The sequence below is a fragment of the Streptacidiphilus sp. MAP12-33 genome (assembly GCF_041261265.1).
GTDB lineage: Bacteria > Actinomycetota > Actinomycetes > Streptomycetales > Streptomycetaceae > Streptacidiphilus.
Genome location: NZ_JBGCCA010000009.1, coordinates 115,343 through 172,262, shown reverse-complemented (window position 1 = coordinate 172,262; position 56,920 = coordinate 115,343). Strand labels below are relative to the sequence as shown.

At 72.3% G+C, this 56,920-nt stretch carries 46 protein-coding genes, 1 tRNA gene and 1 pseudogene (2 of these 48 cut by a window edge); 21 read left to right on the top strand and 27 right to left on the bottom strand.

The features are described from left to right. A protein-coding gene (locus ABH931_RS11870) for an ROK family protein (protein ID WP_370112331.1) crosses the window boundary here: on the top strand, positions 1–369 show its final stretch. 642 nt of this gene lie to the left of the window's left edge; only the last 369 of its 1,011 coding nucleotides appear in the window; the start codon falls outside the window, past its left edge; the stop codon is at positions 367–369. A gap of 264 nt (positions 370–633) precedes the next feature. Here ABH931_RS11870 and ABH931_RS11865 read toward each other — a convergent pair whose 3' ends face one another. Continuing rightward, complete coding sequence (locus ABH931_RS11865; RefSeq protein WP_370112330.1) at positions 634–2,004, bottom strand: tetratricopeptide repeat protein; 1,371 nt, start codon at positions 2,002–2,004, stop codon at positions 634–636. A 212-nt stretch (positions 2,005–2,216) separates the two neighbouring features. Here ABH931_RS11865 and ABH931_RS11860 point away from each other — a divergent pair, with 212 nt between their 5' ends. Continuing rightward, on the top strand, positions 2,217–2,666 hold the full coding sequence (locus ABH931_RS11860; protein ID WP_370112329.1) for a hypothetical protein: 450 nt from the start codon (positions 2,217–2,219) through the stop codon (positions 2,664–2,666). Positions 2,667–2,953: 287 nt separating this feature from the next. Further along, a complete protein-coding gene (locus ABH931_RS11855; protein ID WP_370112328.1) occupies positions 2,954–3,859 on the top strand; it encodes a spermidine synthase in 906 nt (301 codons plus the stop codon). A gap of 20 nt (positions 3,860–3,879) precedes the next feature. On the opposite strand, the gene ABH931_RS11850 is transcribed toward ABH931_RS11855, so the two are convergent. From ABH931_RS11850 to ABH931_RS11820, 7 genes are all read right to left on the bottom strand, one after another. Beyond that, the gene (locus ABH931_RS11850) at positions 3,880–5,604 is read right to left on the bottom strand and encodes an ABC transporter substrate-binding protein (RefSeq protein WP_370112327.1); all 1,725 of its coding nucleotides are present in this window, start codon (positions 5,602–5,604) and stop codon (positions 3,880–3,882) included. Positions 5,605–5,857: 253 nt separating this feature from the next. Then, positions 5,858–7,027, bottom strand: coding sequence for an ABC transporter ATP-binding protein (locus ABH931_RS11845; protein WP_370112326.1), 1,170 nt, complete (start codon positions 7,025–7,027; stop codon positions 5,858–5,860). After that, entirely contained in the window at positions 7,024–8,190 is a 1,167-nt protein-coding gene (locus ABH931_RS11840) for an ABC transporter ATP-binding protein (protein ID WP_370112325.1), read from the bottom strand. Before ABH931_RS11840 ends, ABH931_RS11845 begins: the two co-directional genes overlap by 4 nt. After that, the gene (locus ABH931_RS11835) at positions 8,187–9,173 is read right to left on the bottom strand and encodes an ABC transporter permease (protein ID WP_370112324.1); all 987 of its coding nucleotides are present in this window, start codon (positions 9,171–9,173) and stop codon (positions 8,187–8,189) included. The genes ABH931_RS11840 and ABH931_RS11835 overlap by 4 nt, the downstream gene beginning before the upstream one ends. Before the next feature lie 3 nt (positions 9,174–9,176). Continuing rightward, entirely contained in the window at positions 9,177–10,163 is a 987-nt protein-coding gene (locus ABH931_RS11830) for an ABC transporter permease (protein WP_370112323.1), read from the bottom strand. Positions 10,164–10,175: 12 nt separating this feature from the next. Continuing rightward, positions 10,176–11,342 (bottom strand): LacI family DNA-binding transcriptional regulator, encoded by a 1,167-nt coding sequence (locus tag ABH931_RS11825; protein WP_370112322.1) that lies wholly within the window; start codon positions 11,340–11,342, stop codon positions 10,176–10,178. 479 nt (positions 11,343–11,821) lie between these two features. Next, positions 11,822–13,297, bottom strand: a complete 1,476-nt coding sequence (locus tag ABH931_RS11820; RefSeq protein WP_370112321.1) for a GH1 family beta-glucosidase — start codon at positions 13,295–13,297, stop codon at positions 11,822–11,824. Positions 13,298–13,696: 399 nt separating this feature from the next. Between ABH931_RS11820 and ABH931_RS11815 the strand changes: the two genes are divergently transcribed. Together ABH931_RS11815 and ABH931_RS11810 are read left to right on the top strand one after the other, a co-directional pair. Continuing rightward, positions 13,697–14,731: a LacI family DNA-binding transcriptional regulator gene (locus tag ABH931_RS11815; RefSeq protein WP_370112320.1), complete on the top strand. Its 1,035-nt coding sequence runs from the start codon at positions 13,697–13,699 to the stop codon at positions 14,729–14,731. 552 nt (positions 14,732–15,283) lie between these two features. Next, on the top strand, positions 15,284–16,219 hold the full coding sequence (locus ABH931_RS11810; protein ID WP_370112319.1) for a slipin family protein: 936 nt from the start codon (positions 15,284–15,286) through the stop codon (positions 16,217–16,219). A 105-nt stretch (positions 16,220–16,324) separates the two neighbouring features. Here the strand turns inward: ABH931_RS11810 and ABH931_RS11805 are convergent. The 3 genes from ABH931_RS11805 to ABH931_RS11795 form a co-directional block, all read right to left on the bottom strand. Beyond that, positions 16,325–16,400 (bottom strand) — tRNA-His (locus ABH931_RS11805). 128 nt (positions 16,401–16,528) lie between these two features. After that, a complete protein-coding gene (orn, locus tag ABH931_RS11800; RefSeq protein ID WP_370112318.1) occupies positions 16,529–17,131 on the bottom strand; it encodes an oligoribonuclease in 603 nt (200 codons plus the stop codon). Between the two features lie 576 nt (positions 17,132–17,707). After that, on the bottom strand, positions 17,708–19,021 hold the full coding sequence (locus tag ABH931_RS11795; RefSeq protein WP_370112368.1) for a helix-turn-helix domain-containing protein: 1,314 nt from the start codon (positions 19,019–19,021) through the stop codon (positions 17,708–17,710). A 670-nt stretch (positions 19,022–19,691) separates the two neighbouring features. Between ABH931_RS11795 and ABH931_RS11790 the strand changes: the two genes are divergently transcribed. Then, positions 19,692–20,468 carry a GNAT family N-acetyltransferase gene (locus ABH931_RS11790; protein WP_370112317.1) on the top strand — a complete coding sequence of 259 codons (777 nt, stop codon included), beginning with the start codon at positions 19,692–19,694 and terminating at the stop codon, positions 20,466–20,468. Positions 20,469–20,618: 150 nt separating this feature from the next. Here ABH931_RS11790 and ABH931_RS11785 read toward each other — a convergent pair whose 3' ends face one another. Beyond that, positions 20,619–21,377: an HAD family hydrolase gene (locus ABH931_RS11785; RefSeq protein WP_370112316.1), complete on the bottom strand. Its 759-nt coding sequence runs from the start codon at positions 21,375–21,377 to the stop codon at positions 20,619–20,621. 343 nt (positions 21,378–21,720) lie between these two features. On the opposite strand from ABH931_RS11785, the gene ABH931_RS11780 reads away from it, so the two are divergent. Continuing rightward, positions 21,721–22,251, top strand: coding sequence for a universal stress protein (locus ABH931_RS11780; RefSeq protein WP_370112315.1), 531 nt, complete (start codon positions 21,721–21,723; stop codon positions 22,249–22,251). A 132-nt stretch (positions 22,252–22,383) separates the two neighbouring features. Here ABH931_RS11780 and ABH931_RS11775 read toward each other — a convergent pair whose 3' ends face one another. The 4 genes from ABH931_RS11775 to ABH931_RS11760 all read right to left on the bottom strand — a co-directional run bounded on the left by ABH931_RS11775 (position 22,384) and on the right by ABH931_RS11760 (position 28,499). After that, positions 22,384–23,559: an acyl-CoA dehydrogenase family protein gene (locus ABH931_RS11775; RefSeq protein WP_370112367.1), complete on the bottom strand. Its 1,176-nt coding sequence runs from the start codon at positions 23,557–23,559 to the stop codon at positions 22,384–22,386. A 185-nt stretch (positions 23,560–23,744) separates the two neighbouring features. Beyond that, positions 23,745–24,731, bottom strand: a complete 987-nt coding sequence (locus ABH931_RS11770; protein ID WP_370112314.1) for a hydroxymethylglutaryl-CoA lyase — start codon at positions 24,729–24,731, stop codon at positions 23,745–23,747. A gap of 9 nt (positions 24,732–24,740) precedes the next feature. Then, the gene (locus ABH931_RS11765) at positions 24,741–26,804 is read right to left on the bottom strand and encodes a biotin carboxylase N-terminal domain-containing protein (protein WP_370112313.1); all 2,064 of its coding nucleotides are present in this window, start codon (positions 26,802–26,804) and stop codon (positions 24,741–24,743) included. A 27-nt stretch (positions 26,805–26,831) separates the two neighbouring features. Then, a complete protein-coding gene (locus ABH931_RS11760) occupies positions 26,832–28,499 on the bottom strand; it encodes a carboxyl transferase domain-containing protein (RefSeq protein ID WP_370112312.1) in 1,668 nt (555 codons plus the stop codon). Positions 28,500–28,587: 88 nt separating this feature from the next. On the opposite strand from ABH931_RS11760, the gene ABH931_RS11755 reads away from it, so the two are divergent. After that, positions 28,588–29,232, top strand: a complete 645-nt coding sequence (locus ABH931_RS11755; RefSeq protein WP_370112311.1) for a TetR/AcrR family transcriptional regulator — start codon at positions 28,588–28,590, stop codon at positions 29,230–29,232. Positions 29,233–29,271: 39 nt separating this feature from the next. Here the strand turns inward: ABH931_RS11755 and ABH931_RS11750 are convergent, their stop codons facing one another. Further along, positions 29,272–29,733, bottom strand: a complete 462-nt coding sequence (locus ABH931_RS11750) for a hypothetical protein (protein WP_370112310.1) — start codon at positions 29,731–29,733, stop codon at positions 29,272–29,274. Between the two features lie 81 nt (positions 29,734–29,814). After that, entirely contained in the window at positions 29,815–30,252 is a 438-nt protein-coding gene (locus ABH931_RS11745) for a winged helix-turn-helix transcriptional regulator (RefSeq protein ID WP_370112309.1), read from the bottom strand. 127 nt (positions 30,253–30,379) lie between these two features. Between ABH931_RS11745 and ABH931_RS11740 the strand changes: the two genes are divergently transcribed. The 4 genes from ABH931_RS11740 to ABH931_RS11725 all read left to right on the top strand — a co-directional run bounded on the left by ABH931_RS11740 (position 30,380) and on the right by ABH931_RS11725 (position 38,220). After that, the gene (locus ABH931_RS11740; RefSeq protein ID WP_370112308.1) at positions 30,380–31,765 is read left to right on the top strand and encodes an MFS transporter; all 1,386 of its coding nucleotides are present in this window, start codon (positions 30,380–30,382) and stop codon (positions 31,763–31,765) included. A gap of 130 nt (positions 31,766–31,895) precedes the next feature. After that, complete coding sequence (locus tag ABH931_RS11735) at positions 31,896–32,339, top strand: PPOX class F420-dependent oxidoreductase (protein ID WP_370112307.1); 444 nt, start codon at positions 31,896–31,898, stop codon at positions 32,337–32,339. A 78-nt stretch (positions 32,340–32,417) separates the two neighbouring features. Further along, positions 32,418–36,584 (top strand): ABC transporter ATP-binding protein, encoded by a 4,167-nt coding sequence (locus ABH931_RS11730; RefSeq protein ID WP_370112306.1) that lies wholly within the window; start codon positions 32,418–32,420, stop codon positions 36,582–36,584. Positions 36,585–36,885: 301 nt separating this feature from the next. Beyond that, a complete protein-coding gene (locus tag ABH931_RS11725) occupies positions 36,886–38,220 on the top strand; it encodes an MFS transporter (protein WP_370112305.1) in 1,335 nt (444 codons plus the stop codon). A 201-nt stretch (positions 38,221–38,421) separates the two neighbouring features. On the opposite strand, the gene ABH931_RS11720 is transcribed toward ABH931_RS11725, so the two are convergent. Further along, positions 38,422–39,381 carry a hypothetical protein gene (locus ABH931_RS11720; RefSeq protein ID WP_370112304.1) on the bottom strand — a complete coding sequence of 320 codons (960 nt, stop codon included), beginning with the start codon at positions 39,379–39,381 and terminating at the stop codon, positions 38,422–38,424. A gap of 137 nt (positions 39,382–39,518) precedes the next feature. Further along, complete coding sequence (locus ABH931_RS11715; RefSeq protein ID WP_370112303.1) at positions 39,519–40,787, bottom strand: MFS transporter; 1,269 nt, start codon at positions 40,785–40,787, stop codon at positions 39,519–39,521. Positions 40,788–40,901: 114 nt separating this feature from the next. Between ABH931_RS11715 and ABH931_RS11710 the strand changes: the two genes are divergently transcribed. The 4 genes from ABH931_RS11710 (at position 40,902) to ABH931_RS11695 (ending at position 44,639) form a co-directional block, all read left to right on the top strand. Next, the gene (locus ABH931_RS11710; RefSeq protein ID WP_370112302.1) at positions 40,902–41,501 is read left to right on the top strand and encodes a winged helix-turn-helix domain-containing protein; all 600 of its coding nucleotides are present in this window, start codon (positions 40,902–40,904) and stop codon (positions 41,499–41,501) included. Between the two features lie 131 nt (positions 41,502–41,632). Then, positions 41,633–43,003: a restriction endonuclease gene (locus tag ABH931_RS11705; RefSeq protein WP_370112301.1), complete on the top strand. Its 1,371-nt coding sequence runs from the start codon at positions 41,633–41,635 to the stop codon at positions 43,001–43,003. A gap of 205 nt (positions 43,004–43,208) precedes the next feature. Beyond that, positions 43,209–43,664: a DUF6278 family protein gene (locus ABH931_RS11700; RefSeq protein ID WP_370112300.1), complete on the top strand. Its 456-nt coding sequence runs from the start codon at positions 43,209–43,211 to the stop codon at positions 43,662–43,664. A gap of 174 nt (positions 43,665–43,838) precedes the next feature. Next, on the top strand, positions 43,839–44,639 hold the full coding sequence (locus ABH931_RS11695) for a ZIP family metal transporter (protein WP_370112299.1): 801 nt from the start codon (positions 43,839–43,841) through the stop codon (positions 44,637–44,639). A gap of 57 nt (positions 44,640–44,696) precedes the next feature. Here the strand turns inward: ABH931_RS11695 and ABH931_RS11690 are convergent, their stop codons facing one another. Continuing rightward, positions 44,697–45,635 (bottom strand): LysR substrate-binding domain-containing protein, encoded by a 939-nt coding sequence (locus tag ABH931_RS11690; RefSeq protein ID WP_370112298.1) that lies wholly within the window; start codon positions 45,633–45,635, stop codon positions 44,697–44,699. A gap of 52 nt (positions 45,636–45,687) precedes the next feature. After that, entirely contained in the window at positions 45,688–46,449 is a 762-nt protein-coding gene (locus ABH931_RS11685) for a serine protease (protein ID WP_370112297.1), read from the bottom strand. A 163-nt stretch (positions 46,450–46,612) separates the two neighbouring features. Here ABH931_RS11685 and ABH931_RS11680 point away from each other — a divergent pair, with 163 nt between their 5' ends. Continuing rightward, positions 46,613–47,695, top strand: a complete 1,083-nt coding sequence (locus ABH931_RS11680) for an EamA family transporter (RefSeq protein WP_370112296.1) — start codon at positions 46,613–46,615, stop codon at positions 47,693–47,695. Positions 47,696–47,771: 76 nt separating this feature from the next. On the opposite strand, the pseudogene ABH931_RS11675 reads toward ABH931_RS11680, so the two are convergent. After that, positions 47,772–48,005, bottom strand: a pseudogene (locus ABH931_RS11675) (MarR family winged helix-turn-helix transcriptional regulator); the annotation flags it as partial. Between the two features lie 247 nt (positions 48,006–48,252). Between ABH931_RS11675 and ABH931_RS11670 the strand changes: the two are divergent. Beyond that, positions 48,253–48,600 carry a DUF2218 domain-containing protein gene (locus ABH931_RS11670; RefSeq protein ID WP_370112295.1) on the top strand — a complete coding sequence of 116 codons (348 nt, stop codon included), beginning with the start codon at positions 48,253–48,255 and terminating at the stop codon, positions 48,598–48,600. 13 nt (positions 48,601–48,613) lie between these two features. Here ABH931_RS11670 and ABH931_RS11665 read toward each other — a convergent pair whose 3' ends face one another. From ABH931_RS11665 to ABH931_RS11655, 3 genes are all read right to left on the bottom strand, one after another. Continuing rightward, the gene (locus tag ABH931_RS11665; protein WP_370112294.1) at positions 48,614–49,069 is read right to left on the bottom strand and encodes an N-acetyltransferase family protein; all 456 of its coding nucleotides are present in this window, start codon (positions 49,067–49,069) and stop codon (positions 48,614–48,616) included. A gap of 55 nt (positions 49,070–49,124) precedes the next feature. Then, positions 49,125–49,613: a glutathione peroxidase gene (locus ABH931_RS11660; RefSeq protein ID WP_370112293.1), complete on the bottom strand. Its 489-nt coding sequence runs from the start codon at positions 49,611–49,613 to the stop codon at positions 49,125–49,127. Positions 49,614–49,719: 106 nt separating this feature from the next. Continuing rightward, complete coding sequence (locus ABH931_RS11655) at positions 49,720–50,520, bottom strand: VOC family protein (protein WP_370112292.1); 801 nt, start codon at positions 50,518–50,520, stop codon at positions 49,720–49,722. A gap of 178 nt (positions 50,521–50,698) precedes the next feature. Here ABH931_RS11655 and ABH931_RS11650 point away from each other — a divergent pair, with 178 nt between their 5' ends. From ABH931_RS11650 to ABH931_RS11640, 3 genes are all read left to right on the top strand, one after another. Continuing rightward, positions 50,699–52,918, top strand: coding sequence for an ATP-dependent RecD-like DNA helicase (locus tag ABH931_RS11650; protein ID WP_370112291.1), 2,220 nt, complete (start codon positions 50,699–50,701; stop codon positions 52,916–52,918). 155 nt (positions 52,919–53,073) lie between these two features. Continuing rightward, complete coding sequence (locus ABH931_RS11645) at positions 53,074–54,375, top strand: citrate synthase (RefSeq protein WP_370112290.1); 1,302 nt, start codon at positions 53,074–53,076, stop codon at positions 54,373–54,375. A gap of 442 nt (positions 54,376–54,817) precedes the next feature. Next, the gene (locus ABH931_RS11640) at positions 54,818–55,537 is read left to right on the top strand and encodes an SDR family NAD(P)-dependent oxidoreductase (protein WP_370112289.1); all 720 of its coding nucleotides are present in this window, start codon (positions 54,818–54,820) and stop codon (positions 55,535–55,537) included. A 207-nt stretch (positions 55,538–55,744) separates the two neighbouring features. Here the strand turns inward: ABH931_RS11640 and ABH931_RS11635 are convergent, their stop codons facing one another. Beyond that, positions 55,745–56,920, bottom strand: the 3' portion of a protein-coding gene (locus ABH931_RS11635; RefSeq protein ID WP_370112288.1) for a heavy metal translocating P-type ATPase. Its footprint extends 1,095 nt past the window's final position; only the last 1,176 of its 2,271 coding nucleotides appear in the window; its start codon lies beyond the right edge, outside the window; the stop codon is at positions 55,745–55,747.

Here is a 56,920-nt window from a genome sequence, read left to right as displayed (position 1 = left end):
GGTGCCCGCACCAACGCGGGCGAGTTCGGCCACCAGATGCTCGATCCGGACGGGCCGCGTTGTCGCTGCGGCAACACCGGCTGTGTCGAGGCCCTGTGGTCGGTCGCTCCCACCCCCGACGCGGCGGCACGGGTACTGGGCGAGGCGATCGCCAACCTCGTCCGCCTACTCGACCTCGACGAGATCACGCTCGGTGGGCGCGAGATCCTGGTCGCCCCCGAGCTCTACCTCTCCGAGGTAGGTCGACTCCTCGCCGCCCGCCTCCCCGACCCCACCTGGCAGGCCGTCACCCTGTCCATCGCCCCGAGCGGCGCCGACGCCGTCGCCCTCGGCGCCGCCGGGCTCGTCCTCGGTCGCCTGTTCGCCTGAGTCGGCTCGCCTGAGTGGGTTCGCACCTGAGTGGGTTCGCACCTGAGTGGGGTCGTGCTCGGGTTCGCGACCGTCCGGACCGGGGAGGGGCGTGTGCGACTTCCCGGCCGCACAGGCCCCTCCCCGGCCGGTCGGCCGATGCGCGGCCCACGGGGGAGCCCCACCCCACAGGCCGCGCAGCTCTGTCGCGCCGGGCAACGGATTGCCTTGTGGCGGATCGCCCCGCGGTCGATCGCCGCGGGCGGTGGACGTGTGGCGCCCGCGTCAGCAGGCGAGCGCCATCCGGTACTGCTCCAGGAACTCCGACACCTCGGGCACCGAGCGGTGCGGACGCATCCGCTCCGCCGTGGCGGAGACCATGCCGCGGATGCGGGTGGAGCGCACCTGGGACAGCAGGGACACCGCGGACGTGCCCGTGACCGCCGCGTCGACCACCGCGCCGTGGCCGAGCTGGTCGTGCGCCAACTCCGCCATGTAGAGCGTGCGGTTGCGGACGAAGTGCGTGGGCTGGAGCGCTATGGCCTGCTCCGCCCAGTCTGCCGCGGACTCGAACTCGCCCAGGGCGGCCCAGCACTGGGCCGTCAGGCCCGCCAACTCGGCCTCGTTGAAGAAGGACATCCACTCGGGGTCATGAGCCGAACTGCCCTGCTCGAAGGCGGTGCGGGCCTCGCCGAGGGCCTTGACGCAGGAGCCGCGGTCCCGCAACAGGGCCCAGCCACCGGCCTCGCGCAGCGCCAGGAGCGATTGGAGCCGGGGCGAACCGAGGCCCGCTGCCGCGCTCCGCGCGGCCTGGGCGGCGCGGACCGCCTCGCGCGGCCGACCCGCGTCGCGGGCCAGGAAGGCCGTATTGCAGAAGGCGTGCGCCTCCAGTGCCGCGTCGCCGGCCATCCGGGCCGTGGCCAGCGCCTCGGCGTACAGGGAGCGGGCCTCCGTCAGGCGCCCGGAGTCGTGGGCCAGCCAGCCGACGGAGATGGCGAGCTCGCCCGCGCAGGCCTGCAGGCGCTCCTCGATCCTGGCGGTGTAGGTGCCGCAGTTGAGCAACTGGTAGGTGGAGCGCAGGGTGTGGCCCGCGCGGTCGAACAGGGTGTCCGCACCGTGGACGTCGTCCAGCAGGCGGATCTGACGGACCGCCGACTCGACCTCGTGGACCTCGCGCCAGCCGACGCGGGTGCCCGGGGGTGGGACCGCCCCGGATCCCGGGACGACCTCCTGCGGGACGGGCTCCTGGGCCTGCGGGCTCTCTGCCCGGGCCGGGCCATCCCAGCTCAGTGCGGTGACCACGGCCAACGGGCCGCCGGTCAGGAACGTGCGTCGCTGCACGTCGTCGTTCTCCTCGTCGCGTGGCGCCGGGAGCACGGCTGTGCGCCGTGACTCCCCTCGCGGCGTGAAGCCGAGATCGGCCAGACAGGCACCGGGGAACATGTGGCGGAAGACGCGCTCGTAGGCGTAGTTGGGGCGCCGGATCTCCCCCGACTCGACCCGGCCGATGTAACGGGCGTCGCAGGAGACGTGCTCCCCGATCTCGCGCGCCGCGCGTCGGACCGACGCGGCGAACTCGCGAGGGGAGAGATCTCCGCGGCGTTCGCGCATCCGCAGGTTGGGAGAGGTGGGCGAAGGGAGAGAAACGTGAGCCATGCGGCACCCCCTGGTACGGAATTGCAGGAGTGACACTACTCTCCGCGAGAACTCGAACACGCTGGGTTTTCTGACAAATCGGACCAGTCGGACGTGGTCGCATCGGTCTGCCATGAAATGCCACGCCCGGCGGGTTTCGATCGCCGTGGCCCTGGCGTGCCCCGCGCGTTGTAGGAGGTACAGCGCAGGCACTCGGGCACGAGGAGGCGGCCGTGCAGAGCAGGACGGACAAGAGGTCGGGGCGCGGAGAGTCGGCGCGCGCCGGGGTGGCCCGCGGTGCGGCGGCGGCCGGCGGGCTGCGCCCGGACCGTCCGGCGTGCGAGGTGGTCACGGTCCCGGAGCGGCAGGGGCTGGAGACCGTGGACATCCTGCGGTTGCGGGGCGGCTGCGGGGCGGTGCTGCTGGAGGAGACGGCGCTGAGGGAGGAGCAGGCCGAGTCGACACTCTCCTTCCTCGTTCCCTTCGGCACGGCCGCGCAGTGGCAGTTGCCGGGGAGCTCCTGTCGGCCCATGCCCGCGCGTGGTACGGAGCCGCACTGGCTGCTGCCACCGGCCGTGGGTGTCGGCAGCCCCGCGCTCACCGATCCGGGCGAGCTCCGCGCCGCACTCGGCGAGGCAGCGCGTACTCTCGCCGCCAGCGAGGTCCCGGGATCGCGCCCGTAGGCTTCCCGCCTGCGCATCCGTCCGTCCGGCCCGGCCCGGCCCCTGGCCGCCGGCTCGGCCTGCGGCCTGTCGCTCGGCCCGGGCCCCGGCTTCCGGCGCCGACTCGCGGAGCCGTTCCGCGCGCGGCTTCCCCCGGCTTGCGGCTCGGCTCCTGCCCCGGTTTGCGGCTCGGGCCGGCCTTGGCCCCCTCGCGCCGTTCGGCACGCGGCTTCCGTGTCCCCCGGGGCAGAGCGCCGGCTTGGCGGCGCGCTTCCGGCCGTCTTCGGGGGATCACCGATACTGGACCGATGGCGAGAAAGCGGAAGGACCAGGTCAGTGCGGCTCCGGCGGAGGCCGCGTCCCGGCGCGGCGGCGCGGTCGTGGCGCCGATCACGGAGCAGGTGGCCTTCGGCACCGCCGAGCTCGTGCCCGACCGGGACCGCCCGCAGGCCTGGACGGTGCTTCTCGACGGCGCCCCGCAGTCGCACGTCGACCTCGCCGATCCGCACCGGTTGACCTTCGAGTACCAACGGCGCCTCGGGCGGGTCGCCGACCTCGCCGCCGCGCCCGGCCGTCCAGTGAGCGCGCTGCACCTCGGTGGGGGTGGACTGACCCTGCCGCGCTACATCGCCGCGACCCGCCCCCGCTCGCGGCAGCAGGTGGCGGAGATCGACACGGCGCTGACCGAGCTGGTCCGCCGCGAGCTCCCGCTGGACCGCGCCTGGCAGATCCGGGTACGCGGCGGCGACGCACGCGAGGTGCTGACCCGGACCCCGGAGGGGTGGGCGGACCTGGTGATCGCCGATGTCTTCAGCGGTGCCCGGGTGCCCGCCCACTGCGCCACCGTGGAGTTCGCGCAGGCCGTCGTTCGAGCGTTGGCGCCCGGCGGGCGCTATGCGGCCAACATCGCCGACGGTGGGCGCCTCGCCTTCGCCCGGCGGCAGGTCGCGACCCTGCGCGTGGTCTTTCCCGAGGTCGCGATGGTCGCCGACCCGGCGGTGCTGCGCGGCAAGCGTTTCGGCAACCTGATCCTGCTGGCCGCCGCGTCGCCGCTGCCACTGCCGGAACTGGGCCGGGCGATGGCGGGCGATCCGGTGCTCGGCCGCATCGTGCAGGGCGCGGACCTGGAGGACTTCCAGGCCGGCGCCCTGCCGGCTCACGACGTGGAGGCCGAGGCCTCGCCGGAGCCGCCCTCGGCGGTCTTCCGTTCCTGACGGACGGAAGCGCCGCTACCTCACTTGACCGGGGTGAGGTGCAGGATCATGTACTCGTACGCCTGATCCTGGGGCGAGGGGTTGACGTAGGCGTTGTCCTTCGTCGGCCACCCGGTGAAGTTGGCCGTGCTGAACTCGTACCAGGAGGCGCCGTACAGCACCGGCACGGCCGGCACGTCCGTGGAGAACTGCTGCTGCAACGCGTTCAGCGCCGTCTGCTGGTCCGCCGGGGTCGTCGCGTTCTGGTACTGCTTCACCGCCGCGTCGGCCGCGCTGCTCTGGTAGCGGCTGAAGTCACCGGCGGAGGGCTGGCCCGCGGGCGAGAGCAGGGTGGAGTCCAGGATGAACTGCAGCCGCTGGAAGGCCGTCGTGCCCTGGCCCCAGTGGAGCGCCACGTCGTAGTTGCCGGTGGTGATGGCGGTGTTCCAGCCGTTGTAGTCCATGTCGCCCTTGATCTTCACGTCGAAGCCGAGGCCGTTGAGGGTGTCCTGCATGGCCTTGGCATCGCACCAGTAGTCCGTGAAGGAGTTCGGGTCGATGATGGTGAAGGAGATCGTCTTGCCGCCCTTGGTCCACTTGCCACCGGACTTGGCCCAGCCGTCCGCGCTGAGCAGGCTCTGCACGGTGGTGGGGTCGGATGCCGACTTCAGGTCGCCGGTGGTCGCCGGGTTCAGCGAGGTCTGGTCGAGCGGCAGCGTCAGCCCGCCCGACGAGGAGGCGGGCAGTTCGTAACTGCCCTCGCACTGGCTGGCCATGGAGGCGCGGTCGATGCCCGCGCTGATCGCCTTGCGCACCGCCACGTCCGCCAGTGCCGGCGCGGTCGGGCTCTTGGTGTTGAGCAGCAGCGCGACGGTGTTGCCGGCCGGGAAGTACGGTGCGTCGGTCTGGAACAGGTGGTTGTGCTGCGGATCCTTGCCGACGAAGTTCGTCAGCAGGTTGTTGATGTCGTTGCCCGCCAGGTCGAGCTGCGCCTGCGCCAGGGCGACGCCGGCGGCGTCGTTGCTGGCGTAGTTGGCGACTGCCACCTCGGGCACCTTGGGCTTGCCGCCCCAGTACGTCGGGTTGGTCTTGTAGGTGACCTTCTGCGGGCCGAAGGCGTCGACCAGGTACGGGCCGGTGCCTATCGCCTGGGACGCCTTGATGACGGCGGTGGCAGGCGAGGAGATCGAGGACCACGTGGACTTGGGCACGATCAGCTGGTTGCCGATGGCCTGGGCACTGGCGATCTCCGGCGCGGCGAAGGTCAGCACCACGGTGGAGGCGTCCGGGGTGCTGATGGAGGCGGCCTTCGGCACGCCCTGGGTGTTCGCGGCCGCGTCGGTGGTCACCAGCTGGTAGGTGAAGGCGACGTCCGCCGAGGTGAGAGGCGAGCCGTCGGACCACTTGACGCCCGCGTGCAGGTGGATCGTGGCGGTCTTGCCGTCGGCGGACCAGTCGATCTTGTCGGCGAGCCACGGAGTGGGCGCCTGGCTGGGATTGAGAGTGTTGTACTGCAGCAACGGCTCGTAGACCAGCGCGTCGGTGTTCTGGCTACGGCTGAAGGAGTTGCCGTCGAAGGGGTTGAAGTCCTCGGTGAAGGCGGTGGCGCCGGTGTTGTCCTCCAGGTAGAGGGTCTCGGCCGCGATGTTGCCGCCCCCGCCGCTGCTCGTGCCGCCGGCCTTGGGGGAGGAGCTCGTGCAGGCCGTCAGGCCCAGTCCGAGGGCCGCCAGGACGGCCATGCTCTTGATGGTGGTGCTGCGTCTCATTGTCGTACGCTCCTAGAGTCCGACCGGCGGGTGCCGGCCAGTGGTGAGCGACCATGTCCAGGTCCGTGAACGGTGGTGCGGTGCTGGTGCCTTGATCCGACCGGTGGATGCCGGACGGACGGGTCGTCGGAAGCGGACGTCGCCTCGGGCGAGTTGGCGCTCGCCCGGGGCTCCGCTGCGCAGGCCCCTGGGTCTTGCTGCTCCGATCGGCGCAAGCCCGACGGCGGTGGGCGGGCGGCCTCGTGGGGGCGGATCACGGCCGGTCCGGCGCGTTCTCGAGTGCCGGCGCGTTCTCGGCCGGCGCGGTCCCGGACTCCGGCGCGGGTGCGCGCTCACTGGCCGGCACGGGCATGGGCTCGGTCGCGTGCCCGGTCGCGTGCTCCGGGTCCAGGAGCCAGCAGGCCGCCACGTGCCGGCTCGTGGCCGACCCTGGCGCGGGCGACGTCGGTGGTGCCTGTTCGGAGCAGACGGGCATGGCGAACGGGCAGCGTGGGTGGAAGCGGCAGCCGCTCGGCGGGGAGACCAGGCTCGGCGGCGCGCCCCGCCCGCGCAGCACCGGCGGCTCGGCCCGTTCCGGGTCCGGCGCGGCACTGAGCAGCAGTTGGGTGTACGGGTGGGCCGGCGCGTCGGTGACTCGCACCGCGTCGCCCGACTCCACGATCTGCCCCGCGTACATCACCACGATCGAGTCCGCCAGATAGCGGGCCGAGGCGATGTCGTGGGTGACGTAGAGGATCGCCAACTGCTCCCGCTCGCGCAGCTCGTCGAGCAGGTTAAGCACGCCCAGCCGGATCGACACGTCGAGCATCGAGACCGGCTCGTCCGCCAGCAGCACCTCGGGCTCCACCGCGAGGCCGCGCGCGATGGCGACCCGCTGACGCTGCCCGCCGGAGAGCTCGTGCGGGTACTTATCGACGTAGGTTTCGGCCGGGGTGAGCGAGACGCGCTCCAGCAGGGCGAGAACGCGCTCCTCCAACTCCTCCTTGCCCAGACGCCGACCGGCGTGCAGCTTCAGCGGGCGCTCCAGGTGGTAGCGGACCGTGTGCACGGAGTTGAGCGAGGAGAAGGGGTCCTGCAGGACCAGGTGCACCCGGCTGGTGTAGGCCCGTCGGGACCGGGCGTCGGTGCCCACCGGCTCGCCGTCGAGCAGCAGCTCGCCCGTGGTCGGCGTGATCAGCTGGGTCAGCAGCCGGGCCAGCGTCGACTTGCCCGAACCGCTCTCGCCGACCACCGCCGTGACCGTGCCCCGCGGCAGGGCCAGCGAGACGTCCTCCACGGCGTGCACGACGGAGGAGCCCCGGCCGAGGCCGCCGTGGACCGGGAAGTGCTTCGTCAGACTGCGGGCCTCCAGAGCCGGCGTCCCCGGACGGTCCGGTCCGTGGACCACCGGCGCGCGGCAGGCCGCGGTTTCGGTGTCGGTCATGAAGGGCTCCCGGGGAGAGGGGCGGACGCGGGTGGGAGGGGCAGAGCCAGCGCGTCGGGAGCGGGCTGCTGCCCGTCCTGGAGCCAGCACGCGCTGGCCCGGCTGCTGGGCGGCACCCCGTCGGGGCCGGCCAGATCGGTTGCGGGGGTGACCAGCGGTGGGGTCTCCCGGGAGCAGCGGTCCATCGCGAAGGCGCAGCGCGGGTGGAACGCGCACCCGGTGGGCATCGCCGAGAGGCTCGGCGGGGAGCCGGGGATCCCCTCCATCCGGACCCGCTCGCCGTGCAGACTCGGGAAGGAGCCCTTGAGGCCCAGGCTGTACGGGTGGCGCGGAGCGCGGAAGAGCTCGGCCGCGCTGGCGCGCTCGACGATCCTCCCGGCGTACATGACCGCGATCGAATCGGCCAGCTCCAGCAGCAGCGACAGGTCGTGGGTGATGAAGACGATCGCGAAGCCCAGGCGCTCGCGCAGCAGCATCAGCTCCTCGAGGATCTCCCGCTGGGTCACCACGTCCAGGGCGGTGGTCGGTTCGTCCATGACGACCACCTGCGGCTCCAGCGCCAGCGACATGGCGATCATGACGCGCTGCCGCATCCCGCCCGAGAGCTCGTGCGGATAGCTGCGCAGCCGGTCGGCGCTGATGCCGACCATCCGGAGCAGCTCCACGGCACGTTCATGACGCTGGGCGGCGGTCATGGACCGCCGGTGTGCCTTCAGCACGTCGGTCAGCTGGGCGTCGACGCGGGCCACCGGGTTGAGCGCGTGCATCGCGCTCTGGAACACCACCGCCAGCTCCGACCAGCGGATCCGGCGCAGCGTCGCGGCGTCCGCCGCGAGCACGTCGACGGTCTCGACGGGGCCGGCCGTGGTCCCGCCGTCGACCCCTGTGCCCTGGGGGCGGGAGTGGAAGAGCACCTCGCCGCCGGTGATCACACCGGGCGCGCGGAGCAGCCGGGTGAGGGCGTAGGCCAGCGTCGACTTGCCGGAGCCGCTCTCGCCCGCGAGGCCGAGGACCTCACCGCGGTGCAACGTCAGGTCGGCGCCGCTGACGGCCCGGACCGCACCTGGCCCGTGACCGTAGTGCACGTCGAGCCCGCGCACCTCCAGCACGACCTCGCGGGTCGGCGTCGTGACCGGCCGGCGGCCGGTCTGGATCTGCGTCACGGACGTATCCCTTCCTCGGCGCGCACGACATCGCGGACGACGGGGGTGAGGCCGAGCTGGAAGCGCGGACCGCGGTCGGAGCGCCGGCCCCGGCGGGTGCTGCGCATCCGGGGGTTGACGATCTCGTCGATGCCGAAGTTGAGCAGGGCCAGGGCGATGCCGACGAGGGCGACGCACAGGGCCGGAGGCCCGTACCACCACCAGGTGCCGCTCGTGGTCGCGCTGAACTGCTGGGCGGTGTTGAGCATGGTGCCCCAGGAGGCGGTGGTCGGATTGATCAGGCCCAGCCAGGCGAGCGAGGCGTAGGCGCCGATCCCGTAGATCACGGTGAAGATGAAGGAGGAGGCCAGGATGGGCAGCAGGTTGGGAAGGATCTCGAAGACGATGATCCGGACCCGGCTCTCGCCCACGACCCGGGCGGAGTCGACGTAGTCCTGGTTGCGCAGCGCCAGCGTCTGCGCGCGCAGCACCCGGGCGCCCCACGCCCAGGCACTCAGCGCGATGACCGCGCCGATCAGCAGCGGGTTGCCGGTGTCGCCGTCCGGCATCATCTTCATGACGACCATGAGGATGAGCAGGCCGGGCAACGCGAGGAAGATGTTGGTCAGGATCGACAGCACCTCGTCGGTCTTGCCGCCGAGATAGCCGGCGCTGACCCCGACGAGCACCGACAGGACCGTGGCGATGCCTCCGGCGACGAAGGCGATCAGCAGGGTGTCCCGTCCGCCCGCCAGCAGCTGCGAGAACAGGTCGTGCTGCTGCACGTCCGTGCCGAGCCAGAACTGGGCCGACGGCGGGTGCGGAACGTTGTCGAGCCGGGAGGCGCGCCAGTCGGGGGTGTGCGGGGCGGCCATCGGGCCGAATGCGGCGAGGAGCACGAAGAAGAGCAGGATCAGCGATCCGGCGGCGACCTTCGGCGAGCGCAGCGTGCGGGCGCGGCCGCTGCGCGAGCGGCCCCGTCGTGGGCGGATTGCGGAAGCCACGGCTCAGGCCACCTTTCTCGCGCGCGGGTCGAGCGCGACGTAGACGATGTCCGCGAGCAGGTTGGCGCCGAGCACCGTGAAGGTGACGACGAGCAGGATTCCCTGCATCACCGGGTAGTCGGCGGCCTGGGCGGCGTTGAAGATCTCGCGTCCGACGCCGGCGTAGTTGAAGACGATCTCGGTGACGATGGAACCGGTGACCACGAGGCTGATGGACAGCGCGAAGTTGGAGATGCTCGGCAGCAGCGCGTTGCGGGCCGCCACCGCCACCACCTGCCGTCGGGGCAGCCCCTTGGCCGCCGCGACGAGGACGTAGTCCTCGTCCATGGTGGTGATCATCATGTTGCGCATGCCGACGATCCACCCGGCTATGGAGGCCAGCGCGACGGTGGCGGCCGGCAGGGCGCCGTGGTCGATCACGTTGGCGATGAACGGACCGTTCCAGCCGGGCGTGACCGTCGCGTAGCGGCCGGTGTCGTAGGCGCCGCCGGTCGGGAAGAGCCCGCCGTAGAAGCCGAGGCTCAGCATGAGCAGCGAGGCGAGGATGAAGTAGGGGACGGCCTGGAAGAAGGTGGCCGCAGGCAGCAGTGCGTCGAGCAGGCCGGAGCGTCGCCAGCCGGCCAGGACCCCGATGAGGGTGCCGACCAGGAAGGAGATCACCGTGGCGGTGCCGACGAGGCCGATCGTCCAGGGCAGGTCGTTGGCCAGCACGGTGGAGACGGGTGTGGACAGCGAGGTCGACAGGCCCAGGTCGCCGTGGAGCAGGTTTCCCAGGTAGGTCAGGTACTGGCCGACAAGCCCCTGGTGGCCGCCGCCGTACTGGGCCTGGAGGGCCCGGAGCTGGTCGGGCGTCAGCGAGGCGGTGCTCATCTTGGCGAGGAAGTTCTGCAGGGCGCTGCCCGGCACCATCCGTGGGATGAAGAAGTTGAGTGTGATCGCCGCGTAGGCGGCGAGCAGGTAGAACCAGAGTCTGCGCAGAAGCGCTCTCATGGCGACCTCCGCTCAGACGATGCGACGCCAGGAGGGCGTCGCGGGGTCGGGTGGGCAGCCGCAGCTCTCGCGGCGGATCAAGCGGGTGGGCAGGACGATGTCGACGGCGGCGTCGGCCGGGGCGTTCGCGAGGGTGTCGCCCGTGGCGTCGACGTCCACGGACGAGGTGGCCGGGGCCGGCTGGCCAGAAGTGATCATTGAATGGAGGACCTCGAAGGCTTGTGCGCCGATGTCCTGGATGGGCTGGCGCACGGTGGTGAGTTGCGGACGCAGGTGGCGGGCGAAGGGCAGGTCGTCGAAGCCGGTGACCGCGACGTCGCCGGGGACGTCGAGTCCGTGTTCGGCCAGGGCGTAGAGCACACCCAGCGCCGTCTGGTCGTTGGCGCAGGCGATGGCGCGGGGCAGGGTGGCGCCCAGGGAGATCAGGCCACGCACGATCTCGACGCCGCCGGCCGCGGAGTAGTCGCCCTGCCAGGCCGGTCCGGTCAGGCATTCGGCCCCGAGTGAGCGGGCCTCCGTGGCGAAGGAGCGGCCGCGGACCACGTTGTCCGGGCTGTCGGCGTGTCCGGCGATGTAGGCCAGGCGTCGGTAGCCGTGGTCCTGCACCAGGTGCCGGGCCAGCTCGCGCATGCTGTCCGCGCTTTCGCTGCGGACGGCGGCCACCCCGTCGCCGCCCGCGCCGGCCAGCGAGACGACCGGGACCACCCGGGCGACCGCGGCGAGCCCGGCCGGCGAGAGCACCTGGTCGTGCAGGATCAAGCCGTCGCACTTGCCGGCGATGGTCATGATGCGGTTGGGCAGCGTCCGCTCGTCGATGTTGACCGAACAGACCAGGAGGTCGTAGCCGTAGCGCTGGGCGACGATCTCGATGCCGCGGTTGATCTGGTCGCCGAAGATCAGGTTCTCGGCCTCGTCGGCGAAGGTGCCGCCGTCGTCGGTGCCGTAGACCCGTCGGAAGACCACGCCCACCACGTGCTTGAGCCGGCTGCTCAGTGCCCGGGCTGCTCCGTCGGGCACGAAGCCGAGTTCGGCGATGGCCTTGAGCACGCGGTCCCGGGTGGCCGGGCGCGGGTTGTCCCGGCCGTTGAGCACCCGTGAGACCGAGGCGATGGACACCCCGGCTCGCCGCGCGACGTCGTAGATCGTCGGCGGGTTGTCGGTCTTGGAGCGTGTATCCATCGGAACCTCGTGTAAGCGCTTACTTGTTGAAGGTCGGCTTGACCGTAGGACTGCTTCCGGGGGCTGACAAGACTGTGCGGCAGCGGCGTTATCGTGCTGCGATGTTTCGTCGGCGGAGCGGTCATCGGTGCATGACTGACCGTCAAGACCTGAATGGCAGCTACACGTTGTTGTCCGCGTCCGGGTGCGACGGTGGGCGCGGGTCTGTCCGGCGATCCGGTGTGCGGGGAGGTGCAGTAAGCGCTTACGCGCTTGGGCGGAGCTAGTGTCCGCCAGGCAGCCCGCGGTGCTTGTAGCAGGCGATGGCGGTCAGCAGCAGGCCCAGGAGGACCGGCAGCAACCATGCCATCGTGCCGACCTGTCCGACCTGTTCCATCGGCACCGGACCCGACCCGTGGGCGGGTGCCGGCGTGGGCGCTGCGGCGAACGGAATGGCGAACACATGCACGTCCCGTCCAACGAGCGGGTGCTACGCAGCGTTACTGTTCCGGACGCGGTATCGCTCCATGGTGTGCAGCCTCGGCGTACCAGTAGGCGCTGGACTTGGGGGTACGCCGTTGCGTGGCGAAGTCGACGTAGACCATCCCGAATCGCTTGGAGTAGCCGTAGGCCCATTCGAAGTTGTCCATGAACGACCACTGGAAGTAGCCGCGCACCTCGATTCCGGACGAGAGGGCCCGGTGCACCGCCGCGAGGTGGTCGTGGAGGTAGGCGATCCGCTCCGGATCTCTCACCTCGCCCTCGGGCGTCGGGTAGTCGTCGCAGGCCATGCCGTTCTCGGTGATCAGCAGGGCGAGGTCGGGCCGTTCCTCGTGGACGCGGGAGAGCAGCTCGTAGAGCCCGTTGGCGTCGATGGGCCAGCCCATGGTGCTGGTGGGGCCCGCCGGCTGGTGGAAGGACACGGACTCCGCACCCGGCCACGGGGAGGCGGTACCGACTCCGTGCAGGGCGCTGGTGCTCGGCCCCTCGGCCGAAACCCAGGTCGGTGAGTAGTAGTTGATGCCGAGCGCGTCGAGCGGGGCATGGGCGGTGGCGAGGTCGCCGGGGTGGATCAGTCGCTCCCAGTCGACCAGGTGGGCGGTGTCGTGCAGCAGGTCGTCGTCGTAGCGGCCGTGGAGCATCGGCCCGAGGAAGATCCGGTTGCCCACGGCGTCGATCCGGCGCACGGCCTCGGCGTCCGCGGCGCTGTCCGTCAGCGGGTTGATCTGGTGCAGGTTCAGGCTGACCGACAGGCGCCCGTGCGGCACCGCGGCGCGCACCGCTTCGGCGGCCCGCCCGTGCCCGAGGTTCAGGTGGTGCGCGGCGCGGAGCGCGTCACCGGGATCCGAACGTCCGGGCGCGTGCACGCCGGAGCCGTAGCCGAGGAAGGCCGAGCACCACGGTTCGTTGAGCGTCGTCCAGTGCGTGACGCGGTCGCCCAGCGCCTCGGCGACGAGTGCGGCGTAGCCGCCGAAGCGCTCGGCGGTGTCCCGTGCGGGCCAGCCGCCGGCGTCCTCCAGCTCCTGGGGGAGATCCCAGTGATAGAGCGTGGCCACGGGGGTGATCCCCGCCTCCAGCAGGGAGTCCACCAGGCGCCGGTAGAAATCGAGGCCGCGCTCGACGGCCGGGCCGCGGCCGGTGGGCTGGACCCGCGGCCACGAGACGGAGAAGCGGTACGCGCCGAGGCCGAGATCCCGCATCAGGGCCACGTCGTCGCGGAAGCGGTGGTAGTGGTCCACCGCGATCGCGCCCGTGTCGCCGTGGTGCACCCTGCCGGGTGTGGCGCTGAAGGTGTCCCAGATCGAGGGGGTGCGCCCGTCCTCGTCGGCCGCGCCCTCGATCTGGTAGGCCGAGGTCGCTGCGCCCCAGAGGAAGCCGGGCGGGAAGTGGAGCAGGCCGTCGTCGGCCGGCGAGAAGCGGGTGGCGGTCGAAAGACCTGGGGGACGGAGAAACGGCGAGGCGCCGACGGAGGTCATCGCAGCAGGCTCCCGGGGTTCCGAGACGGAGGGCGGTGAGGGGACGGACGGTTGCGGGAGGCTCGGTGATCTGGGAGCGCTCCCACTTCCTGGTGTCGGAAGCCTGGATCCTGTTACGGGGAGATGTCAAGCAGTCTCGCGCCTCTTTCATCGGAAAGTTGGGAGCGCTCCCACTTTTGCGATGGGAGGCGCTAGGGTGACGGCACCGGTCACCACCGCGCGCTGGCAGGATGTCCGTGACAAGGCCGATGTCGGTGACCAGTCAGCACAAGTGACGGGGCCGGTGTCCGTGGCACGCCGGTACCGGTACCGGTGGCAGGCCAGTGCCGGCGACAAGCCGGCGACAAGCCGAGGACGCGTTCGCCGCCGCGTCACGGCGAGAGGAACGAGGGGAACGCCATGAGCAGCAGGTCCGCCGGGCGCGGCGAGGGCCGGCCCACGCTGGAGGCCGTGGCCGCGCTGGCAGGCGTGGGTCGGGGCACCGTCTCCCGCGTGGTCAACGGCGCAGTCGGGGTGAGCCCCCGGGCGCGTACGGCGGTCGAGCAGGCGATCGCCGAGCTGGGGTACGTCCCCAACCGGGCGGCACGCTCGCTCGCGACGAGTCGGGCCGACGCGATCGCCCTGATCGTTCCGGAGACGGAGACGCGGCTCGCGTCCGAGCCGTTCTTCGCCTCGATCATCCGCGGCGTGGCCAGCGAGATCTCGGACACCGAGCTGCAGCTGCTGCTGATTCTGGTCAGCACCGAGCGCGAGCGCCGTCGTCTGGCGGGCTTCCTCGACGGACGGCGGGTCGACGGGGTGCTCATGGTCTCCGTCCACGCCGACGACCCGGTCGTCGAGCTGCTGGAGCGTACGGGTCTCCCGACGGTGCTCGGCGGCCGCAGGTCCGAGCTGGAGCCGATCAGCTACGTCAACCCGGACAACCTGGGTGGCGCCTGGTCCGCGGTGCGGCATCTGCTGGGCCTCGGGCGGCGGCGGGTCGCGACGATCACCGGTCCCCTGGACATGGAGGCGTCCTGTGTCCGCCTGGAGGGGTACCGGCGGGCCCTGGCGGAGGCCGGCGTCCCGGCGGAGGCCGAGCTCGTCGCCCACGGAGACTTCTCGGAGGCGTCCGGCGAGCGGGCGATGACCGAGCTGCTGGAGCGCGAGCCCGGGGTCGACGCGGTCTTCGTCGCATCCGACCTGATGGCCGCGGGAGCGATGCGCGCCCTGCGCCGGGCGGGCCGCCGGATACCGGCGGACGTCGCGCTGGTCGGCTTCGACGACGCGCCCCTCGCCCGCCACACCGAGCCTCCGCTGACCACGGTGCGCCAGCCGAGCGAGGAGATGGGCCGGGCCATGGCCCGGCTCCTGCTGGAGGAGATCGCCGCCCCGGGCCGCAGCCACCGCCAGGTGATCCTCTCCACGGAGCTCGTCGTACGCGAGTCGGCCTGAGCCGGTCGGAGCCGGCCTCGGCCCGGCCTCGGCCTGGCCCGGCTCGGGGCGGCCGGGGCGCTGCTCGCCCGTCTCCACGCCGCCCCGGGGCAGTTTGGCCCGCCTGCCGCCTGCCGCCTGCCGCCTGCCGCCTGCCGCCTGCCGCCTGCCGCCTGCCGCCTGCCGCCTGCCGCCTGCCGCCTGCCGCCCGGCTGGCCTGCGCTCCCGCTCGGGGCGGTCCTTCGTGCACGGTCGCGTCCTGACCTGGTCCGTCGGCTCGCCCGACCGTGGCAGGCCCAGGCTGTGGCCGTCCTGTTGCGCGCGGCGGCTGCTGGGGCGTGGCCCGGTCGGCTCGTCCCTGGCGCTGTTCCGTTCGGCGGGGGCCGGTTGAGGTGGTCGCAGGTGGGCATAGGCGATGTACCGCCGGAGGTGTGCGCCGGGGGTGCCCTGGTGCGGCTCCGCGAGCCGTGATCACCCACCACACAGGACTCGTTCCTCCGGGCAGGACCCGCGAGTAGCGTGGAGGATGACGGGGCGGGCGCCGTATGTCTGCGGACGGAACGGGTGATGGCAATGCTTGCTGTGGATGTCATCCTGGGGGTGCTCGGGGCGGGCGCCGTATGGCTGGCGACAGGAGTCCGTGTCGTCCAGCAGTTCGAGCGCGGCGTCGTCTTCCGCTTCGGCCGGGTCCGCAGCGGGATCCGCGAGCCGGGTCTGACGCTGCTGCTGCCCGTGGCCGACCGGCTGCGCAAGGTCAACGTCCAGATCGTCACGATGCCGGTACCCGCGCAGGAGGGCATCACCCGCGACAACGTCACCGTCCGGGTCGACGCTGTCGTCTACTTCCGCGTCGAGGACCCGGTCCTCGCCACGGTCCAGGTGCAGAACTACACCTTCGCGATGTCCCAGGTCGCGCAGACCTCGTTGCGCTCGATCATCGGCAAGAGCGAGCTCGACGACCTGCTGACCAACCGCGAACCACTCAACCAGGGCCTGGAGCTCATGCTGGACAGTCCTGCGATGGGGTGGGGCATCCACATCGACCGGGTAGAGATCAAGGACGTCGCGCTCCCGGAGTCGATGAAGCGGTCGATGTCCCGGCAGGCCGAGGCGGAGCGTGAGCGCCGGGCCCGCATCATCACCGCCGACGGCGAGTTCCAGGCGTCGCGGAAGCTCAGCGAAGCGGCGACGATCATGTCGGACACTCCGGCGGCCCTGCAGCTCCGTCTGCTGCAGACGGTCGTCGAGGTGGCGGCGGAGAAGAACTCCACCCTCGTCCTGCCGTTCCCGGTGGAGCTGCTGCGCTTTCTTGACGGGATGACGCCCAAGCCGGACGGGAACGGTGGCGCACCGGCGAAGACCGCCACGACCGCGGCCGTTGCCGCCGCTCCCGAGGCGGCGAGTGTGGACCCGGTGCCGAGCGTGCCGGAGCTGGTGGCCGAGGCCGACGCGGAGCTGGAAGCCGGGGGTCTGCTCTTTACGGATCCCGAGGAGGAGCCGGGGGACTGAGCGGGGATCGACCGCCGACCGTTTCGGTCTGAGTGCCGCTCAAAGGCCGGAGTCCGGAAACGACTTAGGGCCCGACCGTCGAACGGTCGGGCCCTAAGTCTTCGATGGGGTGAGTGACGGGGCTCGAACCCGCGACACCTGCGACCACAACGCAGTGCTCTACCAGCTGAGCTACACCCACCATCTGTCCGCTGCGCTCTCGCGTGCTGACGGAGATAACTCTACAGGATCCGGCGGGGTGCTCACGACCAGGTTTCCTGTGGCCTGCGCGGCTCCTGCCGGGGACGATCCGGCAGGAGCCGCGACTGCTCAGGCCGACGGCTGCTCGTATCGCGCGGCGATCGCGCGGGCCGCGTCGGTGTCGGGGCCGGGCTGCGGGACGAAGACCGCCTCGCGGTAGTACTTCAACTCCGCGATGCTCTCCCGGATGTCCGCGAGCGCACGGTGGTTCCCCTGCTTCTTGGGGCTGTTGTAGTAGGCGCGCGGGTACCAGCGACGGGCCAGCTCCTTGATCGACGACACGTCGACGATCCGGTAGTGCAGATGGCCCTCGAGCGCGGGCATGTCTCGGGAGAGGAAGCCGCGGTCGGTCGCGACCGAGTTCCCGCACAGCGGAGCCTTGCCGGCCTCCGGCACGTGGGCCCGGATGTACGCGAGCACCTGGGCCTCGGCCTCGGCCAGGGTGACCCCGCCGGCCAGCTCGTCGAGCAGGCCCGAGGCGGTGTGCATCTCCCGGACCACGTCGGGCATCTGTGCGACCGCCGCGTCCGGCGGGCGGACGACGATGTCGACACCCTCACCGAGAATGTTCAGCTCGGAGTCCGTCACCAGAGCGGCGACCTCCACCAGAGCGTCTCGTTCGAGATCGAGTCCCGTCATCTCGCAGTCGATCCACACCATGCGGTCGTTCATCCGGCTCACCGTCCCGGGGCTTGTGCGCGTCCTGCTGTCGGTGTCAACCGCGAGCCCCGCCGTAGACCCCGGCGGGCGACCGGCTGACCCGTCATGGTCGATCATCATGCTTCCCGCGTGCAAGTCGACACGGCGCGGAGGCCGGGCGCGAGGCTCACGCGGAGCGCCACCTCTTCGGCCGGGAGGCTCGATTCTCGGCCGCCGCCAGCTTGCGAGCTGCGCCGGCTGGGTCTGCTGCACCCACCTTGCTGCACCCACCTTGCTGCACCCACCTTGCTGCACGCACCCTGCTGCGCGCACCGCGCAGGGCTCCGCCTGCCCGCGAGCCCCGCTCCGTGCTTCGCCCACCCCTTAGGCTTGCTCAGCCGTCGGCCGAGAGGCGGCCGGTCGATGCGCTCCGGCGGCCGACCGGGTTCGTTCGGGGAGCGTGGCGCGCGCAGTCCTGTGAGATCCCGGTCTCGCCGGAGCCGGGGAGCGATGTTGCGGCCGCGTTCCGTCCTGGACCCGGCATCGGATGTCAGGGGTCAGGACGGAACGCGTCGAACCGTGAGGGGGCACTGCTGACCTAGCGCGGACCTAGCGCCGTTCCGCGCCGCGGCGCCGCAGTGGTGACGCGGCGCCCTCGGGGTGGCTGAGAGCCTGGGCCGGGCCTGGGCGGGTGTCCTCCGTGGGGGAGGAGTGGTCCGCCGAGGCCGGACGGCTCGTGCCCGGTTGGCGGGAGCGGTTGCCGACCCGCGGTGCGGGGCGGTTGCGCCCGGGGCCGCCCTGCGGCGGCACCGTCGGCAGCGGCGCGCCGAACCCCTCGCCCCCGCCCGACACGGCCCCACCCTGCGCGGGCAACACCGTCCCGCCGCCACCGACGCCGCCCGACCCGGGCGGGACGCCACCGGGCGTGCCCGGCTCCGGTCGCCTGGATCGGAACGTGCTCCGGTACACGGCGGGCGAGACGCCCAATTGACGGCGGAAGTGACCGCGCAGCGCCACCGGCGAGCGGAAGCCGCAGCGGCGCGCGACTTCGTCGACCGAGAGCTCGGTGGTCTCCAGCAGGCGCTGCGCCTGCAGCACCCGTTGCGAGATCAGCCACTGCAGCGGCGCGCTTCCGGTCAGCGAGCGGAAGCGCCGGTCGAAGGTGCGTCGGCTCATGTAGGCGCGGGCGGCCAGCACCTCCACGTCGAACTGCTTGGAGAGGTTGTCGAGCGCCCAGGTTACGACCTCGGCCAGCGGGTCGTTGCCGATTTCCTCCGGTAAAGACCGATCGACGTAGGGAGCCTGTCCGCCGGTCCGGCGGACAGGGACGACGAGTCGGCGTGCGAGTGTGGCGGCCGCCTCCGCGCCGTGGTCGGTGCGGACGACGTGGAGGCACAGGTCGATGCCGGCGGCGGTGCCGGCACTGGTCAGCACGTCGCCCTCGTCGATGAAGAGTTCGCGCGGGTCCACCTGGATCTGCGGGTAGCGCTTGGCCAGGGTCGGCGCGTACATCCAGTGGGTGGTGGCGGGACGGCCGTCCAGGAGGCCCGCGGCGGCGAGGACGAAGGCGCCGGTGCAGAGCCCGATGATGCGGGCACCCTCGGCGTGGGCCTTGCGGAGCGCGGCCAGCGCCTCGGCGGGGGGCGTCTGTCCGGCGGACCGCCAGGCGGGGACGACGACGGTGCCGGCGCGGGCCAGGCCCTCCAGGCCGTAGGGCGCGGTCATGGTCAGGCCGCCGGTCGTCGCCAGCGGGCCGCTCTCACCCGCGCAGACCAGCAGCCGGTAGTGGGGGAGCCCGGTGTCCTGGCGGTCGATGCCGAACACGGAGAGCGGGATGGAGCTCTCGAAGATGGGCCCGCCGCTGAAGAGCAGTACGGCCACGATCTCCGGGCGGCGTCGGCCCGAGAGCTTCCGGGGGGCGATGGCGAGGCCGGTTGATCCGCTGGCGAGGCTGCCGGAACCGGTGGCGCCGATGGGGACGCCGGCGGTCGCCTCGTCCCCGGTGGCGGTATTCCTGCTGACCCTGCTCAAGGCGCTCCGGCCCCCCTCGCTGTCATGGTCGTCCCGGTCCTGTGGTTCCGCGGTGCCTGCGCACCCGTTCTTGATGGCGCCGTTCGAGCCCCCCGCTCCTCGCTCCGCTCCCATCAAGATCGAATCTACTGGCTCGGGTGATGCTGTTGCGACTAGTTCACCATCAGACGCTATGTCGACATGGCAATTTGGCGTGAAGCATTCGATCTCGAAGCGTGGCACCCATCACTCCGTCAGGGAAGGGGGCGTGGGGTGTGGTGGCCAGTTGTTGCACGGTTCCAACACAGTTGACGCCGCCCCGACGGCCCGTCGGAGCCGCCTGGGCTGCGCGTATGGCCAACCACAGGCATGTGTCCTGAAGTTGACCGAAAAGAGGCGTTCTGGAGCACAGGGGGCGCACGCCCCGCGCACAATTCCGCCCGCACTCCAGACGGTCCGGGGTGCGTGCTGCGAGCGCCGGGCCTTGGCGGTGTTCCGGCAACGTCCCCCGTGGGGGGTCCCCCCGCCGGTCGAACGCGCTCGCGGTCCGGGGGCGCGTTGACTCGGCGTCTAGGGTGAACGAATGGGAGTCGAACTCGCTGTCGGCAACGCCGCAAGCCACTGGACGGCCATGGCGGGCGCGCGCGGTTGGGAGCGGCTGGACGGGCTCGGATTCACCGCGTTCCGGGCCGACGCCGTCCACCGGGTCCTGCTGGAGGCCCGACCGGTGCCCGACCCGGGGGCGGTGCGAGCCGAGCTGGCGGCGCTGTTCCGGGCTTGGGAATCGCCCCGCGTGTGCGTGGAGGATCCGACGCAGGCCCTGGACCTGGCCGACCTCGGCTTCGAGCCGGCCTTGTCCATGCCCGTGATGGTCCGGCCGGCGGGACCCGTCACGGCGCGAGCGGGCGTGCGGCCACTTGCCGATCCGGAACTGGTGCGAGCGGGGGAGGCGTGCAGTGAGGCTGATCTCGCGGAGGCCGAGCGGGTCGTGGTCGAGGGCTTCCCGATCGGCCAGCGGCTGCCGTGGCGACGCGGTGGGCAGTTCCCGCGCAGCTACGAGGGGCTTCCGGGGCGGCGCAGCTGGCTCGCGCGGGTGGACGGTCACGCGGCCGCGGCGTGTGTGACGTACGACGACGGCGTGACGGTCGGTTTCTACTGGGTGGCCACGCTGCCCGAGTTCCGCTCGCGCGGGGCGGCCCGCGCGGTGATGCTTGCCGCGCTCGACGCGCACCCGGATCGCGCCGCTACCCTGACCGCCACGCTGCTGGGAGAGCCCCTCTACCGTCGCCTGGGCTTCACCGAGCGGGCGCTGGCCCGATGGTGGCAGTCCCCGGCGTCGTCCCCCCGCCCGCCGCGCTGAACGGCCGCCGCCCACCGGCCTTCACCCTACTTCCGCCGACCTTCGTGGTCAGCACGCCCAACCCTGGCCCTGGCCCAGCCCAGCCCTCGCCTGCCCGGACCTGCCGGACCTGCCTGGAACCGCCGGACCCGCTGGACCCGCCGGACCTGCCTAGACCAGCAGTGGGGCCTTCAGCACCTCGTCCACGGCCTGAGGAAGCCCGGTCGCCGTGATCGTCGGACGGTAGCCCAGTTCGGGCCACGGGCGGCCGTGGTCGAGCCAGACGCTTCGGAGACCGGCCACGGCCGCACCCGCGATGTCGGCCGGGGCGTGGTCGCCCACCATCCAGGTGGTGCGCGTCCAGTCGCCGCTGTCGGTCAGGGTGGGTGAGGACAGGTCGGGGCCGAGCGGGTCGGGGGAGCCGACGGTCGTGGTGGAGTCGTGCGTGCGGACCGGTCCGCCCAGTCCGCAGCGGTCGGCGGCGAGACGGAAGATCCGCGGATCGGGCTTCTCGCATTCCGCCTCCTCCGAGATCACCCAGGCGTCGACCAGGTCGTCCAGTCCGGTCCGCTCGATCTTGGCCTGCTGCTGCTTGGTCGAGCCGTTGCTCACGATCGCCAGGGTCCAGCCGGCGGCCCGGGCCTTCCGCAGGGCGGCGCGGTGGGACTCGGGACAGTTGATGAGTTCGGTCATCGTCTCCGCGTAGTCGTCGAGCAGGGACGCGAGCGAGACCTTCAGGCCGTAGCGGGCGACGGTGGCGCGCATCAGGGCCTCGCGGGGGAAGTACCCGCCGCAGTCCAGCGTGGACAGCCAGCCGAGATCCTCCACCGGCAGTGCCCGCGCTCGGAGGAAGCGCCGTGCCCAGCCACGGAAGGCCTGGTTCCGATCGATGAGGGTGTTGTCAAGATCGAAGAGGAGCAGAGGCGGCATGGCCGCATAGTTTCAGTCTGTTGGCATATGCGACAGGCAGAACGACTGCTTTTGTCCGAAAGTGAATCGAACCTCAGGGCGACCTGTCCGCGCCCGCACCGTTGCACATGGCTCGGCGCTCAGGCATGCTCCATGCACGCCCCGGGCGTGCGCATCGTCCGTTCGCGGGAACTGCGTCGCCTGTGCGCTCCGCATCTGGGCGCGAACAGAATGTCGCCGTACCCTGAAGAGAAGGGGAAAACCGGCCGCTCCTCGGCCCCACCTCGCCAAGATCGCCGCCTGTCTCCCCGCGCCCCGCCCGTGCACCACCCTCGTATCCCACCTCGCGAAACGTCCTCAAGTCATGGCCGGTTACGAGCACCGAGAGCCCCGCGACCCCGAACAGACGACGGGACCCCATCTGCCGATGCCCAGTTTTGAAGTCAAGCCACAGCGGACGCGCCCGTGCGACCCGGCGTTCCTCCACGGTGTCGTGGTCGGCTTCGACGGTTCCGTCTCCAGCGAGCGGGCGCTCGCGTACGCGGTGGGCATGGCACGGCGGTCCGGATCAGGCCTGGTGCTGGTGCACGTGGCCAACCGGTTGCCGGCGACGGTCTGGGCCGGGTGCGAGCCGCCCGTCTTCGTGGACGTGCCGGACCACCGCACCGAGGTCCTCGGCTTGGAGTTGGCGTGCGCCGACTACCTGGCCGACGTCCCCTGGCTGCTGGTGGAGCGCGGCGGGGACATCTGCCACGAACTGGAAGAGGTCGCGCGGGAGTACGCCGCGGACGCCATCGTGGTCGGTGGCTCCCACGGCTGGTTGGGCCGGCTCTTCGGCTCCGTCGCCGGACGGCTGGCGAAGCGCGCCAACCGCCCGGTCGTCGTCATTCCCTGAGGGATCGCGCCCGGCACGCACGATTCCCTGAGGGATCGCGCCCGGCACGCACGATTCCCTGAGAGATCGCGCCCGGCGCGCACGTCCCGATCGGACGTGCGCGCGTGGCCTGCGGTCAGGACGGCGGTCAGGTCAGGACGGCATGCCCAGCTCTCGCGAGATCAGCATGCGCTGGACCTCCGAGGTGCCCTCGCCGATCTCCAGGATCTTGCAGTCGCGCCAGAAGCGAGCCACCGGGAACTCGTTCATGAAGCCGTAGCCGCCGTGGATCTGCGTGGCCTCACGCGCGTTGTCGACGGCCGCCTCGGAGGAGTACAGCTTGGCGATCGCCGCCTCCTTCTTGAACGGCTCGCCCGCCACCATCCTGCTTGCCGCGTGGTACCAGGCCAGGCGGGCCAGGTGCGCCCGCGTCTCCATGTCGGCGACCTTGAACTGAATCGCCTGGTTGGCGCCGATCGGCCGGCCGAAGGCGTGCCGCTCGGCGGAGTAGCGCAGCGACTCGTCGACGCACCCCTGGGCCAGACCGGTGGCCAGGGCGGCGATGGCGATGCGCCCCTCGTCGAGAATCCGCAGGAACTGGGCGTACCCCCGGCCCGGCTGACCGAGCAGGTTGGCCGCCGGCACGCGGCAGTCGACGAAGGAGAGCTCCCGGGTGTCGGACGCGTTCCAGCCGACCTTCGAGTACTTCTTCGACACCGTGAAGCCGGGTGTCCCGGTGGGCACGATGATGCTCGAGATCGAGCGCGTAGGCGAGGTCCGGCCCGCTTCTTCGCCCGAAGGAGTGAGGGCCGTGACGGTGACCAGGCCCGTGATGTCGGTGCCGGAGTTGGTGATGAAGCACTTGGTGCCGTTGATCACCCACTCGTCGGTCTCCTGGTCGTACCGGGCCGTGGTGCGGGTGGCGCCGGCGTCCGAGCCGCCCTCCGGCTCGGTCAGGCCGAAGGCGCCCAGCATCTCGCCCGAGCAGAGCTTGGGCAGCCAGGTGCGCTTCTGCTCCTCGGTGCCGAAGAGGTGGATCGGCATGGCGCCGAGCGAGACCGCGGCCTCCAGGGTGATCGCGACGGAGGAGTCGACGCGGGCCAGCTCCTCCAGGACGAGGCCGAGGGTGAAGTAGTCGCCGCCCATGCCCCCGTACTCCTCCGGGAAGGGCAGGCCGAACAGGCCCATCCGGCCCATCTCCCGGACGATCTCGTAGGGGAACTCGTTGTGCTCGTAGTACTCGCCGATCTTGGGGGCGACCACGTCACGGGCGAACTCCCGGACCGTGCGTCGAAGTTCCTCGTGCTCGGGCTCGAGTCGGTGGTCCAACATGGTGGTCTCCTGAGGGTGGGGAGGCGGAAGAGGGGAAGCGGGCGGTCGCCGGGCGGCCTCGTGGGCGGTGGCGGCGGCCGACCGGTGGTCCCGTGAGTACGTTCGAAGGATCGTGCGGTCGAGCGGTCGAACAGGGTGGTCCGTCGGGGGCTGTCCCGCCGGGGACCGACGGTGGCGGTGGGTCAGCTCGGGCCGACGAGGGCCCGCACGGCCCGCGACGGGCTCGGGCGGCCCAGGTGGCCGGCGAGCCAGCGGCTGGTCGAGGCGAGGGAGGCGAGGTCGACCCCGGTCTCGATCCCGAGGCCGTGCAGCATCCAGACCAGGTCCTCGGTCGCGAGGTTGCCGGTGGCGCTCTTGGCGTAGGGGCAGCCCCCGAGGCCGCCCGCCGAGGCGTCCACGACCGAGACCCCGCAGCGCAGCGCGGCCAGGGTGTTGGCCAGCGCCTGCCCGTAGGTGTCGTGGAAGTGCACCGCGAGCCGCTCGGGCCCGACGCCCGCGGCGGCGAATGCGCCGAGCAACGCCTCGACCTGCCCCGGTGTGCCGGTGCCGATGGTGTCGCCCAGGCTCAACTCGGCGCAGCCCAGGTCCAGCAGGGCCTTGCCGACGGCCACGACCTGCTCGGCTGCGACCGGACCCTCCCACGGGTCGCCGAAGCACATGGAGAGGTAGCCGCGCACGGCGACGCCGGCCTCGGTGGCCCGGCGTACGACCGGCGCGAACATCTCCAGCGACTCGGCGACCGTTCGGTTCAGGTTGCGCGACGCGAAGGTCTCCGTCGCGCTGCCGAAGACCGCGATGTCGGTGGCGCCCAGGGCGAGGGCCCGGTCCAGCCCGCGCTCGTTGGGCACCAGGACCGGCAGCCGCAGCCCCGGGTACTGCTGCGGCAATCCGGCGACGCGCGGGAAGAGCTCCTCCGCATCCGCCAACTGGGGGACCCACTTGGGGTGGACGAAGCTGGTCGCCTCGACGGTGCGCAGGCCCGCCTGCGCGAGCCGGGCGATGAACTCGGCCTTGACCTCGATCGGCAGCGCGACGGACTCGTTCTGCAGGCCGTCGCGCGGGCCGACCTCGTGGATCCGCACCCGCGTGGGCAGGCCGTCCGCCCTGACGGGCGCGGGCAGGCCGAGGTCCAGCACGGTCGGCTCGGGGGACGCGTCGTGATCGGTCATCACCACTCCTCAGGATTCCGGTGCTTCGGCGGGCGCGATCACGGCGAGCAGGTCGTCCATCGCGACGGTGCCGCCCGGAACGACCTTGAGCTGCGCGACCGTGCCGTCGTGCGGTGCGGTGATGACGTGCTCCATCTTCATCGCCTCCAGCACCAGCACGGCCTGACCGCGCTTCACCTGGTCCCCGACGGAGGCCTTGACCAGCGTGACCGTGCCGGGCATGGGCGCGGTCAGGCTGCCGCCGTGGGTGCCGGCGCCACCGAGGGCGAGCTCGGCGATCGGGTCGTGGACGTGGCAGGCCCAGTTGTCTCCGTCGCGGGAGAGCCAGACGGTGCCGTCGCCGTGGGCGGCCCCCTCCACGCCGCAGACGAAGGTGCGGGTCAGTCCGTCGACGGTGACGGCCAGTCGGCCCGCACCGTCCGTCAGCCGGGCGTGGGCCTCGGCGCGGACCGTCTCGCCGTCGCCGACCCGGACATCGAACACGCCGTCGGCGCCGCGCACCGGGCGGACCAGCACCTGCACCGGCTCGGCGCCGGGGAGGCGCAGGTGGTGCCGGGCCCAGGCCGGGGTGCCGCCGATCCGCCAGCCGGTGGGCCGCGCGAACGGGTCGGTCCAGCCGGAGCCGTCCGCAGCGGGGGCGGGGGCGAGGGCCAGCTGCCGCAGCAGGGCGGCGGCCAGCAGCGGGAGGTTATCCACAGGCTGGTCGGTGCCGGCTTGGCCGATGTCGCCGGACGGGACTAGCGTCAGCTCCGGGTGGCGCTCGACCAGACCGGTGTCGAGGCGCCCCGCGACGACGTCGGGATGAGAGATGAGCCGGCGCAGGTAGCCGGCGTTGGTGACGACCCCGAGGACGACCGTCTCCGCAAGGGCGGCGCGCAGCCTGCGCAGGGCGGTGTCCCGGTCGGGGCCGTAGGCGATGACCTTGGACACCATGGGGTCGTAGCTGGTGCCGACGAACAGCCCGGAGGTCAGTCCGGAATCCACCCGGACCCCCTCCCCTTCGGGCTCCTGGAGCAGCAGGACCTGCCCTCCCGAGGGCAGGAACCCGCGGCTCGGGTCCTCGGCACAGATGCGCGCCTCGACGGCGTGTCCCGTGAGAGTGACGTCGGCCTGGGCGAACGGGAGCATCTCGCCCGAGGCCACGCGGAGTTGCCACTCCACCAGGTCCAGGCCGGTGACCAGCTCGGTCACCGGGTGCTCCACCTGGAGCCTGGTGTTCATCTCCATGAAGAAGTGGGAGGAGGGATCGGCCCCTGGGACGATGAACTCGACGGTGCCTGCGCCCGTGTAGCCGCAGGACTTCGCCGCACGCACGGCGGCCGCACCCATCTCGGCCCGCGTGGCCTCGTCGAGGAGCACGGAGGGGGCTTCCTCGATCAGCTTCTGGTGGCGCCGCTGGAGGCTGCACTCACGCTCGCCCAGGTGGACGACGTTGCCGTGCGCGTCGGCGAGGATCTGGATCTCGATGTGACGGGGGCGGTCGATCCACCGCTCCAGCAGCAGGGTGTCGTCGCCGAACGAGGTGCGGGCCTCGCGCCTCGCGGCGGCGATCTCCTCCGCCAGCCGGTCCGCCTCGCGGACCAGCCGCATGCCCTTGCCGCCGCCGCCGGCGGACGGCTTGAGCAGCACCGGGAAACCGATCTCGGCCGCGGCCGCGATCAGGGCCGCGTCGTCGAGGTCGTCGCCGCTGCTCCCGGGAACGACCGGCACGCCGGCCGCCTTGACGGCCTCCTTGGCGTTGATCTTGTCGCCCATCAGCTCGATCGCCTCGGCGGGCGGGCCGATGAAGATCAGACCGGCCTCGGCGCAGGCGCGGGCGAAGCCCGTGTTCTCGGCGAGGAAGCCGTAGCCGGGGTGGACGGCCTCGGCGCCGGCCCGCTTGGCGGCGGCGACCAGCTCGGCGCCGTCGAGGTAACTGTCGATCAGGACCGCCGTGTCGGCGGCGAGGACGTGCGGCGCTGAGGCGTCGGCGGCGCTGTGCACGGCGACGGAGCGGACACCGAGCCGCTTCAGCGTGCGGATGACCCGGACCGCGATCTCGCCGCGGTTGGCCACCAGAACACTTTCGAACATAGGCACTGGAGGTGACCTCTCGTCATGTCACATGCGGAAGACGCCGTACGGGCGCGGCTCGGGCAGGGGGGCGTTGGCACAGGCGCTCAGCGCCAGGCCGAGGACGGTCCGGGTGTCCATCGGGTCGATCACCCCGTCGTCCCACAGCCGGGCCGTCGCGTAGTAGGCGCTGCCCTGGCGCTCGTACTGCTCGCGCACCGGGCGGCGGAACTCCTCCTCCGCCTCGGCCGGCCAGTCCTCGCCGCGGGCCTCCATCTGGTCCCGGCGGACGGTCGACAGCACGGAGGCGGCCTGCTCGCCGCCCATGACGGAGATCTTGGCGTTCGGCCACATCCACAGGAACCGAGGGGAGTAGGCCCGCCCGCACATCGAGTAGTTGCCCGCGCCGTAGGAGCCGCCGACGACCACGGTCAGCTTCGGCACCCGGGTGGTGGCCACGGCGGTCACCATCTTGGCGCCGTGCTTGGCGATGCCGCCCGCCTCGTACTTCTGGCCGACCATGAAGCCGGAGATGTTCTGCAGGAAGAGCAGCGGAATGCCGCGCTGGTCGCAGAGCTCGATGAAGTGCGCGCCCTTCAGGGCCGACTCGGCGAAGAGGATGCCGTTGTTGGCGACGATGCCGACGGGGTGGCCGTGGATCCGGGCGAAGCCGGTGACCAGCGTCGTGCCGTACTCCGCCTTGAACTCGGCGAAGCGGCTGCCGTCGACGATCCGCGCGATGACCTCACGCACGTCGTAGGGGGTGCGCGAGTCGACGGGAACGGCGCCGTAGAGGCCGGCCGGGTCGACGGCGGGCTCCTCCGAGGGCTCCACGGTCCACGGGCGCGGGGCCCGCGGGCCGAGCTCGCCGACGATGCCGCGCAGGATGGAGAGCGCGTGGCCGTCGTTCTCGGCCAGGTGGTCGGTGACGCCGGAGGTCTTGGAGTGCAGCTCGCCGCCGCCCAGCTCCTCGGCGGTGACGACCTCGCCGGTCGCGGCCTTCACCAGCGGCGGACCGCCCAGGAAGATCGTCCCCTGGTTGCGGACGATGACGGCCTGGTCGCTCATGGCCGGGACGTAGGCGCCGCCGGCCGTGCAGGAGCCGAGGACGGCGGCCAGCTGCGGGATGCCGGCGGCGGAGAGCCGGGCCTGGTTGTAGAAGATCCGGCCGAAGTGGTCCCGGTCCGGGAAGACCTCGTCCTGCATGGGCAGGAAGGCGCCGCCGGAGTCCACGAGGTAGACACAGGGCAGACGGTTGTCGAGGGCGACCTCCTGGGCGCGGAGGTGCTTCTTGACCGTCATCGGGTAGTACGTGCCGCCCTTGACGGTGGCGTCGTTGGCGACGACCACCACCTCGCGGCCCGCGACCCGCCCGATGCCGGCGATCACGCCCGCCGCGGGCGCGTCCCCGCCGTACAGGCCGTCGGCCGCGAGGGGAGCGAGCTCCAGGAACGGGGAGCCGGCGTCGAGCAGCGTGTCCACGCGGTCGCGGGGCAGCAGCTTGCCGCGCGAGGTGTGGCGCTCGCGGGCGCGGGCCCCGCCGCCGGCGGCGGCCGCGGCCAGCTTGTCGCGCAGCTCGTCGGCCAGCGCCTGATGGGCCTCGGCGTTGCTCCGGTAGGAGGCCGAGGTCGGATCCGCGGAACTTTCCAGCCGCGGAGCGGCGGCCCGAGCCTGTGGGCTCGGCGGAAAGCCGGTGGGGAGTGGAGCGGGTGCCATCGCCAAGAGCTCCTTTGAGCCTGTGAACGATCGTTAACTTATATGCCTCAGGTTAACGCGGCCTAACAGCTCTGTCTACGATGGCCCAATGGTGAAGCCCTCGATTCCCTCTGATGCGCCGATCACGTCGGTGGTGGAGAACCCGCGCCGGGCCCAGATCCGGCGTGAGGCCGCCCGGCTCTTCGCCGAGCGTGGATTCCTGGGTGTCGGCGTCGACGAGATCGGCCGGGCCGTCGGGATCAGCGGCCCGGGTCTGTACCGGCACTTCGCCGGCAAGGACGCGATGCTGGCCGACCTGCTGATCGGCATCAGTGAGCGGCTGCTGGACCAGGGCCGCCGCCGGGTCGACGCGGCCACCGATCCGCGGGCCGCGCTGGAGTCACTGCTCCAGGGGCACATCGACTTCGCCCTCGACGAGAGCGCGCTGATCGTCCTGCACGACCGCGAGCTGCTCAACCTGCCGGACAAGGAGCGGCGTGAGGTGCGCAGTCTGCAGCGCCAGTACGTCGAGCTGTGGGTCGGCGTGGCGAGGGAGGTGTTCCCCGGGCTCGGCGAGGAGGCGCGCCCGGCGGTGCACGCCGTCTTCGGACTGCTGAACTCCACCCCGCACAGTGCCGCCGTCGGCCCCTCGGGCGCGGACCACCCGGCCGGCCGGGCGGCGATGGCCGCCCTCCTCCACCGCCTCGCCCTCGGCGCCCTGGGCTCCGCCGCCCAGGCCGTCCCGGAGCAGTAGCGCTGCTGAGCGGTGGCGCTGACCTGGGAGAGGCGGCCGTCAGTCGTAGAAGAACAGCTCAAGGTCCTCGATGGACCCTGGTCCCGCGAAAAAGCCCTCGGCCTTCGCGATCTCGTCCTGCGGCGGTAGCTTGCCCTCCAGGAGCTGCTCCATCCAGATCTCTCCCTGCTCGCCGACCGCGTAGATGCCGGACAGCAGCTCGGCCATGCCCGCCGGGCACGTAGGGCGGTGCCCGACGACTGGCCGGAGTTCCCACCCGCCTGCTCGGGCGGCCAGCCGGAGTACCCCGGCCCAACGGGCGATCCGCCCGATCCGCACGTGCCAGGGGTCCTCGGTGAACGGCGCCTGCCGACCGCCGCGCAGGGCGTTGGTGGCGGCCCCGATGTCCGCGATCACCTCCCGCTCCACGGGATCGCGAACCCAGCGCCCCTCCTGTGATTCCTCTATGGCCGCGGACCACCACGCCCATGCGCTGTCCAGCCGGGCTGCGAACGTCTCCATGGCGACAGGTTTCCATGAGCACCGGCGTCAGGCTGCAGGGATTCCCCCCGAGGGCCGACTGCTCAAGGACACACGCTCCACTCACGCCTTCCCGTCGCGGGCCTCGGCGTCGGTGCGGGCCTCGGCGTCGGCGTCGTACCGGGCGCGGGCGGCGTGGACCTCGGGCATGTGGGTGCGGGCCCAGGTGCTGGACGCGTCCACCAGCGACAGCATGCTGTGACCGAGCGGCGTGAGCTCGTAGTCGACCCGGACCGGGACGCCCGCCGTCACCTCCCGGTTGAGCAGGCCGTCGCGTTCGAGCGAACGGAGCGACTGCGTGAGCATCTTCTGGCTGACCCCCGCGACGAGCCGGGAGAGGTCGCTGTAACGCCGCGGACCGTCCGCGAGCGCGCGCAGCAGCAGCGCGGACCACTTGTCGCCGAGCCGGTCGAGGACCTGGCGGCCGGGGCACTCGGCGAGCCAGAGGGCGTAGTCCCGGCGCGCTTCCTCGCGCAGTTGGGCGGCGGTCTGCGTGGCCATGGCTCTCCCCGAGGTCACTAGCGCACTCCGAAGTGCGTACGTACAACTGGAAAGTATCCCCGTCGCCTCCGACGTTGGGACGAGCATGAAGCAGACAGACGCTCAGGCACCGCGCCCCGAAGAGGACTTGACCCAGCAGACGGGAGACTCCCCGGCCGGGCCGCCGGCCGCCGGAGGCGGGGCGGGCCTGCGCCTGGTGGCGCTCGCGGCGGGCTTCGTGATGGCGGCGGTCGACGCCACCGTCGTCAACGTCGCCGGACCACCGCTCCAGCACGGGCTGCGGCTGACGCTCTCCCAGCTCACCTGGGTGGTCGACGGCTACACCCTGGCGTTCGCGGCGCTGATGCTGCTCTCCGGATCGCTGGCCGATCGCTTCGGGGCCAAGCGGCTCTATCTGAGCGGCATGGCGGTCTTCCTGCTGGCCTCGCTGGCCTGTGCCGCCGCGCCCAGCGGCGGGGCCCTGGTCGCGGCCAGGCTCGTCCAGGGCCTGGGGGCGGCGCTGTCCGTGCCGACCTCGCTCACCCTGCTGACGGCCTCGTTCCCCGATCCCGGGCGACGGGCGCGGATGGTGGCGCTGTGGGCCTCGGTGGTCTCCGGGGCCATGGCACTCGGCCCGATCGTCGGCGGGGTGCTCATCAGTGCCTGGGGCTGGCGCAGCATCTTCCTGCTGAACCTGCCCGTCGGGGTCGCCGGCCTGGTGCTGGCAGCCCGGCTGCTGCCGCAGTTGCCAGGGCGCGTGGCGCGACCGGCCTGGGGCGGGCACACGGCCGGGGCGGCGACGCTGGCACTGCTCTGCTTCGTCCTGATCCAGGGCCCCGTCCTCGGGTGGGGATCCCCGCGCATCGTGACCGCCGCCGTGGGCTTCGTGCTCGCGGGCTTGGGCTTCGTGCGGCACCTGAGCCGGTCGAGTGTGCCCGTGCTGCCGGCCTCGCTCTTCCGTGACGCCACCTTCACCAGCGCCAACATGATCGGCTTCCTCCTGAACGCGGGTGCGTACGGCGGGCTCTACCTGCTGGGCCTGTTCGTCCAGGCCGCCCGCGGCGCCGACGCGCTGCACGCCGGACTGGACCTGATCCCCGCCACCGGCGTCTTCGTGATCGGCAACCTCTCCACGGCGCGGCTCCTGCCCAGGGTGGGCGCGCGCCGCCTGGTCATGGCAGGCATCGCGACAGCCGGCGTCGCCTCGCTGCTGTCGAGCCTCGTCACGCCGGGCATGCCCTATGCGCTGCTGGCCGGGCTGGTGGCGCTGGGCAACCTCGGCATCGGGCTGGCCGTGCCCGCGGTCATGGCCGCCCTGGTCAACGCGGCCGGCGCGGAGCGGGCCAATCCGGCCGCGGCGACGATGAACGCCACCCGCCAGGTCGGGACGCTGGTCGGCGTCGCGCTGACGGCGATCGTGCTCGCAGCCTCGGGGAGCCACTGGTACACGGCGGCGTCCTGGTACTTCGCGATCGTCGGGGTCGCGTTCCTCGCGGGGCTGGGCCTTGCCGCCCGGTTCCTGCGACCGGGCTGAGGCCCGTGTCGGTCCGGAGACCTACGACCATCGCGGGCCCCACCCAGGACCGTCGCCCGGTGTGCCCGGGGAACACCGGGCGGCACTGTGGTGCTGACCCCAGTGGCAGCAGAGGGCGGGAGGACGCACGATGGCGAAGCACGAGCTGTTGGAGCTGGTCGCGAGGTCGCGCACCGGAGCGGTGGTCACGCTCAAGCGGGACGGCAGGCCGCAGTTGTCCAATGTCAGCATCACCTTCGAGCCCGGCGACGGTCCGGACGGCGGCGGTGGGCTGATCCGGTTCTCCACCACGGCGGACCGCGCCAAGGTGGCGAACCTGCGTCGGGACGCCCGGGTGAGTCTCTACGTGACCCGCCCCGACTTCGGCGGCTATGCCGTCGTGGAGGGCACGGCCCGGCTGACTCCGGTCGCCGCCGCGCCGGGCGACGCCACCGCCGACGAGCTGGTCGAGGTCTACCGGCGGATCGCGGGCGAGCATCCCGACTGGGACGAGTACCGGGCGGCCATGGTCGCCGACCGCCGGCTCGTCGTGCGCATCCCGGTCGAGCGGGTCTACGGCTGGGGCGGATGGTGACCGGGGTCGGTAAGGGCAGTGGTAAGGCCCAAATCCGGCATGGACAGCTGACCATCGAGAAGATTAGTATCGCTAAATATGTCTCAGGCTCATAAGTCTCCGGGGGAAGTCGCAGCCCCCTCCGCCGGTCCGGACGCTCCGCGTCAGGCCGGGTGGGTGCGTCGGCTGAGCGGCTATGCCTGGCGCTACCGCACCAACGTGCTGCTGTCCTTCGGCGCCTCGCTCATCGGCATGGCGATCAGTGCCCTGGTGCCGCTGATCCCGCGGCACATCATCGACGACGTGATCACCACCCACCGCAGCTCGCTCGCCCCGTGGGCGATCGCGCTGGTCGGGGCCGCGGTGCTGGTCTTCCTGCTGACGCTGGTCCGCCGCTACTGGGGCGGGCGCCTGTCCATGGACGTCCAGCACGACATGCGGCAGGACCTCTTCGACTCGCTGACCAGGCTGGACGGGATCAAGCAGGACGGGCTCGACACCGGCCAGGTCGTCGGCCGCGCCACGTCCGACCTTCAGATGATCGTCGGCATGCTCAACATGCTGCCGATGATGACCGGCAACATCCTGATGTTCCTGCTGTCCATCGTCGTGATGCTCTTCCTGTCGCCCCTGCTCACCCTGATCGCGCTGGCGATGGCCCCCGCGCTGTGGTGGTTCGCCTCACTGAGCCGCAAGCGGCTCTTCCCGGCGACCTGGTCGGCCCAGCAGGAGTCCGGCCGGGTGGCCGGCGTCGTCGACGGCGCGGTCTCCGGTGTCCGCGTGGTCAAGGGCTTCGGCCAGGAGGAGCAGGAACTGGCCCGGCTGGAGTCCGCCAGCCGACGCCTCTACTCCAAGCGGCTGCGCGGCATCCGGCTCAGCGCCCGGTACAGCCCGGCCATGCAGGCCATCCCGGCGCTCGCCCAGGTGGCGGTGCTGGCCCTCGGCGGCTGGCTCGCCGTGAAGGGTCAGGTCACCCTCGGCACCTTCGTGGCGTTCTCCACCTATGTCGCCCAGATGACCGGCCCGGTCCGCATGCTGACCATGCTGCTGACCGTCGGGCAACAGGCCCGTGCCAGCGTCGAGCGCGTGTTCCAGCTGATCGACGAGCGTCCGGTGATCAAGGAGCGCGCCTCCGCGATCGACCTGGAGCTCGACGAGCTCGACGAGTTCGAGGCGCTTGACCATCCGTACCGGCCCGCCGTCTCCTTCGAGGACGTCGACTTCTCCTACCCCACCTCCGTCGAGCCGGTCCTGCGTGGACTGAACCTCACCCTCGGTGCCGGTGAGACGGTCGCGCTCGTCGGGGCCTCCGGCTCCGGCAAGTCGACGGTCGGCATGCTGGTGCCGCGCTTCTACGACGCCACCAGCGGGACCGTCCGCGTCCACGGGCACGATGTCCGGGACCTCACGCTCCGCTCGCTGCGTGCCGCCATCGGCATCGTCCCGGAGGACAGCTTCCTGTTCTCCGAGTCGGTCCGCACCAACATCGCCTACGGGCGGCCCGAGGCGACCGAGGACGAGGTCGTGGCCGCGGCCCGCGCCGCGCAGGCCGACGGGTTCATCCGCGAGCTGCCCGACGGCTACGACACCGTCGTCGGCGAGCAGGGGCTGACCCTCTCCGGTGGTCAGCGGCAGCGCGTCGCGTTGGCCCGCGCGATCCTGGCCGACCCGCACATCCTGCTGCTCGACGACGCCACCTCGGCGGTCGACGCCCAGGTGGAGGCGGAGATCCACGAGGCCCTGCGCGCGGTCATGGCCGGCCGCACCACCCTGCTGGTCGCACACCGTCGCTCCACGCTGCAGCTCGCCGACCGGATCGGGGTCCTGGACGGCGGCCGTCTCGTCGACATCGGCACCCACGAGGAGCTGGACGCGCGCTGTCCGCTCTACCGCTCGCTGCTCACGGACCCGGACGCGATGGCGGGCGACATCCGCCAGGCCGATCCGGCGGCCCAGATCCTCACCGACTCGCTGCTCGCCGCCGAACTGGAGGACGTAGCACACGCCACCCGCCCGGACGGCGTGCACGGTCTGGACGGCGTGCACGACGGCGCCGAGGTCGCCGAGGTCGCGGTCGGCGAGGCGGTCCTGGCGTCGTTGCCGCAGGAGCGGGTGACCGCCTTGGCCCCCGGCGGCTCGGGGAGCACGGGCGGTGTGACGCCGGAGCTGTGGGACCGCGAGCGCCACCCCGAGCCCGACCCGGACGCACCGCCGACCGCCAACCGCTCCGCCGCTGCCGCCGCGGGCGGGCATCCCGGAGGGCCCGGCGGCATGCACTCCGCGATGGGCTCCATGGCCGCCACGCCCGAGCTGCTGGCCAAGGTGGCCGCGCTGCCTCCGGCGAACGAGACCCCGGCGATCCCGCTGGACGAGGCCCGTCGGCCCGACCCCGAGTTCAACGTCCGTCGCATGCTGGCCCCGTTCAAGTGGCCGCTGATGCTCGCCCTGCTGCTGGTCGGCCTCGACGCGGTGGCCTCGCTGGTCCTGCCGATCCTGATCCGGCACGGCATCGACGACGGCGTCAGCAAGGCCGCGGGCGGCGCGGTCGCGGTCGTCTCGCTGATCGCGCTGGCGGTCGTCGTCGCCGACTGGGGCGTGCAGACCGCCGAGACACAGGTCAGCGGCCGCACCGGCGAGCGTGTGCTGTACGGGCTGCGGGTGAAGATCTTCGCGCACCTGCAGCGGCTCGGGCTGGACTACTACGAGCGCGAGCTCGGCGGCCGGATCATGACCCGCATGACGACGGACGTCGACGCCCTGACGTCCTTCCTGCAGACCGGTGTCGTCACGGCCGTGGTCAGCCTGCTGACCTTCTTCGGCATCTTCGTGGTGCTGCTGGTCCTCGATGCGGGCCTGGCCCTCTACGTCTTCGCCGTGCTGCCGGTGCTGATCGTCGCGACGCTGATCTTCCGGTCGAAGTCGTCGAAGATCTACCAGCTCGGCCGGGAGAAGGTCAGCACGGTCAACGCGGACCTCCAGGAGAACGTCGCGGGTATGCGGATCGTGCAGGCCTTCCTGCGCGAGGACCACAACCGCAGCCGGTTCGCCCAGCGCAGCGACGACTACCGCCGCACCCGCGTCCGCGCGCAGCTGTACATATCGATCTACTTCCCGTTCGTGCAGCTGCTGTCCAGCGTCGCGGCGGCGCTGGTGCTGATCGTCGGCGCGGACCGGGTCAACGCGGGCACGCTGACGACCGGTGCGCTGGTGGCCTACCTGCTCTACATCGACCTGTTCTTCTCGCCGGTGCAGCAGTTGTCCCAGGTCTTCGACGGCTACCAGCAGGCGGCCGTCGGCCTCTCCCGGATCCGGGAGCTGCTCCGCACCCCGACCTCCACGCCGCAGGCCGCGCACCCGGAGACGGTCGGCCGTCTGGGTGGGGAGATCCACTTCGACGATGTCCACTTCGCCTACAACGCCCTGCCGTCGACGGCCGCCCTGACCCTCGAACCGACGACAGCACCCTCGACGACAGCACTGACGTCGACAGCACCGACGTCGACAGCACCGGCGACGGCAGTCGCTGCCGCCGGCATCGCTCGGGCGCGCAAGCCCGAGGTGATCACCGGCGTCGACCTGCGCATACCCGCGGGCCAGACGGTCGCCCTGGTGGGTGAGACCGGCGCCGGCAAGTCGACGCTCGTCAAGCTGCTGGCCCGGTTCTACGACGTCACCGGCGGTGCCGTCCGGGTCGACGGCCGGGATGTGCGTGAGCTGGACCTGGCCGGTTTCCGGCACCGGCTGGGCGTGGTCCCCCAGGAGGCGTACCTGTTCGCGGGCACCGTCCGTGACGCGATCGCGTACGGCCGTCCCGAGGCGAGTGACGCCGAGGTCGAGGCGGCGGCACGGTCCGTCGGCGCGCACGAGATGATCGCGCGTCTGGACGGCGGCTACCTCCACCGCGTCAGCGAGCGCGGGAGGAACCTGTCCGCCGGGCAGCGCCAGCTCATCGCCCTGGCCCGGGCGGAGCTGGTCGACCCGGACCTGCTTTTGCTCGACGAGGCGACGGCCGCGCTCGACCTGGCCACCGAGGCCGCTGTGAACCGGGCCGCCGACCGGTTGGCCCGGCACGGCGGCAAGCGCCGGACCACACTGGTGATCGCGCACCGGCTCACCACGGCGGCACGCGCCGACCGGGTGGTGGTCATGGACCACGGCCGCGTCGTCGAGGACGGTACCCACGCCGAGCTGCTGGCCGCGGACGGTGCGTATGCCCGCCTGTGGCGGGCGTTCGTGGGGGAGGAGGAGACGGCGTCCGTCGGCTGACACCGACGCCGACCCCGCTCCCGCTTCGGCACCACCATCGGCGCCGGTCCGTCGCTGCCCCCAGGCAGCATCCGGGCCGGCGCCGCGGCGTTGCCCGCCTCGGCTCTCGCGGGTCAGCCGGCTGCGCGAGCTGCGCGAGCTGCGCGAGCTGCCGACGCGGGCCGAGGCGGTCTGACGCGGTCTGACCTGTTGGGGAATGTCCGGTTGTCGGCGGTTCAGTGACCCGACGACAACCGGACACCTGTGCGTCTCGTGGCTCAAGCGCATCTGTCGTATCACCTTCCGCTTTGATAGACAGTCCTTGCGCACCACTCGACGGCACCGCGGCACCGGGGTAGGGCGCGACCGCACCACCGTCCTGTCCCCAGCTTCTGTCGAGGCAGCCGTGCTCGCTCTGGTCGCCCTGTTCTGTGCCGGCTACCTGGCCCCCTACCTGCTGCCGACCCTGGTCGGCCGCCTCGGGACGGACTTCGGTCTGACGCCGACCCAGGCCGGTGGCGTGGGCAGCGCGCTGCTGCTGGCCTCGGCCCTGGCCGGGATCGGGCTGACCGGCCGGATCTCCCGGCTCGGCCCGGACCGGACCGCACGCTGCGCTCTCGCCGTCGTGGGAATGGGCTTCGGGCTGGCCGCGGTCACGCACTCCTTGCCGCTGCTGCTGACCGGCTGCGTCCTCGGCGGGGCGGGCTCGGGGGCGTCGACGGCCGTCGCCGCCTCGGTGCTGGCCAAGCGACCCGATCCGCACCGGGTCTTCGTCGTCGGACTGCTGGTCACCTCGGCGCTCGCGGCGGCCATCTTCCTGGCGCTGCCGCACCTCGGCACCGGACACGGTCTCGCCTTCGCCTCGATCGCGGTGACCGGCGCCCTGGCCCTGCCCACGGCGTCCCGTCTGCCCGGGCGCGGGCGTGGGCGCACGCCGCGGGCCGGCGGCGACGACACCCGGACCGAGCGCCCACCGCTGCCCCGGCGCGGGGCCGGGATCACGCTGGCCGTCTGTCTGATGTTCTGGTCGTTGACGCAGAACGCCCTGTGGGGTGTGAGCGGCCGGATCGGTCTGGACCGCGCGGGGCTGACCGAGGCCGTCCTCGGCGTGGTGCTGGCCGCGGCGCTCGGCGCAGGGCTGGTCGGAACCGTCGGAGCGGGCCTGGTCGGTTCGCGTTTCGGCACGGCACTGCCCATCGGGGCCGGCACGCTGGCGATCGCCGCCTGCGTCGCGCTGACGGGCGGAGCCCACCAGGAGGCGCCGTTCGCCTTCGGCGAGATCGCCTGGAACGCGGTCTACCCGTTTGTGCTCAGCTATCTGCTCGGCCTCGCCGCGACGCTCGACCGCGAGGGCCGCTGGGGCGTTCTGGCGGGTGCCTCCTCCTCCATCGGCGTCGCCTGCGGTCCGCTGGCCGGGACCTTGCTGGTCAGCGCGGCCGGATATCCGGCGATGGGTCTCACACTGGCCGCGATCCTGCTCGCCGTGACGGGCCCACTGGTGCGGGTCGCGCGCAACAGCGCGAAGGAGAGCCGCACGGCGGCCGCCGAGTCCGCGGGCGACACCTCGACGGCGACGGTCCTCCCGTCCGCTGCCAGGACCGCGGACTCGCCCGACGCGGCCGCCGGCGCCCCCGACGCGGCGGGCGCTGCCGCCTGAGGACGGCCCGGCGACGGCCCGGCGACGGCCCGGCGGATCGGGGCGCACTGCCCGAAGCGGTCACCCCCGCGTCTCCGGTCGACGGCCGGGCGGGTCGTGTCCGGCGGCACGGGCCAGCAGGGTCGGGCCCGGGCGGAGCCTGTCCGTGGGCATGGCCGAGCGCCCACAGGGGAGCCGTGCCCAGGGAAGGCGTGCCGGGCCTCACTCGGGCAGTTGCAGGACCTCGACGCGGCGGCGGCCCGGGCCCGGCGCGGGGGCGGCGAAGGCGGCTTCGGACGAGCGCGGGGGGATGACCTTCTCGGCCGCGTCGACGCGGGCGGTCACCGCGCGCCACCACAGGGCGAAGGGGATGCCGTCGTTCTCCTCCTCGACGCGGAGCCGGGCCGACTCCTCCCAGACGATCCGCTGGACGGTCCATTCCGCGCGCAGACGCAGCAGCTCGCGGTCGAGGTCGGGAGCCCCGAAGTGCTCGGGGGAGACGAAGTCCGCAGGCGCGGCGGGTGGCGTTCCGTCCCAGCGGAAGACGGTGAGCTCGACCAGGCCGGGGGTGCGTTCCGGGTCCAGTTCGCGCAGCGACCAGCCCCAGACCGGTTCGGTGCCCCGCCCGGCGAGGGCGGACCTGATCTCGACCCACCGGCGGGCGGTGGACTGGGAGTCGAGGCGGCGCTGGATCTCGCAGTGGATCGGCCAGTAGGTGGTGGTGGCCGCGCGCACCGCGTCGGCGTAGTCGGCGGCCGCGGACCGGACGGCGCTCTCGGCGTCGCGTGCGGCGCGGCGCCGCGCGCCGGGCAGGATCCGGGAGGCGGCCCGCTGGGCCCGGCGTTCGGCCAGGGCGAGCCCTCGACCGGCGTCCGAGACGGCGGCCAGGTAAGCGGAGGCGGCCCCGCGCCAGGCGTCCCACTCCACGCGGTCGACGGGGATCAGGCCGGCCACCTCGTCGGCGTCCCGCGCCGGGGCCCCGGCCTTGTCGGCAGGCGGGTCGCCCGCGCGCTGATCCTCCTCGCGCGTGTCGTGCCCGCGTGCCTGCCGGTCCCCGCCGACGACCGCTTCGGCGACCGCGCCCGCCTCCGTCAGTGCGAGCATGCGTGGTTCGTCGACCGGGGCCCCGTTCCGGGCCGGGGTCTCCAGCAGTGTCACCAGCACCCAGAGATCACCGATCATCCCGCCACCCGTCCGGTCGCCGTCCTCCGCAGTGAACTACCCACGGACCTCGATCGATAGGCCACGGGTCCGCCGTGGCCGGTGGCCTGGGCGGACCCATGGGGTGGGGAGGTGCGGCGGACGTCCGGCCGCGGCGGTCAGTGCCCGGAGGAGGAGGGCCACTCCGCGCGCCGCAGGGCGGGGCCGGCCGTGGCGCGGAGGGCGGCCAGGGCGAGGGCGACGGCCAGGACCAGCAGGGTGCCGGTGCCGCCGAGGGCGGCGAGCAGCAGGCCGGTGACGCCGGTGCCGAGCGGGATGCCGAGGCCGATCACCGTCATCGTCGCGGAGATGGCCCGGCCCCGCTGGGCGTCCGGGATCTGGCGGAAGATCAGGACGTCGAGCAGCACGCTCAGGGCGGGGATGCCGAGCATGCCGACGAGGAGCAGCGCGCTGGTCGCCCACGGGCCGCGGGCCACGGCGAGGGAGGCGATCACCACCGCGTCCAGGGCGACGATGCCGATCAGCAGTGTGCCGGGACGGAAGCGGCGGTGCAGGAAGCCGACCAGGGCGGCGCCGACGAGACCGCCGACGGCCGAACCGGCGAGCGCGAGCCCGATGGCCCAGGCGGGGACGGACTGCTCGTGCAGCCGGTAGATGACGCAGAGGGTGATCGGGGCGCCGCACGCGTTCAGCGCGGTGACCAGCAGCAGGGCCAGGCGCAGGGTGGGCGTCCGCCACAGGGTGCGGATGCCGTCGAAGACGGTGCGCATCGAGGCGCCGGGGTCGGTGGCCGTGGGCTGCTGCGGGCGCACGATCAGGGCACAGACCAGGGAGATCGCGAAGCCGACGGCACTGAACAGGAACGGCACCGCGCGGCCGAGCCCGTAGAGGAAGCCGCCCAGCGGCGGTCCGGCCAGTTCGGCGAGGCCGACGCGGAGTTCGTCCTGGGTGAGCGCCGCGGTCAGCTGCTCGGGCGGGACCACCGCGCGGACCAGCAGCATGCGCGCGGCGCCGCCCAGCGGCTGTGCCGCGCCCAGGGCGATGGCGACCAGCAGCAGGTGAGCGAGAATCAGCGAGCCGAGAAGACCCGCGAGGACGACGGAGCCGGCGGCGGCGACCCGGAGCGACTCGGCGGCGATCAGGACCTTGCGGCGGTCGTAGCGGTCGAGCAGGACGCCGGCGGGCAGACCGCACAGCACCGTCGCGGCGGCCTGGAACACCCCGAACAGGCCCGCCCAGGCGGGGGAGCCGGTGAGCGCGAGGATGACCAGCGGGTAGGCGACGTCCGCCGCGGTGACGCCGGTCAGGGCGGAGGCGGAGCCGAGCCAGAGCAGCTGGAAGCGCCAGTTGCGGCGCAGCGGCGGCAATGCCGGCAGGGGCGTCGCCGCGGCGCCCTCGTGTGCGCCGGTGATCGTCTGTGCGGTCATGGCAGGCTCCCCGTTCGTCCAGGTCCACGGAATGGCGTGAACATTCGCGTTGTCGTTCACGTTCACGATAGCGTGAATGATTGCGCATTGGTGAGCGCCTGGCAAGATGGGGGCATGGACGAGGTTCAGGACGTGCGCATCGTGGAGGACGTCGAGACGCTCAAGGCGCTCTCGGACCCCCTCCGGCTCGGCATCCTCCAGGCGATGGGCGGCCCGGCCGACGGCCGCACCTGGACGGCCAAGGAGCTCGCGCGCGAGCTCGGGGAGCCGCAGACCAAGCTCTACCGGCACCTCAAGCACCTGGAGGAGGCCGGACTGATCCTGGTCGCCGAGACCCGTCTGGTCTCCGGGATCGTGGAGCAGCGCTACGCGCCGGCCCAGCGCAGCATCCAGTTGAGCCGGGGTTTCCTTGCCGCCACCGCGGCGGGCGAGGAGGAGGTGCGCGACGTGGCGTTCGGCCTCGTCCGGTCGGCCCTGGCGTCCTTCGAGACGGAGCTGGCCGCGGCCCTGCGGGCCGGCCGGATCCGTCTGGACGACGAGGACGAGGTCCGTCGGCCCGTGGTGATGGTCGCCGACTTCCGGCTCCCCGCGGACCGCGCGCGCCACTACCAGGAGCGCCTGCGGCAGCTCGTCGAGGAAATCGGCGACGAACCCGCCGATCCGGAGGGAGTTCCCCTGCATGCGCTGCTCGCCATGTACCGCCCGGACGAGTGACGGTGGGAGGATCAGCCTCTGACGATCCGTGGGCTCGTGCAGTGTGGCTGATCGGGGAGATGGACGGACTTGCCGATGAGATGCTTGGCCTCTTGTGGCGTGGGCGGCGGCTCGGTGGAGGGGAAGGCCAAGTGACGGGGCGTCGGCGGGCGGTGCTCGCGCAGCAGTACACCGAGGTGGCCGAGGACGCGGAGCAGCGCCTGGACGAGTTGCTCGACCTGGCCGCCGAGCCCTCGCCTGCCGTCGACTTCGACGCGCTGCGGCGGGACTACAGCCCGCGTCCGCTTCCGTCGGCGGCCGTCTCGGAGCCGCCGCGCTGGGCCGACTACGAGCCGGAGCCTGGCCAGCTGTCGGCCGGCCGCTCCGGGCAGCCCCTGCTCGACCCCGCCTACCAGCAGCGACTCGCCTCCGCCCGGCTGGCCCACCAGCGCGCCCTGCGCGAGTACCGCGAGCAGGAACGGACGCTCCGCGACCGGGCCGAGGAGGTCCGCCTCGCCTACGAGCGCGAGGAACGCGACCGTGCCGACGCGGTGCGTGCCTACAACGAGCGCCTGGTCGAGTACCGCCGCGCCTACGAGGACGGCGAACCCGCCGCGGTCGAGTCCGTCCTCGAACGCGCGCTGGCCGCGTCGGGCCGGCTCCCCGGCCTCGAAGTGCCCGCGCGCGTCGGCTACCGTCCGCTGACCCGCACCGCGGTGATCGACCTGGTGCTGCCCGGCGTCGGTGTCGTCCCGCCCGCGCTCGCCTTCCGCGTCTCGCCGGACGAGTCCGACGGCGGCGTCGAACCGATCCCGCGCCCGCGCGAGGAGTGCGTGCGGCGCTACCTGCTGCTCGTCGCCCGCGTGGCGCTGCGCGCGCTGGACGCCGTCCTCGCCGCGGACACCGAGTCGCACCTCGACGGTGTCGTCCTGAACGGCCGCGTCGTCACCGCGGAGGCGGGCGAGACGACCCTGCTCAGCATCGACGCGCGCCGCGGCGACCTCTACGCCCGCACGCTGCTGCCCGCGGAGCACGCGGACGCCTCGGCCCGGCTCCGCGAGCTGCCCTGCCGGATCACCGACGACCCCTACGGCCCCGCGCCGGTCACCCCCTTCGGCGTCAGCAGCCCGACGGCGCCGCTGCCCGAGGAGCTCTCGCCCGGCGAGTTCTCCGGTCTCGCGGTGGAGCTCTTCGCCGCGATGGGCCTGCCGGACTGGGACGCCCGCCTCGTCGGCCGCGACGGCCTGCTGGCCATCGCCCACGGCGACGGTGCGACCTTTGCCGAGCAGCCGCACGTGGTCTGCCTGGCCCGCAGGCCCGCCGTGGTCGGCGCGGAGGCGGTGCGCAACGTCGCGGAGGTGATGGAGGAGGAGGCGGCACACGCCGGTGTCTGGGCCACGACCGGCAGTTTCCATCCGCAGGCGGTCCTGGCCGCGGCGGACTGCGCGGGGCTCCGCCTCATCGACGGCGGAGAGCTGCGCGCGCTGATCCGCGAGCACCTCGGCGCCGAACTCGGCGGCTGACGGGTCGTTGCACCTTTCCCGGGCGGCGTGGCCGGCGGCAGGGGCGCGGGGCTCCGCCGATGTGCGGCTCCTCTCCCAGTCTTCGGCCGGGAGGTGTCCTCTCCGGCGTGCGGTCGGATCCCGAGCGAGCAGGGCCGTTCGCCTCGGGTGGGTTTCCCGCGCAGTTCCTCGCGCCCCTGGGCTGGAGCGGTGTCACCCTTGGGGCATGGGCTTCCCTTTCTTGGATCGGTGGCGGGCGCGCAGGGATGACGCGGAGGCGTTGGCCGCGCTGTATCCCGGGGGAGTGGACGACCCGGGGACCCTCGCCGAGTTGCTCGGCGAGTGCGCGTTGTTGCGCGGCCGCGCCGCGGACGCGGGACTGGAGCTGGACGACAGCCCGCAGTCGCTCTCCGCACTGGACCAGCTGCCGCCGCTGTGGCGGGAGGAAGCACGGGTCGACGCGCAGGAGGCCGCGGAGCTGGGGCACGACGCCGGGCTCTACCTCGGCACCGTCATCGTCGCCGCCGTCTCCGGCGCCACCTGGGAGCTGCTGCGGGACGGGCGTCCGTTCGTCCGGCTGGGGAGCGGACGCGAGCTCGACGTGACGGCGGCCGGACGCGACTGGGCCGCGCAGGGGGCGCCCTCGCTGTGGCAGGTGTACTCGGAGGCCGACGAGGGCTGACCAGGACCGGGACCGGCGACGCGAGTCGCCCGTGCGGAGTAGTCGGCGCGCGGGCCGGCGGGCCGTCCCTGAGGATGGTGCCCAGGGCGCCGAGGGTGGGCCCGCAGGAGGGCGGCGGCGACTGGGCAGGGCGCCGCCGCCCTCGCTCGTCTCCTACAGAAGGCGAGAGGGCTGATGCCGGTACTGGTGGCCGCAGGAGCCTTCGTGATGACGCTCCTCGGCGGGTTCGTCGCCGGCCGGTTCGGGGACCGCAGGCATCTGCTGCTCGGTCTCGCCGCCGGACTGATGCTCGGCGTCGTGTCGTTCGACCTGCTCCCGGAGGCGCTGGAGGCGGCGGGGACGCACCTGTGGGGAGTGCCGCAGGCTCTGCTGATGTTCGTGCTCGGCTTTCTCGTACTGCACATCGCCGAGCGGTCCGTCGCGATCCACCGCGCGCACGAAGGCGAGTACGCGGCCCACGAGCACGTCGGCCTGCCGCACGCGCACGCCGGGCGCGCGCACGGTGTGGCGGGAGGGCCCGGACCTGACGGCGCGTCGCAGAAGCTGGGCATCGCCGCGGCGGCCGGACTGTGTGTGCACAGCGTCATGGACGGCTTCGCGATCGGCGCGGCCTTCCAGGTCGGCAACTCCTTCGGCGCGGTCGTGGCCGTCGCCGTGCTGGCCCACGACTTCGCCGACGGCTACAACACCTACACGATCACCCGCCTCTACGGGAACGACCGGCGCCGCGCGCTGATCCTGCTGGCGCTGGACGCGATCGCCCCGGTCGCGGGCGCGGCCGTCACGCTCGCGTTCACCATCCCCGAGCACGTGGTCGGGCTCTACCTCGGCTTCTTCGGCGGCTTCCTGATGTACCTGGCGACCTCGGACATCCTCCCCGAGGCGCACAGCCCCCACCCCTCCCGCAGCACGCTGCTGTGCACCGTGGCCGGGGCCGGTTTCATGTGGCTGGTGATCGGGCTGGCCACCAACTGAGCCGCGGCTCCTCGCCGCTCGGCCCCGCCGCTCAGCCTCGCCGCTCGGCCCCGCCGCTCAGCCCCGCTGCGCGACCACCGACGGCTCGGGCGCGGCGGTGCGCTCGGGCCAGTGGCGGCGCAGCGCCTCCAGGGCGGCGATGATCGCCGGGCGCCGGGAGGCGTGCTCCCGCCAGAGCACGGAGACCCGCCGGGTCGGTTCCGGCGCTATCGGCCGGGCCACCACGTCCGGGGGCAGCGGGGCGCGGCCGAGCCGCGGCACCAGCCCGAGGCAGAGGCCCGCGCCGATCAGGGCGATCTGCGTGTCGAACTCGCTCGCCTGGAAGCGGATGTCCGGCTCCTCGCCGGCCTCCCGCAGGGTGCGGATCAGCCAGTCGTGGCAGATGGTCCCGGCGGGGGTGTTCGCCCAGCGCTGGCCCAGCAGGTCGGTCACGCTCAGCACCTCGCGCGCGGCCAGGGGGTGGCCGGCGGGCAGGACCGCGTCGACGACGTCCACGCCCAGATGCCGCCGGGCGACCCCCTCCGGTGTGGCGAGCGGGGTGTTGGGCCAGTCCTGGACCACGGCGAGGTCGATCTCGCCCCGGGCGACGAGATCGGCCATCTGGTACGGGTCGCTCTCCAGCACCCGCAGTTCCAGGTCCGGGTAGCGGTCGGTCAGGTCCGCGAGGACGGCGGGCAGCAGGCCGCGGGCGGCGGTGGCGAAGGCCGCGAGGGAGAGCCGTCCGGTCACCTGCCCGCGCCGGGCCTCGAGGCCGACCTCGGCCTGCTCCACCATGGCGAGGACGGTCTGCGCCGTGCGGGCCAGTTCCTGGGCGGCGTCGGTCAGCACGACACCGCGACCGCGCTTCTCCAGCAGGGCGGTCCTGGTCTCCCGCTCCAGCTTGCTGATCTGCTGGGATACGGCGGACGGCGTGTAGCCCAGGGCGGCCGCCGCGCGACCGACCGAGCCGTGCACGGCCACGGCGTGCAGTGCGCGGAGACGTCCCAGATCCATCATGCACGCAGCGTACGACTCCGGGCCGGTCCCGGGGCGACCCCGTCGGGCGGGCTCAGCCCCGGGACACGGCCGCGCGGTAGACGGCGGCGGCCGCCGGACCGAAGTAGGAGGAGTAGGAGACGTCGGTCGAGTCGCCGCCCTGCTCGTAGCCGCCGATGACGCCGGCGACGGCTCCGCGGCCGCGGGCGCCGGGGGAGGTGCCGAGCAGCAGCGGTGCGCCGCTGGTGCCGCCGGACAGGCCCGGGCAGTCGAACTCGAACTGGTGGGCGCTGAAGCGCCGCAGGTGTGCCGAGCAGAAGACGGGCAGGTCCGAGCGGCTCGGGTAGCCGACGGCCACGGCCGCGGAGCCGGGTGCGGGGTTGAAGGCGAGGGATTCGGCGCCCGCGACGTCCTGGATCCGGCGGCCGGAGGCGTTCGGGCGGAGGATCAGGAAGGCCACGTCGGAGTCCTCGCTGCCCTGCACGGTCCAGTCGCTGTCGGCGACGACGGTGGCGACCGACCAGGTGCCGTAGGGGCGCGCACCGTCGTGGTAGCCGGGGACGAAGGTGAGCCCGCCGCGCGCCCGGCCGGTGCCCGGGGCCATGACGCAGTGTGCTGCCGTGACGACGATGTCGCGGGTGGGGCTGTCGACGACCGCGCCGCTGCAGAAGTGGTGGTCGGGCATGTCGGCGGAGGCGCCGAAGACCGCGCCGACGGGGGAGTCGCCGCCGAACGCCGTCGAGTCGGGCACTCCCGCGGCCGCGACCTGGCTCTGGGGCGCGGTGAGCAGCAGCGCGAGCAGCGCGCCTGCGGCCGCCAACGAACGAAGCGTCATAAAACCTATGTTTTGCGACGAATGCGGTAAAAGCCAGCGTGAGGGAGCATGTGGGTGACGGCCCGTCGAATTCCGCCACCTGTCGACGATTCAGCATCTGTGAACGGATCACTGAAGGACTATTTGCTGGTGCTGAACGGATGGCCCGCGTGATGCTCGATGCATGACCGGTCGCCATGTCGGACTCGCCGTCCTCGTCGCCGCCATCTGGGGCGTCAACTTCGTCGCCATCGACGACGGCCTGAGCCACTACCCGCCGCTGCTCTTCACCGCGCTGCGGTTCCTGGTCGCGGCGGTGCCCGCGGTCTTCCTGGTGGGCCGCCCGGGTGTGCCCTGGCGCTACGTCCTGGCCGGCGGGCTGGTGCTGGGCGCGCTGCAGTTCGGGCTGCTCTTCGAGGGGATGAAGGCGGGCATGCCGCCCGGCCTGAGCTCGCTGGTGCAGCAGGGCCAGGCGGTGTTCACGGCGGGCTTCGCGGCGGCGTTGCTGCGGGAGAGGATCGGCGCGCGCAGGCTCGCGGGGCTGGCCGTCGCCGTCGCCGGGATGGCGGTCGCCGCGCTCGACCAGGCCTCGCGTGGCGGCTCCGCGCCATTGGGGGCGTTCGCCCTGGTGGTTGGCGCGGCGGCGGCGTTCGGGCTCTCCAACATCATCACCCGCCGGGCGGCGCCCCCGGACGCGCTGCGCTGGATGGTCTGGGTCAGCGTGGTGCCGCCGTTGCCGCTGGCGGTGCTGTCGCTGCTCACCGAGGGGCAAAAGGCCGACCTGCGGGCGCTCACCACGTTCAGCCTCGGTGCGGTGGGATCGCTGCTGTACGTCGCCTGGGGGGCGACGCTGGTCGGCTTCGGGCTCTGGGGGCACCTGCTGCGACGTCACGACGCGTCGGTGGTGGCGCCGTTCTCGCTGCTGGTGCCGGTGTTCGGGATGTCCGCCGCCTGGTTGCTCCGTGGCGAGGCGCTGACCTGGTTCTCCGGAGCGGCCGCGGCGCTGGTGATCGCGGGGATCGCGCTCGCCTCGCTCGGCGGCCGGCCCGCCGGCGCCGCTACGGCTGAGACGTCCCCGGCGAGCGCTGCGTCCGCTGCGCCTCCTGCGTCCGCTGCGCCTCCTGAGCCTCCTGTGCCGGCATCCGCGGATGCGGGTGCGACTGCGGGTGGCCGTGCGGTCCGTGATGGGGATGCGGGTGTGCCTGCTCGTGGGCCTCTTCCGCCACACGGAGCAGGTGCAGCAGCGTCACCCGTTCGGCCGAGCTGACCGGGCCGAAGTACTCGGCGGCCACCTCACGTCGGACCGCCGCGATCTGGGCGACGGCGGCCTCGCCCTGCTCGGTGAGCTGGAGCAGGGTGGCCCGGCGGTCGTCAGGGTCGGGGGATCGGGTGACCAGCCCGGCCGTCTCCAGGGCGTCCACGACGGTCGTGGCCGAGCGCGGGGCGATCCGCAGCCGCTCGGCGAGCTGGTTGAGCCGGATGCCGCGGCCCCCGCTCCAGGAGAGCGTGTCCAGGGCGCGGCCCTGGGAGGGGGTCAGCCCGTGCGGCGCCAGGCGGTGGAAGGTGGCCTTCCGCATGCGCTTGCTCGCGCGCATGATCGCGTCGGCGAGCTCCACCTCGGTGGGGACCGGCTCGGGCGCGGTGGCGGAAGGGGCGGCGGTCACGGGAGGGCTCCTGCGTCGGGGGAGGCCAGGATATCGACAGGGCCGGTCGAAATCGGCGGTGGAAATTAATAGAGAGCTAGACTCATTATGCCTTAGGCTCGCCTAAGCAGCCAGGGATGTGCCGTGGCTGCCATCTGTCGACGTCTCCGGAGGATCCCCCATGTCCCGCTCCCATGCCCGTGTCGCCACCGACCGTCCCGGCCGTTATGCCAAGCAGCTCGCCTCTCACTTCAGCCGCAAGCTGGAGACCCACTGGGACGAGGAGACGGGGCAGGGCTCGCTGAGCTTCAGCGCCGGCACCGCCACGATGACCGCCACCCCGGACGCGCTGCTGCTCGTCGTCGAGGGTGACGAGGCCGACCTCGACCGCCTGGAGGACGTCGTCGGCCGTCACCTGGTCCGCTTCGGCACCAAGGACGAGCTGGTGGCCGAGTGGTTCCGCGCCGACGGCACCCCCGGTACCGTCCAGCGCAAGCTGGAGGACGAAGCCGAGGCGGAGGGCGCCTGATCGGCTGGTCAGGTCACGTCAGCGGCAGCTTGAAGCCGGTGTGCGAGCCGGTGAAGCCGAGTCGCTCGTAGAAGCGGTGCGCGTCGGTACGGGTGTGGTCGCTGGTCAGCTGGACCAGCGTGGCGCCGAGCCGGCGGGACTCGGCGATCGCGTGCTCCATCAGGGCCGTGCCGAGACCACTGCCGCGCTGGTCGGCGCGGACCCGGACGCCCTCGACGATGGCGCGGGTCATCCCGCCGCGCGAGAGGCCCGGGATCACCGAGAGCTGCAGGGTGCCGACCACCTCGCCCGCCCGCTCGGCCACGATCGGGTGCTGGTTCGGGTCGGCCTCGACCCGGACGAAGGCCTCCTGGTAGGGGGCGAGATCGTCCGGCGTCTCCCGGCCGCTGCCGAGCGAGTCGGCGGCCAGCAGGGCGACGATGGCGGGCAGATCCGCGGCGGTGGCCCGCCGGAAGGTGACGTCGGTCATGATCGTCACCCTACGCGGCGGACGACGGCCCGCGGCAGGGTTCCCGCAGCAGGGTTCAGGCCCCGAGCTGTGCCTCGATGGCCGTGACCAGCTCCGGCGCCTCCGGCTCGGTGCGCGGGCGGAACCGGCCCACGACCTCGCCCTTGGGGGAGATCAGGAACTTCTCGAAGTTCCAGGTGATGTCCCCGGCCTCGCCGGCCTCGTCCGCGGTGGTGGTCAGCGCCTCGTAGAGCGGGTGGCGCTCCGCGCCGTTGACGTCGGTCTTCTCCAGCAGCGGGAAGGAGACGCCGTAGGTCGTGGAGCAGAAGGTCTGGATCTCCTCCGCCGAGCCGGGCTCCTGGCCGGCGAACTGGTTGCAGGGCACCCCCAGCACGGTGAAGCCGCGCTCGGCGTACTGCTGCTGGAGCCGCTCCAGGCCGGCGTACTGCGGCGTCAGCCCGCACTTGGAAGCGACGTTGACCAGCAGCACCGCCTTGCCTGTGTATTCGGCGAGGCTGGTGGGCTCACCGGTGAGGGTCTTCAGCGGGATGTCGGTCAGGCTCATGTGATCCTCCGGGGGACGCGGTGGGGCTGACGCCGAGGGTAGCCCTCGGCGTTCAGCCACAACCGCGCCACCGGACGGCTTCTTCCCCTGGGGCCGGGGAGCGGCGTCAGCTGGACTGCCCGGTGCTGGGCTGCTCGGTGCTGGGCTGCTCGGTGGTGATGATCGAGAACAGGACGCCCTGCGGGTCGCGCACGGAGGCCATGCGGCCGACGCCGTCGAGCGAGGCCGGGCCCATCAGCAGCGTGCCGCCGAGCTCGGTGACCTTGGCGGCCGTCGCGTCGCAGTCCGCGACCTCGAAGTAGGGCAGCCAGTACGTCTGCGTCTCGCCCGGGAAGTGGCCCATCAGGCCGCCGAACGAGCTCTCCTCGCCGCCCATCGAAGTGACCGTGTAGGTGAACTCGCCCATGTCGTTGTCGGTGAGCGACCAGCCGAAGACGGAGGGGTAGAACGCGCGGGCGCTCTCGGCGTCGGCCGTGTGCAGCTCCGTCCAGGAGAGGGAGACCGGGACGTTGACGACGTCGAAGCCCTTGGTCTCCAGGGGCTGCCAGATGGCGAACTCGCCGCCCTGGGGGTCGGTGAACTGGGCCATCCTGCCGAAGCCCATCACGTCCATGGCCGGCATGCGGACCGTGCCGCCCGCCTGCTCGACCGCCTTGAGCGTGGCCTCCGCGTCGTCGCTGCCGAAGTAGATCATCCAGGCCGGGGAGGCGCTCGGGTCCATCAGCGGGCCGACGCCGCCGATGCGCTTGCCCTTGGTCGTGTAGAAGCCGTAGCCGCCGGTGTCCGGGCCGGCGTCCTCCTTCTCCCAGCCGAAGAGGGGGAGGTAGAACGCGTCGGTGGCCGCCACGTCGGTGGTGCCGAGGTCGATCCAGCGCGGGGTGCCCGGGGTGTAGTCGGTGCTCAGCATCGAGTGCTCCTGTGGGTTGAGTCCGGTGGGCTGTTCCACAGTCTTGCGTGGGCCACTGACAATTCAGCCCCTCCGGGACGGCCTGGTCGTGAACAATTTTTATCGGTCATTTTCGAGCTCGATCGAACACTTCTGAGCGGCTCGTCCGTTGTCGGTGCCACCCGCTACGGTGCTGCTCATGAACCAACTGGCGGTCGTGGAGGGGGTGCTGGAACGCATCACCTTCGCCAGCGAGGAGACGGGCTGGACGGTCGCCCGCGTCGACACCGGTCGCGGCGGGGGCGAGCTCCTCACCGTCGTCGGCGCGCTGCTCGGCGCCCAGCCGGGCGAGAGCCTGCGCATGCACGGCCGCTGGGGCAGCCATCCCCAGTACGGCAAGCAGTTCACCGTCGAGAACTACACCACCGTGCTGCCCGCCACGGTCCAGGGCATCCGGCGCTACCTGGGCTCCGGGCTGATCAAGGGCATCGGCCCGCGGCTGGCCGAGCGCATCGTGGACCACTTCGGCGTGGAGACCCTGGACGTCATCGAGACCACGCCGGCCCGCCTGATCGAGGTGCCCAAGCTCGGGCCCAAGCGCACCAAGCTGATCGCCGCCGCCTGGGAGGAGCAGAAGGCGATCAAGGAGGTGATGATCTTCCTCCAGGGCGTCGGCGTCTCCACCTCCCTCGCCGTCCGCATCTACAAGAACTACGGGGATTCCTCGATCTCCGTGGTCAAGAACGAGCCCTACCGCCTTGCCGCCGACGTTTGGGGCATCGGCTTCCTGACCGCCGACCGGATCGCCCAGGCCGTCGGCATACCGCAGGACAGCCCGCAACGGGTCAAGGCGGGCCTCCAGTACGCCCTGTCGCAGTCCTCCGACCAGGGCCACTGCTTCCTGCCCGAGGAGCGGCTGATCTCCGACGCGGTCAAGCTGCTCGCCGTCGACACCGGCCTGGTGATCGAGTGCCTGGCGGAGCTCGTCGCCGAGGAGGGCGTGGTCCGCGAGCAGGTCCCCGGGGGCGAACGCGACGAGTCCGGCCGGGCCGTGCCGGTCAGCGCGATCTACCTGGTGCCGTTCCACCGGGCGGAGGTCTCCCTGGCCGCCCAGCTGGGCCGCCTGCTGCACGCCCCCGACGACCGCCTGGGCGCCTTCGCCGACGTCGACTGGACCCGGGCACTGACGTGGCTGGGCGGGCAGACGGGGGCGGAACTGGCGCCCGAGCAGGAGGCTGCCGTCAGGCTCGCCCTGACCAACAAGGTCGCGGTGCTCACCGGCGGCCCCGGCTGCGGCAAGTCGTTCACCGTCCGCTCGATCGTCACGCTCGCGCTCGCCCGCAAGGCCAAGGTGGTGCTGGCGGCGCCGACGGGCCGGGCCGCCAAGCGCCTGGCCGAGCTCACCGGCGGCGAGGCCGCCACCGTCCACCGGCTGCTGGAGCTCAAGCCGGGCGGGGACGCGGCCTACGACCGCGACCGGCCGCTCGACGCCGACCTGGTCGTCGTCGACGAGGCCTCCATGCTCGACCTGCTGCTGGCCAACAAGCTCGCCAAGGCCGTTCCGCCCGGCGCGCACCTGCTGCTCGTCGGCGACGTCGACCAGCTGCCCTCCGTCGGCGCGGGCGAGGTGCTGCGGGACCTGCTCGCGCCCGGCAGCCCGATCCCGGCCGTCCGGCTGACCAGGATCTTCCGGCAGGCCCAGCAGTCGGGCGTGGTCACCAACGCCCACCGGATCAACGAGGGCGCCCCGCCGCTCACGGAGGGTCTGACCGACTTCTTCCTCTTCGCCGAGGAGGACACCGAGCGCACCGCCGACCTGACCGTCGACGTCGTGGCCCGCCGCATCCCGCGCCGCTTCGGCCTCGACCCCAGCCGCGACGTGCAGGTGCTCTCCCCGATGCACCGCGGTCCGGCCGGCGCGGGCAACCTCAACACCCTGCTCCAGGCCGCGATCACGCCCGCACGCCCTGACCGCCCCGAGCGCCGCTTCGGCGGGCGCACCTTCCGGGTCGGCGACAAGGTCACCCAGATCCGCAACAACTACGACAAGGGCCGGAACGGGGTCTTCAACGGCACCGTCGGCGTGGTCACCGCGCTCAACCCGGAGGACCAGAAGCTCACCGTCCGCACCGACGAGGACGAGGACGTCGACTACGACTTCGACGAGCTGGACGAACTGGCCCACGCCTATGCGGTGACCATCCACCGATCGCAGGGCAGCGAGTATCCGTGCGTTGTGATCCCGCTCACGACGAGCGCTTGGATGATGTTGCAGCGAAACTTGCTCTACACCGCTGTCACACGCGCCAGGAAGCTGGTGGTACTGGTCGGCTCGCGCCGAGCCCTGGGCCAGGCCGTTCGTGCGGTCTCCGCAGGTCGCCGTCACACGGCTTTGGACCATAGGCTGACTCGGGGGTAGGTTCCGCTGTCAGAACTTGAAAGCGAATGACCCGATTCTTTGTGACCTACGGCTCTTTTGGGCCACCCCGCCTGCACAGGTGTAACCCGCCTGGGGGAAGGTAGGAGGGAGTCAGGGCACCCCTTGAACCCTTGAACAGGGTCATTCCGCTGGTGATGAGGGAAGACGTGAGCGACAACTCTGTAGTACTCCGCTACCAGGGCGCCGAGTACGAGTACCCGGTGACCGAGGCCACCGTCGGCAACGGCGGCTTCGACATCTCGAAGCTTCTTGGCCAGACCGGCCTGACCACCCTGGACAACGGCTTCGGCAACACCGCCGCCTGCAAGTCCGCGATCACCTACATCGACGGTGACGAAGGGATCCTCCGCTACCGCGGCTACCCGATCGAGCAGCTGGCCGAGCAGGGCTCCTTCCTGGAGACCGCGTACCTGCTGATCAACGGTGAGCTGCCGAACGCGGAGCAGCTGCGCATCTTCCAGCACGACATCAATCAGCACACGCTGCTGCACGAGGACATCAAGCGCTTCTTCCAGGGCTTCCCGCGCGACGCCCACCCGATGGCCATGCTGTCCTCCGTGGTCAGTGCGCTGTCGACGTTCTACCAGGACAGCCACAACCCGTTCGACGCCGAGCAGCGCTACCTCTCGGGCGTCCGGCTGCTGGCCAAGCTGCCGACGATCGCGGCCTACGCGTTCAAGAAGGCCCAGGGCCACCCCTTCGTCTACCCGAAGAACGACCTCGGGTACGTCGAGAACTTCCTGCGGATGACCTTCGCCGTCCCGGCCGAGGAGTACGAGCTCAACCCGGTCGTGGTCAACGCGCTGGAGAAGCTGCTGATCCTGCACGCGGACCACGAGCAGAACTGCTCCACCTCCACGGTCCGTCTGGTGGGCTCCTCCCACGCCAACCTGTTCGCCTCGATATCGGCCGGCATCAACGCCCTGTGGGGCCCCCTGCATGGTGGCGCCAACCAGGCCGTGCTGGAGATGCTCCAGGGCATCAAGGCCGACGGCGGCGACGTGGACGCCTTCATCCGCAAGGTGAAGAACAAGGAGGACGGCGTCCGCCTGATGGGCTTCGGCCACCGCGTCTACAAGAGCTTCGACCCGCGCGCCCAGATCATCAAGGTCGCCGCGCACGACGTGCTCTCGCAGCTGGGCAAGGCCGACGAGCTGCTCGACATCGCGCTCAAGCTGGAGCAGCACGCGCTGACGGACGACTACTTCGTCTCGCGCAAGCTCTACCCCAACGTCGACTTCTACACCGGCCTGATCTACCGGGCCATGGGCTTCCCGACCAGCATGTTCACCGTGCTGTTCGCGCTGGGCCGGCTGCCCGGCTGGATCGCCCACTGGCAGGAGATGATCGTCGACCCGACCAACAAGATCGGCCGTCCGCGCCAGATCTACACCGGCGAGGTCATCCGGGACTACGTCCCGATCGACGCGCGCTGACGCGAGCACGCGAGAACGGGCCCCTGCGGCCGCCCTGGGCGGCCGCAGGGGCCCGTTCGTGTTCGTGGTGCCCTTGGAGGGGGCGGCGGGAGGTGCTGCGCGCACGGCGGGGCGCGGGGGAGGCCGCTCAACCACCCTGATCACGCCCGCGCCGTGCGCTGTCGGCCGCCCAGCGACGGCGGCCGTGCACCGGGATCCGCCGGAACCCCGGCTCTGGAGTTCTAACACAAAGTTGGGCGGACGAAGTTACGGTCCGCCTATGTGATGCCACTCTCACCACCTTCGCATATGCCGGTCGGGAGCGGTCCCATCGCCGTTCGTGGTCACGCGTGTGCCCGCAGTCCCGGGAGTCGCCCGGGCGGGTCGGGGCGACCCGGTGCGAAGCGGACGAAAGCACGCGTGGTACGAATCACGTGCTGCAAACAGTGAAGAGGGGGCGGAGATGGCCAGAACTGTTGTCGTCACAGGGGGCGGCACCGGCATCGGACTCGCGGTGGCGCGGCGCTTCACGGAGGCCGGTGACGCGGTCACCATCGTCGGCCGCCGCCGCGAGGTCCTGGAGCGGGCCGCCGAGTCGCTGGGCGCGACGGTCCGCCCGCTGGTCTGCGATCTCGCGGACGCGGACGCGGTCGAGGCGCTGCTGAAGGAACTGCCGTCGAGCATCGACGTGTTGGTGAACAACGCGGGCAGCAGGGAGACGGTGCCGGGCGCCGGACCGCATGCCGTCCTCGCCCGGTGGCGCGGGGACTTCGAGCGCAACGTGCTGACGGCCGTCCTGCTCACCGAGTCGGTCCGCGACCGCCTGGCCCCGGGCCAGGGGCGGGTGGTGACGATCAGTTCGATCGCGGCGGTGCGGGGCGCCGGCTCGTACGGCGCGTCCAAGGCCGCGCTGCACGCCTGGAACCACTTCATGGCGGCGCAGTTGGGGCCGAGCGGTATCACCGCGAACGTGGTGGCGCCCGGCACGGTGGCGGGCACCGAGTTCTTCGGCTCCCGCCTGGACGAGGCGGAGCTCGTCCGCCGCGCGAGCCGCACGCTGGTCGGCCGCGTCGGCGAACCGGACGACGTCGCCGCGGCGGTCCACTTCCTCGCCTCCCCCGAGGCGGGCTACATCACCGGCGAGATCCTCCACTGCAACGGCGGCGAGCTGCTCGGCCGGTAGGCCAGGGGCGCGAGGCCCTGCTCAATCAACTGCGTGCGCGAGCAACCACCGGCATGCGGATGGCCCTGTTCGATGAGGACCATCTGCTCGTCGGTGGCTTCTCGCGCAGTTCCTCGCGCCCCTCAGTGGTGCAACTGCCTGCGGGAGTGTCCTTGACCGGTCGCGCCCACGCGGCGGAGCCGCAAATCAGCAGAGCCCCGCGCCCCTTCACAGGCCTTCGGCCTGGAAGCGCCGGAGGCGGAGGCTGTTGGTGACCACGAACACCGAGGAGAAGGCCATGGCGGCCCCCGCGATCATCGGGTTCAGCAGCCCGAGTGCCGCCAGCGGCAGCGCCGCGACGTTGTAGCCGAAGGCCCAGAACAGGTTGCCCTTGATCGTGCCGAGCGTCCGACGCGACAATCGGATCGCGTCCGCCGCCGACCGCAGGTCTCCGCGGACGAGGGTGAGGTCGGCAGCCTCGATCGCCGCGTCCGTGCCGGTGCCCATGGCGAGGCCGAGGTCGGCCTGGGCCAGGGCCGCGGCGTCGTTGACACCGTCGCCGACCATGGCGACCACGCGGCCCTCGGCCTGGAGCTTTGCGACCACCCCGGCCTTGTCCTGTGGGAGGACCTCCGCGATGACCTGGTCCGCGTCGATGCCGACCTCCGCCGCGACCGTGCGGGCGACGGCCGCGTTGTCACCGGTCAGCAGGACCGGCGTGAGGCCGAGCCCGCGCAGGCGACGGATCGCCTCGGCACTGGTCGGCCTGGGGCGGTCGGCGACCTCCAGTACGGCGCGGGCGGCGCCGTCCCAGCCGACGAGGACCGCCGTGCGGCCGGCCGCCTCCGCCGTCGCCTTGGCCGACGCCAGCCGTGGCGGCAGGTGCATCGCCCAGTCGGCCAGCAGCCGCTCCCGTCCCGCGACGACCGCGTGGCCGTCGACGACCCCCTGGACGCCGAGCCCGGGGATGTTGCGGAAGTCCGCGACCGGAGCCGGGTCCGTCACAGCGGACGCGATCGCCGCCGCGATGGGGTGCTCCGAGGCGTGCTCGACGGCAGCGGCCAGGCGCAGCGCCTCGGCCTCGTCCTCGCCCTCGGCGATGTGGACGGCGACCAGGGCCATCTTGCCGGTGGTGACCGTGCCGGTCTTGTCCAGGACGACGGTGTCGACCCGGCGGGTGTTCTCCAGCACCTCGGGGCCGCGGATCAGGATGCCCAGCTGGGCGCCGCGTCCGGTGCCGACCATGAGGGCCGTGGGGGTGGCCAGGCCGAGCGCGCAGGGGCAGGCGATGATCAGGACGGCCACGGCCGCCGTGAAGGCCTCCGTCGCGCCGTGACCGGTCGCGAGCCAGGTGACCAGCGTGCCGAGGGCGATGAGCAGCACCACGGGGACGAAGACGGCCGA

Excerpts from the sequence above, each read along its gene's own strand:
- ABH931_RS11865 (WP_370112330.1), bottom strand. The coding sequence starts at position 2,004 with ATGGCTCACGTTTCTCTCCCTTCGCCCACCTCTCCCAACCTGCGGATG.
- ABH931_RS11855 (WP_370112328.1), top strand. The coding sequence starts at position 2,954 with ATGGCGAGAAAGCGGAAGGACCAGGTCAGTGCGGCTCCGGCGGAGGCC.
- ABH931_RS11850 (WP_370112327.1), bottom strand. The coding sequence starts at position 5,604 with ATGAGACGCAGCACCACCATCAAGAGCATGGCCGTCCTGGCGGCCCTC.
- ABH931_RS11845 (WP_370112326.1), bottom strand. The coding sequence starts at position 7,027 with ATGACCGACACCGAAACCGCGGCCTGCCGCGCGCCGGTGGTCCACGGA.
- ABH931_RS11830 (WP_370112323.1), bottom strand. The coding sequence starts at position 10,163 with ATGAGAGCGCTTCTGCGCAGACTCTGGTTCTACCTGCTCGCCGCCTAC.
- ABH931_RS11825 (WP_370112322.1), bottom strand. The coding sequence starts at position 11,342 with ATGGATACACGCTCCAAGACCGACAACCCGCCGACGATCTACGACGTC.
- ABH931_RS11820 (WP_370112321.1), bottom strand. The coding sequence starts at position 13,297 with ATGACCTCCGTCGGCGCCTCGCCGTTTCTCCGTCCCCCAGGTCTTTCG.
- ABH931_RS11815 (WP_370112320.1), top strand. The coding sequence starts at position 13,697 with ATGAGCAGCAGGTCCGCCGGGCGCGGCGAGGGCCGGCCCACGCTGGAG.
- ABH931_RS11810 (WP_370112319.1), top strand. The coding sequence starts at position 15,284 with ATGCTTGCTGTGGATGTCATCCTGGGGGTGCTCGGGGCGGGCGCCGTA.
- orn (WP_370112318.1), bottom strand. The coding sequence starts at position 17,131 with ATGAACGACCGCATGGTGTGGATCGACTGCGAGATGACGGGACTCGAT.
- ABH931_RS11790 (WP_370112317.1), top strand. The coding sequence starts at position 19,692 with ATGGGAGTCGAACTCGCTGTCGGCAACGCCGCAAGCCACTGGACGGCC.
- ABH931_RS11785 (WP_370112316.1), bottom strand. The coding sequence starts at position 21,377 with ATGCCGCCTCTGCTCCTCTTCGATCTTGACAACACCCTCATCGATCGG.
- ABH931_RS11780 (WP_370112315.1), top strand. The coding sequence starts at position 21,721 with ATGGCCGGTTACGAGCACCGAGAGCCCCGCGACCCCGAACAGACGACG.
- ABH931_RS11770 (WP_370112314.1), bottom strand. The coding sequence starts at position 24,731 with ATGACCGATCACGACGCGTCCCCCGAGCCGACCGTGCTGGACCTCGGC.
- ABH931_RS11765 (WP_370112313.1), bottom strand. The coding sequence starts at position 26,804 with ATGTTCGAAAGTGTTCTGGTGGCCAACCGCGGCGAGATCGCGGTCCGG.
- ABH931_RS11760 (WP_370112312.1), bottom strand. The coding sequence starts at position 28,499 with ATGGCACCCGCTCCACTCCCCACCGGCTTTCCGCCGAGCCCACAGGCT.
- ABH931_RS11755 (WP_370112311.1), top strand. The coding sequence starts at position 28,588 with ATGGTGAAGCCCTCGATTCCCTCTGATGCGCCGATCACGTCGGTGGTG.
- ABH931_RS11750 (WP_370112310.1), bottom strand. The coding sequence starts at position 29,733 with ATGGAGACGTTCGCAGCCCGGCTGGACAGCGCATGGGCGTGGTGGTCC.
- ABH931_RS11745 (WP_370112309.1), bottom strand. The coding sequence starts at position 30,252 with ATGGCCACGCAGACCGCCGCCCAACTGCGCGAGGAAGCGCGCCGGGAC.
- ABH931_RS11735 (WP_370112307.1), top strand. The coding sequence starts at position 31,896 with ATGGCGAAGCACGAGCTGTTGGAGCTGGTCGCGAGGTCGCGCACCGGA.
- ABH931_RS11730 (WP_370112306.1), top strand. The coding sequence starts at position 32,418 with ATGTCTCAGGCTCATAAGTCTCCGGGGGAAGTCGCAGCCCCCTCCGCC.
- ABH931_RS11720 (WP_370112304.1), bottom strand. The coding sequence starts at position 39,381 with ATGATCGGTGATCTCTGGGTGCTGGTGACACTGCTGGAGACCCCGGCC.
- ABH931_RS11715 (WP_370112303.1), bottom strand. The coding sequence starts at position 40,787 with ATGACCGCACAGACGATCACCGGCGCACACGAGGGCGCCGCGGCGACG.
- ABH931_RS11710 (WP_370112302.1), top strand. The coding sequence starts at position 40,902 with ATGGACGAGGTTCAGGACGTGCGCATCGTGGAGGACGTCGAGACGCTC.
- ABH931_RS11700 (WP_370112300.1), top strand. The coding sequence starts at position 43,209 with ATGGGCTTCCCTTTCTTGGATCGGTGGCGGGCGCGCAGGGATGACGCG.
- ABH931_RS11695 (WP_370112299.1), top strand. The coding sequence starts at position 43,839 with ATGCCGGTACTGGTGGCCGCAGGAGCCTTCGTGATGACGCTCCTCGGC.
- ABH931_RS11690 (WP_370112298.1), bottom strand. The coding sequence starts at position 45,635 with ATGATGGATCTGGGACGTCTCCGCGCACTGCACGCCGTGGCCGTGCAC.
- ABH931_RS11685 (WP_370112297.1), bottom strand. The coding sequence starts at position 46,449 with ATGACGCTTCGTTCGTTGGCGGCCGCAGGCGCGCTGCTCGCGCTGCTG.
- ABH931_RS11680 (WP_370112296.1), top strand. The coding sequence starts at position 46,613 with ATGACCGGTCGCCATGTCGGACTCGCCGTCCTCGTCGCCGCCATCTGG.
- ABH931_RS11670 (WP_370112295.1), top strand. The coding sequence starts at position 48,253 with ATGTCCCGCTCCCATGCCCGTGTCGCCACCGACCGTCCCGGCCGTTAT.
- ABH931_RS11665 (WP_370112294.1), bottom strand. The coding sequence starts at position 49,069 with ATGACCGACGTCACCTTCCGGCGGGCCACCGCCGCGGATCTGCCCGCC.
- ABH931_RS11660 (WP_370112293.1), bottom strand. The coding sequence starts at position 49,613 with ATGAGCCTGACCGACATCCCGCTGAAGACCCTCACCGGTGAGCCCACC.
- ABH931_RS11655 (WP_370112292.1), bottom strand. The coding sequence starts at position 50,520 with ATGCTGAGCACCGACTACACCCCGGGCACCCCGCGCTGGATCGACCTC.
- ABH931_RS11650 (WP_370112291.1), top strand. The coding sequence starts at position 50,699 with ATGAACCAACTGGCGGTCGTGGAGGGGGTGCTGGAACGCATCACCTTC.
- ABH931_RS11645 (WP_370112290.1), top strand. The coding sequence starts at position 53,074 with ATGAGGGAAGACGTGAGCGACAACTCTGTAGTACTCCGCTACCAGGGC.
- ABH931_RS11640 (WP_370112289.1), top strand. The coding sequence starts at position 54,818 with ATGGCCAGAACTGTTGTCGTCACAGGGGGCGGCACCGGCATCGGACTC.